Origin of the sequence: Saccharopolyspora rhizosphaerae (genome assembly GCF_003931915.1) — a bacterium.
GTDB classification, from domain to species: Bacteria; Actinomycetota; Actinomycetes; order Mycobacteriales; family Pseudonocardiaceae; genus Saccharopolyspora; species Saccharopolyspora rhizosphaerae.
This window is the reverse complement of record NZ_RSAA01000015.1, coordinates 454,810-510,923: the sequence shown is the minus strand read 5'-3', so window position 1 is coordinate 510,923 and position 56,114 is coordinate 454,810. Positions and strand designations below refer to the sequence as shown.

57 protein-coding genes and 1 tRNA gene (1 of these 58 running past the window's edge) are annotated in these 56,114 nt (G+C 71.2%); 30 read left to right on the top strand and 28 right to left on the bottom strand.

Translation table 11 applies throughout. The annotated features are described in order from the left end of the window. Positions 1–5: 5 nt before the first annotated feature. On the top strand, positions 6–1,076 hold the full coding sequence (locus tag EIL87_RS17310; RefSeq protein ID WP_125091556.1) for a hypothetical protein: 1,071 nt from the start codon (positions 6–8) through the stop codon (positions 1,074–1,076). Positions 1,077–1,134: 58 nt separating this feature from the next. Here EIL87_RS17310 and EIL87_RS17305 read toward each other — a convergent pair whose 3' ends face one another. The 4 genes from EIL87_RS17305 to EIL87_RS17290 form a co-directional block, all read right to left on the bottom strand. Next, positions 1,135–2,007: a spermidine synthase gene (locus tag EIL87_RS17305; protein ID WP_125091555.1), complete on the bottom strand. Its 873-nt coding sequence runs from the start codon at positions 2,005–2,007 to the stop codon at positions 1,135–1,137. 267 nt (positions 2,008–2,274) lie between these two features. Then, complete coding sequence (gene speD, locus EIL87_RS17300; RefSeq protein WP_125091554.1) at positions 2,275–2,667, bottom strand: adenosylmethionine decarboxylase; 393 nt, start codon at positions 2,665–2,667, stop codon at positions 2,275–2,277. Positions 2,668–2,759: 92 nt separating this feature from the next. After that, on the bottom strand, positions 2,760–3,983 hold the full coding sequence (locus EIL87_RS17295; protein WP_125091553.1) for a type III PLP-dependent enzyme: 1,224 nt from the start codon (positions 3,981–3,983) through the stop codon (positions 2,760–2,762). Positions 3,984–4,205: 222 nt separating this feature from the next. Next, entirely contained in the window at positions 4,206–5,705 is a 1,500-nt protein-coding gene (locus EIL87_RS17290; RefSeq protein WP_125091552.1) for a PucR family transcriptional regulator, read from the bottom strand. 238 nt (positions 5,706–5,943) lie between these two features. Here EIL87_RS17290 and EIL87_RS17285 point away from each other — a divergent pair, with 238 nt between their 5' ends. The 10 genes from EIL87_RS17285 (at position 5,944) to EIL87_RS17240 (ending at position 15,677) form a co-directional block, all read left to right on the top strand. Beyond that, on the top strand, positions 5,944–6,807 hold the full coding sequence (locus EIL87_RS17285) for an FAD binding domain-containing protein (protein ID WP_125091551.1): 864 nt from the start codon (positions 5,944–5,946) through the stop codon (positions 6,805–6,807). Next, positions 6,798–7,265 (top strand): (2Fe-2S)-binding protein, encoded by a 468-nt coding sequence (locus tag EIL87_RS17280; protein WP_125091550.1) that lies wholly within the window; start codon positions 6,798–6,800, stop codon positions 7,263–7,265. The genes EIL87_RS17285 and EIL87_RS17280 overlap by 10 nt, the downstream gene beginning before the upstream one ends. Next, on the top strand, positions 7,258–8,610 hold the full coding sequence (locus tag EIL87_RS17275) for an 8-oxoguanine deaminase (protein WP_125091549.1): 1,353 nt from the start codon (positions 7,258–7,260) through the stop codon (positions 8,608–8,610). The genes EIL87_RS17280 and EIL87_RS17275 overlap by 8 nt, the downstream gene beginning before the upstream one ends. Before the next feature lie 2 nt (positions 8,611–8,612). Continuing rightward, positions 8,613–10,919: a xanthine dehydrogenase subunit D gene (gene pucD, locus EIL87_RS17270; protein ID WP_125091548.1), complete on the top strand. Its 2,307-nt coding sequence runs from the start codon at positions 8,613–8,615 to the stop codon at positions 10,917–10,919. A gap of 28 nt (positions 10,920–10,947) precedes the next feature. Beyond that, a complete protein-coding gene (locus EIL87_RS17265; RefSeq protein ID WP_125091547.1) occupies positions 10,948–11,433 on the top strand; it encodes a nucleoside deaminase in 486 nt (161 codons plus the stop codon). 281 nt (positions 11,434–11,714) lie between these two features. Beyond that, complete coding sequence (locus EIL87_RS17260) at positions 11,715–13,133, top strand: NCS2 family permease (RefSeq protein ID WP_125091546.1); 1,419 nt, start codon at positions 11,715–11,717, stop codon at positions 13,131–13,133. A 53-nt stretch (positions 13,134–13,186) separates the two neighbouring features. Next, entirely contained in the window at positions 13,187–13,765 is a 579-nt protein-coding gene (locus EIL87_RS17255; protein WP_125091545.1) for a nucleotidyltransferase family protein, read from the top strand. Positions 13,766–13,869: 104 nt separating this feature from the next. After that, positions 13,870–14,172: a hypothetical protein gene (locus EIL87_RS17250; protein WP_125091544.1), complete on the top strand. Its 303-nt coding sequence runs from the start codon at positions 13,870–13,872 to the stop codon at positions 14,170–14,172. Between the two features lie 86 nt (positions 14,173–14,258). Next, positions 14,259–14,912 (top strand): TetR/AcrR family transcriptional regulator, encoded by a 654-nt coding sequence (locus EIL87_RS17245; RefSeq protein WP_125091543.1) that lies wholly within the window; start codon positions 14,259–14,261, stop codon positions 14,910–14,912. A 54-nt stretch (positions 14,913–14,966) separates the two neighbouring features. Continuing rightward, positions 14,967–15,677 carry an MOSC domain-containing protein gene (locus tag EIL87_RS17240; RefSeq protein WP_233576319.1) on the top strand — a complete coding sequence of 237 codons (711 nt, stop codon included), beginning with the start codon at positions 14,967–14,969 and terminating at the stop codon, positions 15,675–15,677. Positions 15,678–15,729: 52 nt separating this feature from the next. Here the strand turns inward: EIL87_RS17240 and EIL87_RS17235 are convergent, their stop codons facing one another. Further along, on the bottom strand, positions 15,730–15,951 hold the full coding sequence (locus EIL87_RS17235; RefSeq protein ID WP_125091542.1) for a DUF3618 domain-containing protein: 222 nt from the start codon (positions 15,949–15,951) through the stop codon (positions 15,730–15,732). A 144-nt stretch (positions 15,952–16,095) separates the two neighbouring features. Between EIL87_RS17235 and EIL87_RS17230 the strand changes: the two genes are divergently transcribed. Then, positions 16,096–16,169, top strand: a tRNA-Leu gene (locus EIL87_RS17230). 133 nt (positions 16,170–16,302) lie between these two features. On the opposite strand, the gene EIL87_RS17225 is transcribed toward EIL87_RS17230, so the two are convergent. Together EIL87_RS17225 and EIL87_RS17220 are read right to left on the bottom strand one after the other, a co-directional pair. Further along, positions 16,303–16,632 carry a cupin domain-containing protein gene (locus EIL87_RS17225; RefSeq protein WP_125091541.1) on the bottom strand — a complete coding sequence of 110 codons (330 nt, stop codon included), beginning with the start codon at positions 16,630–16,632 and terminating at the stop codon, positions 16,303–16,305. A 40-nt stretch (positions 16,633–16,672) separates the two neighbouring features. Next, positions 16,673–17,047 (bottom strand): hypothetical protein, encoded by a 375-nt coding sequence (locus tag EIL87_RS17220; protein WP_199740473.1) that lies wholly within the window; start codon positions 17,045–17,047, stop codon positions 16,673–16,675. Between the two features lie 184 nt (positions 17,048–17,231). Between EIL87_RS17220 and EIL87_RS17215 the strand changes: the two genes are divergently transcribed. After that, the gene (locus tag EIL87_RS17215) at positions 17,232–17,837 is read left to right on the top strand and encodes a DUF2249 domain-containing protein (protein WP_125091539.1); all 606 of its coding nucleotides are present in this window, start codon (positions 17,232–17,234) and stop codon (positions 17,835–17,837) included. A gap of 38 nt (positions 17,838–17,875) precedes the next feature. Here the strand turns inward: EIL87_RS17215 and EIL87_RS17210 are convergent, their stop codons facing one another. After that, complete coding sequence (locus EIL87_RS17210) at positions 17,876–18,226, bottom strand: hypothetical protein (RefSeq protein WP_125091538.1); 351 nt, start codon at positions 18,224–18,226, stop codon at positions 17,876–17,878. A gap of 307 nt (positions 18,227–18,533) precedes the next feature. Here EIL87_RS17210 and EIL87_RS17205 point away from each other — a divergent pair, with 307 nt between their 5' ends. Further along, a complete protein-coding gene (locus EIL87_RS17205) occupies positions 18,534–19,397 on the top strand; it encodes an SDR family oxidoreductase (protein ID WP_125091537.1) in 864 nt (287 codons plus the stop codon). Between the two features lie 100 nt (positions 19,398–19,497). Then, positions 19,498–20,145: a response regulator gene (locus EIL87_RS17200; protein ID WP_125091536.1), complete on the top strand. Its 648-nt coding sequence runs from the start codon at positions 19,498–19,500 to the stop codon at positions 20,143–20,145. A gap of 197 nt (positions 20,146–20,342) precedes the next feature. On the opposite strand, the gene EIL87_RS17195 is transcribed toward EIL87_RS17200, so the two are convergent. Then, entirely contained in the window at positions 20,343–20,585 is a 243-nt protein-coding gene (locus EIL87_RS17195) for a PLDc N-terminal domain-containing protein (RefSeq protein WP_125091535.1), read from the bottom strand. Positions 20,586–20,749: 164 nt separating this feature from the next. Here EIL87_RS17195 and EIL87_RS17190 point away from each other — a divergent pair, with 164 nt between their 5' ends. From EIL87_RS17190 to EIL87_RS17160, 7 genes are all read left to right on the top strand, one after another. Next, positions 20,750–21,856 (top strand): sensor histidine kinase, encoded by a 1,107-nt coding sequence (locus EIL87_RS17190; RefSeq protein ID WP_125091534.1) that lies wholly within the window; start codon positions 20,750–20,752, stop codon positions 21,854–21,856. A gap of 97 nt (positions 21,857–21,953) precedes the next feature. Then, complete coding sequence (locus EIL87_RS17185) at positions 21,954–22,859, top strand: ATP-binding cassette domain-containing protein (protein ID WP_125091533.1); 906 nt, start codon at positions 21,954–21,956, stop codon at positions 22,857–22,859. After that, a complete protein-coding gene (locus EIL87_RS17180) occupies positions 22,856–23,587 on the top strand; it encodes an ABC transporter permease (protein WP_125091532.1) in 732 nt (243 codons plus the stop codon). The genes EIL87_RS17185 and EIL87_RS17180 overlap by 4 nt, the downstream gene beginning before the upstream one ends. Positions 23,588–23,601: 14 nt before the next feature. Next, on the top strand, positions 23,602–24,744 hold the full coding sequence (locus EIL87_RS17175; RefSeq protein ID WP_233576318.1) for a sensor histidine kinase: 1,143 nt from the start codon (positions 23,602–23,604) through the stop codon (positions 24,742–24,744). 599 nt (positions 24,745–25,343) lie between these two features. Further along, positions 25,344–25,916, top strand: a complete 573-nt coding sequence (locus tag EIL87_RS17170; RefSeq protein WP_125091530.1) for a dihydrofolate reductase family protein — start codon at positions 25,344–25,346, stop codon at positions 25,914–25,916. 393 nt (positions 25,917–26,309) lie between these two features. Further along, complete coding sequence (locus tag EIL87_RS17165) at positions 26,310–26,786, top strand: RrF2 family transcriptional regulator (protein ID WP_125091529.1); 477 nt, start codon at positions 26,310–26,312, stop codon at positions 26,784–26,786. 73 nt (positions 26,787–26,859) lie between these two features. Then, positions 26,860–27,321 carry a carboxymuconolactone decarboxylase family protein gene (locus EIL87_RS17160; protein ID WP_125091528.1) on the top strand — a complete coding sequence of 154 codons (462 nt, stop codon included), beginning with the start codon at positions 26,860–26,862 and terminating at the stop codon, positions 27,319–27,321. Positions 27,322–27,364: 43 nt separating this feature from the next. On the opposite strand, the gene EIL87_RS17155 is transcribed toward EIL87_RS17160, so the two are convergent. Genes EIL87_RS17155 through EIL87_RS17145 form a run of 3 tightly spaced genes read right to left on the bottom strand, consistent with a single transcriptional unit; the run spans position 27,365 to position 30,929 of the window. After that, positions 27,365–29,527 (bottom strand): xanthine dehydrogenase family protein molybdopterin-binding subunit, encoded by a 2,163-nt coding sequence (locus EIL87_RS17155; protein WP_125091527.1) that lies wholly within the window; start codon positions 29,525–29,527, stop codon positions 27,365–27,367. After that, positions 29,524–30,486 (bottom strand): FAD binding domain-containing protein, encoded by a 963-nt coding sequence (locus EIL87_RS17150; RefSeq protein ID WP_125091526.1) that lies wholly within the window; start codon positions 30,484–30,486, stop codon positions 29,524–29,526. The genes EIL87_RS17155 and EIL87_RS17150 overlap by 4 nt, the downstream gene beginning before the upstream one ends. Further along, entirely contained in the window at positions 30,486–30,929 is a 444-nt protein-coding gene (locus EIL87_RS17145) for a (2Fe-2S)-binding protein (protein WP_125091525.1), read from the bottom strand. Before EIL87_RS17145 ends, EIL87_RS17150 begins: the two co-directional genes overlap by 1 nt. A gap of 224 nt (positions 30,930–31,153) precedes the next feature. Between EIL87_RS17145 and EIL87_RS17140 the strand changes: the two genes are divergently transcribed. Together EIL87_RS17140 and EIL87_RS17135 are read left to right on the top strand one after the other, a co-directional pair. After that, on the top strand, positions 31,154–31,720 hold the full coding sequence (locus EIL87_RS17140; RefSeq protein WP_125091524.1) for a TetR/AcrR family transcriptional regulator: 567 nt from the start codon (positions 31,154–31,156) through the stop codon (positions 31,718–31,720). 636 nt (positions 31,721–32,356) lie between these two features. Further along, on the top strand, positions 32,357–33,226 hold the full coding sequence (locus EIL87_RS17135) for a Vgb family protein (protein WP_125091523.1): 870 nt from the start codon (positions 32,357–32,359) through the stop codon (positions 33,224–33,226). 19 nt (positions 33,227–33,245) lie between these two features. Here the strand turns inward: EIL87_RS17135 and EIL87_RS17130 are convergent, their stop codons facing one another. The 4 genes from EIL87_RS17130 to EIL87_RS17115 all read right to left on the bottom strand — a co-directional run bounded on the left by EIL87_RS17130 (position 33,246) and on the right by EIL87_RS17115 (position 38,957). Further along, positions 33,246–34,520 (bottom strand): amidohydrolase, encoded by a 1,275-nt coding sequence (locus EIL87_RS17130; RefSeq protein ID WP_125091522.1) that lies wholly within the window; start codon positions 34,518–34,520, stop codon positions 33,246–33,248. Between the two features lie 145 nt (positions 34,521–34,665). Then, complete coding sequence (locus tag EIL87_RS17125) at positions 34,666–37,461, bottom strand: penicillin acylase family protein (protein ID WP_125091521.1); 2,796 nt, start codon at positions 37,459–37,461, stop codon at positions 34,666–34,668. Positions 37,462–37,564: 103 nt separating this feature from the next. After that, complete coding sequence (locus tag EIL87_RS17120; protein ID WP_125091520.1) at positions 37,565–38,428, bottom strand: fumarylacetoacetate hydrolase family protein; 864 nt, start codon at positions 38,426–38,428, stop codon at positions 37,565–37,567. 70 nt (positions 38,429–38,498) lie between these two features. Next, positions 38,499–38,957 carry a MarR family winged helix-turn-helix transcriptional regulator gene (locus tag EIL87_RS17115; protein WP_125091519.1) on the bottom strand — a complete coding sequence of 153 codons (459 nt, stop codon included), beginning with the start codon at positions 38,955–38,957 and terminating at the stop codon, positions 38,499–38,501. A gap of 71 nt (positions 38,958–39,028) precedes the next feature. On the opposite strand from EIL87_RS17115, the gene EIL87_RS17110 reads away from it, so the two are divergent. Continuing rightward, the gene (locus tag EIL87_RS17110) at positions 39,029–39,796 is read left to right on the top strand and encodes a dioxygenase family protein (protein ID WP_199740451.1); all 768 of its coding nucleotides are present in this window, start codon (positions 39,029–39,031) and stop codon (positions 39,794–39,796) included. Positions 39,797–40,185: 389 nt separating this feature from the next. Here the strand turns inward: EIL87_RS17110 and EIL87_RS17105 are convergent, their stop codons facing one another. From EIL87_RS17105 to EIL87_RS17090, 4 genes are all read right to left on the bottom strand, one after another. Then, positions 40,186–40,965 carry an IclR family transcriptional regulator gene (locus EIL87_RS17105; RefSeq protein ID WP_125091518.1) on the bottom strand — a complete coding sequence of 260 codons (780 nt, stop codon included), beginning with the start codon at positions 40,963–40,965 and terminating at the stop codon, positions 40,186–40,188. 221 nt (positions 40,966–41,186) lie between these two features. Then, positions 41,187–41,975, bottom strand: a complete 789-nt coding sequence (locus EIL87_RS17100) for a S1 family peptidase (RefSeq protein WP_125091517.1) — start codon at positions 41,973–41,975, stop codon at positions 41,187–41,189. A gap of 784 nt (positions 41,976–42,759) precedes the next feature. After that, positions 42,760–43,419: a response regulator gene (locus EIL87_RS17095; RefSeq protein ID WP_125091516.1), complete on the bottom strand. Its 660-nt coding sequence runs from the start codon at positions 43,417–43,419 to the stop codon at positions 42,760–42,762. Next, complete coding sequence (locus EIL87_RS17090) at positions 43,412–44,659, bottom strand: sensor histidine kinase (protein WP_125091515.1); 1,248 nt, start codon at positions 44,657–44,659, stop codon at positions 43,412–43,414. The genes EIL87_RS17095 and EIL87_RS17090 overlap by 8 nt, the downstream gene beginning before the upstream one ends. Positions 44,660–44,851: 192 nt before the next feature. Here EIL87_RS17090 and EIL87_RS17085 point away from each other — a divergent pair, with 192 nt between their 5' ends. From EIL87_RS17085 to EIL87_RS17075, 3 genes are all read left to right on the top strand, one after another. Then, positions 44,852–46,351, top strand: coding sequence for a glycosyltransferase family 39 protein (locus tag EIL87_RS17085; protein WP_125091514.1), 1,500 nt, complete (start codon positions 44,852–44,854; stop codon positions 46,349–46,351). A gap of 64 nt (positions 46,352–46,415) precedes the next feature. Next, on the top strand, positions 46,416–46,910 hold the full coding sequence (locus EIL87_RS17080) for a PH domain-containing protein (RefSeq protein WP_125091513.1): 495 nt from the start codon (positions 46,416–46,418) through the stop codon (positions 46,908–46,910). Next, positions 46,907–48,433 carry a PH domain-containing protein gene (locus EIL87_RS17075; protein WP_125091512.1) on the top strand — a complete coding sequence of 509 codons (1,527 nt, stop codon included), beginning with the start codon at positions 46,907–46,909 and terminating at the stop codon, positions 48,431–48,433. Before EIL87_RS17080 ends, EIL87_RS17075 begins: the two co-directional genes overlap by 4 nt. Before the next feature lie 21 nt (positions 48,434–48,454). On the opposite strand, the gene EIL87_RS17070 is transcribed toward EIL87_RS17075, so the two are convergent. From EIL87_RS17070 to EIL87_RS17060, 3 genes are all read right to left on the bottom strand, one after another. After that, the gene (locus tag EIL87_RS17070) at positions 48,455–48,649 is read right to left on the bottom strand and encodes a DUF397 domain-containing protein (RefSeq protein ID WP_125091511.1); all 195 of its coding nucleotides are present in this window, start codon (positions 48,647–48,649) and stop codon (positions 48,455–48,457) included. Beyond that, positions 48,650–49,498, bottom strand: a complete 849-nt coding sequence (locus tag EIL87_RS17065) for a helix-turn-helix domain-containing protein (RefSeq protein ID WP_125091510.1) — start codon at positions 49,496–49,498, stop codon at positions 48,650–48,652. Between the two features lie 380 nt (positions 49,499–49,878). Further along, positions 49,879–51,612, bottom strand: coding sequence for a pyruvate dehydrogenase (locus tag EIL87_RS17060; RefSeq protein WP_125091509.1), 1,734 nt, complete (start codon positions 51,610–51,612; stop codon positions 49,879–49,881). A gap of 173 nt (positions 51,613–51,785) precedes the next feature. Here EIL87_RS17060 and EIL87_RS17055 point away from each other — a divergent pair, with 173 nt between their 5' ends. Together EIL87_RS17055 and bcp are read left to right on the top strand one after the other, a co-directional pair. Next, positions 51,786–51,974 (top strand): hypothetical protein, encoded by a 189-nt coding sequence (locus tag EIL87_RS17055; protein ID WP_125091508.1) that lies wholly within the window; start codon positions 51,786–51,788, stop codon positions 51,972–51,974. 10 nt (positions 51,975–51,984) lie between these two features. Continuing rightward, positions 51,985–52,458 carry a thioredoxin-dependent thiol peroxidase gene (gene bcp, locus EIL87_RS17050; RefSeq protein WP_125091507.1) on the top strand — a complete coding sequence of 158 codons (474 nt, stop codon included), beginning with the start codon at positions 51,985–51,987 and terminating at the stop codon, positions 52,456–52,458. Positions 52,459–52,550: 92 nt separating this feature from the next. Here bcp and EIL87_RS17045 read toward each other — a convergent pair whose 3' ends face one another. The 5 genes from EIL87_RS17045 to murI form a co-directional block, all read right to left on the bottom strand. Continuing rightward, complete coding sequence (locus tag EIL87_RS17045) at positions 52,551–53,309, bottom strand: sulfite exporter TauE/SafE family protein (RefSeq protein ID WP_125091506.1); 759 nt, start codon at positions 53,307–53,309, stop codon at positions 52,551–52,553. A gap of 200 nt (positions 53,310–53,509) precedes the next feature. Beyond that, on the bottom strand, positions 53,510–54,115 hold the full coding sequence (rdgB, locus tag EIL87_RS17040) for an RdgB/HAM1 family non-canonical purine NTP pyrophosphatase (RefSeq protein ID WP_125091505.1): 606 nt from the start codon (positions 54,113–54,115) through the stop codon (positions 53,510–53,512). Further along, positions 54,112–54,867 carry a ribonuclease PH gene (gene rph / locus EIL87_RS17035; protein WP_125091504.1) on the bottom strand — a complete coding sequence of 252 codons (756 nt, stop codon included), beginning with the start codon at positions 54,865–54,867 and terminating at the stop codon, positions 54,112–54,114. Before rph ends, rdgB begins: the two co-directional genes overlap by 4 nt. A gap of 58 nt (positions 54,868–54,925) precedes the next feature. Then, complete coding sequence (locus EIL87_RS17030) at positions 54,926–55,696, bottom strand: MBL fold metallo-hydrolase (protein ID WP_125091503.1); 771 nt, start codon at positions 55,694–55,696, stop codon at positions 54,926–54,928. Then, a protein-coding gene (murI, locus tag EIL87_RS17025) for a glutamate racemase (RefSeq protein WP_125091502.1) crosses the window boundary here: on the bottom strand, positions 55,693–56,114 show its 3' portion. 394 nt of this gene lie beyond the right edge of the window; only the last 422 of its 816 coding nucleotides appear in the window; its start codon lies off the right edge, out of view — the gene reads right to left on this strand; the stop codon is at positions 55,693–55,695. The genes EIL87_RS17030 and murI overlap by 4 nt, the downstream gene beginning before the upstream one ends.

The following is a 56,114-nucleotide window of genomic DNA, read 5'->3' as shown; positions in this document are numbered from 1 at the left end:
TCGCGGTGGACTACGCGGTGACGGCGGAACTGGCACCCCCTGCCGAGGTGGTGGAGCTCGACCCGCTGCAGCAGGAGGGGGTCGCCGCCGTGCTGGACCGACACCTGGCGATGGTCGAGGGGGTCAGCGGTCCCGGCGAGTCCGAGATCGACGTCCTCGACTACCGCATCACCGTGCACCAGGGCGGCGTGAGCGTGCTGCTGGCCCTGGACGCGCCCTCGCTCCAGGCCGCCGAGGAAGGCGCCGCCTCGGTGCTCGACGAGCTCATCGTGGAGACCGAGCTGCTGCTCGGCTGGACGGTGGCCGAGTCCGCCGTGCGCCTCACCGAGGACGAGTTCAACGAGCGGCTGGCCGCCGCCGACGAGGTCGACGCCGACGGCGAGCTGCAGGCCGCCATCGAGGAGGCCCTGGAGACCTCCGCCGAGCCCGCGATGGACGCCGAGCACTGGAAGCGTCGGCTCGACGACCTCGCACCGCGGCTGCAGGCCTTCGGGCCCAGCGCCTTCGGCATCGAGGGCGAAGGTGCCACGCTCGCGGCGGGCGCGCTGGTGCACTCGGTCCGGGTGGTGACCGACGAGATCTTCTACGACGAGCTCGCGCTGGCGGTCAACAACGCGACCGTGGCGGACGCCGTCGGGCTGCTGGTGCTCGAAGAGCTCCCGCCCTGCTACGACCACCGCTACGACGCGTTCTTCGCCAGGTCGTTCGTGCTGGCCTCGGCGGCGGTGGCGGCACGGCTCACCGAGCCCGCGTGGACGCCGCCGCGCAGCGTCGCCGAGGCGCTGGCGCTGCGGCTGATCATCAACGAAGCGCGGGTGGTCCTGGAAGCCGCCGAGCTCATGAGCTGGGACGACAGCGAACCGGTGTTCGACGCCTTCGCCGCGCGGGCGTTCGGCGACGTGGAGCACGACGAGCTCTACGAGGTGGACGTCCCGCTGGCCGGCGAGGCCGAGGCGGAGGTCGTCGAGAAGGCGGCCAAGGTGGAGGCCGAGCTGCACAACCGGGGGCTGGCCTTCGACCAGTGGTTCCTGCCCACCGACGGCGGCTCGTACCACCCCTACCTCGACTCGCCGTGAGGGAGCGGCTCGGCTGACCGGCGGTGGGCGACCGCGCGGGCCGCCCACCGCCTCCGGCTCAGGACTGGTTCCGCACCGAGTACGGGGGGACCGTGGCGCCGATGAGGGACGCGTCGTCGATCGTCCTGGGCTCGTACGCGCAGTTGGGCAGCGCCTCGAGCATCAGGTTGATCGGGTCGTCGATCGGCTCCTCCCGGCCGAACAGGAACGCCCACTCGTGCTCGTCGGAGCCGAAGTAGGCGACCGTCTCGAAGGCCGTCTGGAACCGGTTGTAGGCGCGGATCAGCGTCTCGTTGCGCCACACGGTCGGGCAGCCGCCCTGGAAGGCGACCACGCCCCCGGCCGAGAGCACCGACTGGCAGCGCTGGATGAACTCCAGGCCGTAGAGCCGGTTGTGCTGGCCGTCGGCGTCGTCGGCGCGCTCGTCCGGCAGGTCGACCACGACGATGTCGTAGCCCTCCGGCGGGGCCTGGTCCAGGAAGCTCCACCCGTCGGCGAAGTGGATCGTGACCGGGCCTTCCCCCTTCTCGGCCGCGGCCAGCTCCTCCGGCGTGTAGCCGTAGGGCAGGAGCTCGGCGCACTTGCGCACGCACAGCTCGTCGATGTCGACGTGGTCGACCCGGGTCGCTCCGGCGGCCACCGCCATCTGGCTGGCCACGCCCTCGCTCGACCCGATGATCAGCACCCGGTCCACCTGCCCGGCCAGCAGGAACGCCGGGACCATCATGGCCTCGTGGTAGACCAGCTGCGAGAACTCGGTGCTCTGCCGGTCATCGTCGCAGAACAGCGAGATCCCCTGCCCGGTCTGCGCGATCACCACGTGCTGGTACGGGGTGTCGCCCTCCCACAGCACGTCGTCGACCCGCCACAGGCGCTCCATGTCGGCGCCCAACGGCTCCTTGATCCACCGGTGCCCGTCGAGTTCGATCAACGGTGTTCCTCCTGAATGTCCCCAATGGTGTGTGCCCAGCATCCCGCCGGTTCCCGTAGCGGGCCCGCCGACACGCGAAAAGTAGACCGTGCCCACCCGTGCCCCACCGCAGGCACCCGGATGGCCCGCACCGCCGCGAGTTCTGAGCGGCTTCGTGGCGAGGGTGCCGCACGCCGTGAGCGCGGCAGCGGCGCTCGGTGTCCACGGAGCCGCTCAGGTCTGCCACCCGCGCGGTCGCGCAGCTCGAGCCGGAACCGCCGGTGCGGATCAGCAGACCAGTTCGGCGTAGTCGTGGCCGCGTCGGATGGTCTGCACGTTCTGCGAGGTCGGCTTGAGCGCCTCGGCGAGCAGCTGCACCGCGAGCTCGGGCTTCGCGGTGTGCCCGCAGGTGAACACGTCGATGAAGATCGAACCGTCCTCCGGGTAGGTGTGCAGCGAAGCGTGGGACTCCGACAGCAGCGCCAACACCGTGACGCCCTGCGGGTCGAACCGCTTGGCGATCATCTGGCACACCGTGGCGTCCGACTCGCTCAAGGCGTTGTGCAGGACATCCCGCAGGTACTGCTCGTCGTCCAGCAGTTCCGGTTCAACGCCCTCGAGCTCTGCCAGGACGTGCCTGCCGGTGAACAGACCGACCTGTGCTCCGGTGTCAACGGACATCTATCGACCTCCCATCATTTCGCAGAATTGCCGTGTCTCGCCTTCGCTCCGTGGAGCGCGTCCACAGCGGTCGGACGTGCTCCCGCAGCAGGTCACGGGCGCTGATCGCCGTCGACGCAATAAGTGGGCAGCGGGGTGAACCCGTTGAAACCCACGGATGAATAGCTCGCGGTGTACGCGCCCGCCGACAGCAGGTCCACCCAGTCACCGCCGCGCAGCGTGCGCGGCAGCTCGTAGTGCGTCCGCTGGTAGAGCACGTCATCACCGTCGCAGGTCGGCCCGGCCAGCACGACGGGACCTCCCTCGTCACCGTCGCGCGAGGTGCGCAGCCGGTAGGCGATGGCCTCGCCCTCGGTCTCGGCGAGTCCGTTGTAGCGCCCGATGTCGAGGTACACCCAGCGCCGCTGCCCGTCGCAGGAATCCGTCACCAGCACGACTTCGCTGCGCAGCACGCCGGCGTCGCCGACCAGGAACCGGCCGGGCTCGATGAGCAGCTCCGGCCGCTGCGGGCCGAAGGCGTGCTCCAGCGCCGCTTCGATGGCCGTCACGTAGTCGGCCAGCGGCGGCGCCGAACCCGCGTACCCGGCGGGCAGTCCCCCGCCCAGGTTGACCAGCCTCGGTCGCACACCGCGGGCGGCGCAGTCGGCGAACACCCGCGCGGCCGCGTCGATGCCGTGCCGGTAGGCGGCCGGATCCAGCTGCTGCGATCCGATGTGGAACGACACGCCGCAGGCGTCCAGTCCCAGCTCGTCGGCGCGGACCAGCAGGTCCGCGGCTTGTTCCGGGGTGCAACCGAACTTGCGGCCGAACGGCGTCCGGGAGCCGGTGTTGTCGACCAGGACGCGGCAGAACACCTGCGATCCGGGTGCGACCTCGGCGATGTTGGTGAGGTCCGCGGCGCTGTCGGTGGCGAACAACCGCACGCCCTGCTCGTGGGCCCGGGCGATGTCGCGCCGCTTCTTGATGGTGTTGCCGTAGGAGATCGACTCCGGTGTGGCGCCCTTGGCCAGGACCAAGTCGATCTCGCCGGGGCTGGCGACGTCGAACGAGGCGCCCTCGGCGATGAGCTCACCGACGACTTCGGGAGTGGGATTGGCCTTGACCGCGTAGCAGATGCGGGCGTCCGGCAGCGCGGTGCGCAGGTGCCGGTAGCGGTCTCGGACCTGAGCCAGATCCATGACCAGGCAAGGAGTTCCGGGGTTCTGCTGATCCAGGAACCGTCGGATCGGATCCGGATTCCCCCTGACCCGCCCGGGTTCCTGCGCGGTGCCGCTCGGGCGGTCCGTCACGCCGGTGGTGGCGGACAGATCGGTCAATCCCGTTACCTCCGTCTCGGGGCGGTGGGTGGCTCTCGCCGCGCCTTCGCGGCCCTTCACCGGGCGCTCGGCGACCGCAACTGCGACCAAGCACGGTACCGCCATCAACGTCAGATTTCGAACCGTGCACGACTTTGTGAGGACACGCACTGACCTGGACCTCAATCGTTCTTCCGGGCACCTGGGGAACGCGGTGCCGGGGCGGCGGTGTTCCCAGCGGGTTCAGGCGTCCGCGTCGAGCCGGAGCGCGAGGTAGAAGTCCACCCGCGCCCCGAAGTCCGACAGGTCGCGTCCGGTGATCTCCTCGACCCGCTGGATGCGGTAGCGCAGCGTGTTGACGTGCACGTGCAGCAGCTGGGCGCAGCGGGACCAGGACCCGTTGTGGTCGAGGAAGACGCGCAGCGTGCGCAGCAGTGCGGAACCGTGCGTGGCGTCGTAGGCGACGAGGTCGGCCAGCAGCCGCTCCCGGTAGCTGCGGCGCAGCTCGTCGGAGACGGAGGCCAGCAGCACCTCGTGCGAGGCCAGTTCGGCCGCGGTGGCGACCTCGGCGCGGCCGCGGCGCTGCTCGGCGAGCCTGCGCGCGTAGGCGGCCTCGTCGAGGGCTCCGCGCAGCGCTGTGGCGGCGCTGGTGTCGCTGAGGCCCATCACCAGGCGCCTCTGCCCCAGCCCTGCCGCGGCCTCGGCCACGACCCTCCTCAGCCGCTCCTCGAGGCTCGCGAGGTGGTCGGGGTCGTCCACGAACAGCGCCGCGGCACCGTCCCCGAGCGGAGCGGTGACCGAAGCCATGCCGGTGGCCGCGGCGATCTCGCGGAGCAGCGTGGTGGAGGTGGCGGGGTCGCCGACGCTCATCGTCACCGCCCGCAGCGGTTCGTCGGCGGGCAACCCCGCGGTTTCCAGTCGGGCGGCGACCTCGGTCGGTGAGGAGCTGCCTTCCAGCAGCCTGCGCAGCGCGGCTTCGACGGAGCGCCCGGCGATGCGACGGGCCTCGTCGACGCGGGCGCGCACCAGCGCGACGACGGTGCCCAGGTCGGTGGCGACGGCTTCGCGGTGCTCGTCCCACTCCACCAGGTCGCCGCTGACCAGCGCGAACCACCGGGCCGCCAGGGGCTCGGCGTCGGACTCCACCGGCCACAGCACGTGCGGTTCGCCGACGCGCCACGTGCGCGGCAGGTGGCCTCGGGCGAACTCGGCGAGCGCACCGCTGCGGACCTGCTCGGGGAGCTCGGCCGTGCCCCCGACGACCCAGCCGGCGGCCGAGAGGACCCAGCAGTCGGTGCCGAGGTCGTCGGCCGCCATCCGCAGCACCCGGTCGAGGTCGGCTCCGGCGGCGACCGCCGAGATCAGCTCGCGGCGCGGGGCGTCACGCCACTGGATGCGCTCGGCGAGGGCGTTGAAGCTGACCGAGACGGGGACCTCGAACGCGGGCAGCCCGTGCGCGCGGCAGGCGGCGACCAGGTCGGGCGGGGCGTGGCCGAGCCGCGCCGTGCCGGCGGCCAGCCCGGCGACCCCGGCGTCGACGAGGGCCTGCACGAACTCCTCGGAGTCCTCCGGGCAGGAATGCCAGACCAGGCCGCTGAGCACCAGCTCACCGCCGGTGAGGTAGCGCCGGGGGTCGATGAGGTCGGTGATGTAGACGCCGCGCACCGGCCGCTCCAGCGCACCGGCGTCGTTGAGCAGCACCAGGCCGAGCTCGTCGTCGGCGAGCAGATCCCGAAGGCGCACTCCCGCCCTTCCGTCGGCCTCGTCCCCGTCCGAGCGATCTTCGGCTCGGCGTCCGCGCCACCTCCGATCGAGCCGCGGTGGCGCGCAGGACAGGTGGGTTCACCTCGTTCGTAGGAACATACAACCGCACCCGCCCGACGGCGAACCTTTTTCGGGGATTCGCCCGCTAGCCAGGGCCTGCTCGCCGATTGTGTACTGGGCCACATCAGCGCACCGGCCGGTCGACAAGGAGTACGACGTGGAATTCCTCCGCCCCGCCACGTGGCGGGAAGCGCTCGAAGCCAAGGCCGCGCACCCGGACGCCACACCGATCGCGGGCGGCACCGACGTGATGGTCGAGCTGAACTTCGACCGGCACCGGCCCGAGGCCCTGCTCGACCTCACCACCGTCCCCGAGCTCGCCGAGTGGGCGCCGGACGGCGACGAGCTGCGCATCGGCGCGGGCGTCCCCTACGCACGGCTCATCGAGGAGCTCGGCGAGCGCCTGCCCGGCCTGGCGATGGCCAGCCGCACGGTCGGTTCGCCGCAGATCCGCAACCGCGGCACCGTCGGCGGCAACCTCGGTTCGGCCTCGCCCGCCGGGGACGCGCACCCGCCGCTGCTGGCGAGCGGGGCGAGCGTCGAGGTCGAGTCGGTGCGCGGGTCGCGGGTGGTCCCGGTCGACGAGTTCTTCACCGGCCCGAAGCGCAGCGTGCTGGAGCCCGACGAGCTGATCGCCGCGATCCGCGTCGCGCCGGCCGCGGGACCGCAGCAGTTCTCCAAGGTCGGGACCCGCAACGCGATGGTCATCGCGGTGTGCACCTTCGCCGTCTCGCTGGACCCGGACACCCGGACCGTCGGCACCGGCATCGGCTCAGCGGCGCCCACGCCGATCAGGGCGCGCGACGCCGAGGCCTTCGCCCGCGCCGGGCTCGACTGGGACGGGCCGCTGGAGGAGTCCGCGGCCCGGCGGTTCGGCGACCTGGTCGCGCAGGCGGCGTCACCGATCGACGACGTGCGCGGCACCGCGCACTACCGCGAGCACGCGCTGGGCGTGCTGGCCCGCCGGACCCTGAGCTGGGCCTGGCACGAGCTTCGTTCCGGGAGGCAGGAATGCGCCTGAAGTTCACCGTCAACGGGCGCCGGCAGGAGGCCGACGACGTCTGGGAGGGCGAGTCCCTGCTGTACGTGCTGCGCGAGCGGCTGGGCCTGCCCGGTTCCAAGAACGCCTGCGAGCAAGGCGAATGCGGTTCGTGCACGGTCTACCTCGACGGCGTGCCCGCGTGCGCGTGCCTCGTCGCGGCCGGTCAGGCCCAGGGGCACGAGGTGCGCACCGTGGAAGGACTGGCCGACGAAGGGCTGGACCCGGTCCAGCAGGCGTTCGTGGAGACCGGTGCGGTGCAGTGCGGGTTCTGCACGCCGGGCCTGCTGGTGCAGACCCACGACCTGCTGGAGCGCACGCCGGCGCCCTCGGACGCCGAGATCCGCGAATCGCTGGCCGGGAACCTGTGCCGCTGCACGGGGTACGAGAAGATCATGGACGCCGTCCGACTCGCCGCTCAGCGGAGGAACGATGGCTGAGCGGATCGTCGTCGAGGGCGGCCCGGTGGTGGCGGTCGACGACCTCGGGACCGAGTTCCCCGAGGGCCACGTGGTCGTGGAGGGCGACCGGATCGTCGCGGTCGGTGCGGGATCCGCTCCGCCGCAGGACGTCCCGGTGCGGCGGATCGACGCGAGCGGCTGCCTGGTCACGCCCGGGCTGGTCAACACCCACCACCACCTCTACCAGTGGGCGACGCGCGGCTACGCGGCCGACTCGACGCTGTTCGAGTGGCTGACCGAGCTGTACCCGGTGTGGGCGCGGATGGACGCCGAGATCGTCCACGCCGCGGCCTCGGCGGGACTGGTGCAGCTGGCCCGCTCGGGCTGCACCACGGCCGCCGACCACCACTACGTGTTCCCGCGCGAAGGCGGTGACGTGTTCGGCGCGGTGGTGGCGGCCGCCGAGCGGACCGGGCTGCGGCTGCACGCCGTGCGCGGCTCGATGGACCGCGGGCAGTCCGAGGGCGGCCTGCCGCCGGACCCCGTCGTCGAGGACCGCGACGCCGCCCTGGCCGGGACGCAGCAGGCCATCGACGCCTTCCACGACCCGGCACCGGGCGCTCGCGTCCGGGTGGCGGTGGGCCCGTGCTCGCCGTTCACGGTGAGCACCGAGTTGATGCGCGAGGCCGCGGAACTGGCCCGTCGCAACGGGGTTCGGCTGCACACCCACCTCGCCGAGACCACCACCGAGGAGGAGCAGTGCCGGGCCGAGCACGGCCGCACGCCGGTGGAGTACGCCGAGGAGCTGGGCTGGCTGGGGCCGGACGTGTGGTTCGCGCACGCCGTGCACCTCGCGCCCACCGCGGTCCGCAGGCTCGCCGAGACCGGAACCGGGGCCGCGCACTGCCCGAGCTCCAACGGCCGTCTCGGTGCCGGGGTCGCACCGGTGCGCGGCCTGCTGGGCGCCGGAGCCCCCGTCGGTCTGGGGGTCGACGGGGTCGCCTCGAACGAGTCCGGCGGGCTCGGCGAGGAGGTGCGGCAGGCGCTGCTCCTGGCCCGCGCCACTGGAGGGCCGCGCGCGCTGTCGGTGCGCGAAGCCCTGTGGCTGGCCACCCGGGGTGGGGCCCGCTGCCTCGGGCGCGAGGACGAGATCGGCTCGCTGGAGCCGGGCAAGCTCGCCGACATCGCCGTGTGGCGCCTCGGCGGGCTCGACCACACCGGGATCGAAGACCCGGTCGCAGCCCTGGTGCTGGGCCGGTTGCCGCAGGTGGAAGCGCTGTTGTGCGGCGGGGAGGACGTCCTCGCCCAGGACGACGTCGTCGAAGAGGTCGTCGAAGAGCTGGACCGGGCGAGCGCCCGGCTGCGTCTGGTGGAGGTGTCGTGACCATGACCGACCGACCGAGTGCCCAGGCGCCCACGCGGACGCCGCAGCGGCTCGACGACGCCATCGACGGCGGCATCGGCGAATCCCCGGTGCGCCCCGACGGTGCGCTGAAGGTGCGCGGCGAGTTCGCCTACGCCTCGGACCTGTGGGCCGAGGACATGCTGTGGGGCGCGACGCTGCGCAGCCCCCACCCGCACGCGCGGATCCGCTCCCTCGACGTCGGTGCCGCGATGGCGATGGCCGGCGTGCACACCGTGCTGACCGCCGAGGACGTGCCCGGTGACAACCTCTTCGGGCTCAAGGAGGTCGACCAGCCGGTGCTGGCCTCCGACGTGGTGCGCTACGTCGGCGAGGCGGTGGCGCTGGTTGCCGCCGACCACCCGGAGACCGCGCGGCGGGCGCTGGAGCGCATCGTCGTCGACTACGAGGTGCTGCCGCCGGTGCTCGACGCCGAGCAGGCCGCGCACGACGAGGACCTGCCGAAGCTGCACCCGGGCGGCAACGTGGTGCGCCACCAGCGGATCGTCAAGGGCGATCCGGACGCCACCGCCGAGGTCGTGGTCTCCGGCGTCTACACCGTCGGCATGCAGGACCAGGCGTTCCTGGGCCCGGAGTCCGGGTTGGCGATCCCCGCCGAGGACGGGGGCGTCGACCTCTACCTCGCGACCCAGGACCTGCACTCGGACCTCAAGCAGACCGCTCGCGCGCTGGGCCTGCCACCGGAGAAGGTGCGGATGACGATGTCCGGCGTCGGCGGCGCCTTCGGCGGCCGGGAGGACCTGTCGATCCAGGTGCACGTCTGCATGCTCGCGCTGCACGTGGGCAAGCCGGTGAAGATGGTCTACAGCCGCGAGGAGTCCTTCCACGGCCACGTGCACCGGCACCCGGCGAAGATGTACTACGAGCACGGCGCGACCCGGGACGGGAAGCTGGTCTACGTCAAGGCGACCCAGTACTTCGACGGTGGCGCGTACGCGTCGAAGACCCCTGTCGTGGTGGGCAACGGGACCACGCTGGGCGTCGGGCCGTACGTGGTGCCCCACGTGCGCATCGACGGCTGGGGGCTCTACACGAACAACCCGCCGTGCGGCGCGATGCGCGGGTTGGGCGCGGTGCAGCCGACTTTCGCCTACGAGTCCCAGATGGACAAGCTCGCGGCCGCGCTCGGTGCGGACCCCGTCGAGTTGCGCATCCGCAACGCGATCTCCCAGGGCGAGACGATCCCCACCGGCCAGGTGGTGGACTCCCCCGCGCCGGTCGCCGAGCTGCTGGAGCGGGTGCGCGCGCTGCCGATGCCCGGCGAGCGCGACACCACCGACATCCGGGAACTGCCCGGTGGCGCCTCCAACACCACGCACGGCGAAGACGTGGTCCGCGGCGTCGGCTACGGGGTGACGATCAAGAACATCTGCTACTCCGAAGGCGCCGACGACTTCTCCACCGCCCGCGTCCGGTTGCAGCTCCTCGGCGGCGAACCGGCCGCCATGGTGCACACCGCCGCGGCCGAGGTCGGGCAGGGCCTGGTGACCGTGCAGCAGCAGATCGCGCGCACCGAGCTGGGCGTGGAGCGGGTGACGATCCACCCCAACGACACCTCCGTCGGGCCGGCGGGCTCCAGTTCCGCCTCGCGGCAGACCTACGTCACCGGGGGCGCGGTGCGGGCCGCCTGCCAGGCCGTGCGGGAGGCGCTGTTCGACCGGGTCACCGAGCGCTACGGCACGACGGTGGGGCTGTCGTTGCAGGGCGGCAAGGTCGTCTCCACCGACGGCGTGGTCGTCGACCTGGCCGAGCTGCTGGGCGACGACGTCATCGAGGAGACGCGGGAGTTCCACCACCGCCAGACCTTCCCGATGGACGCCGACGGGCGCAGCGAGGTGGTGCAGGTGCAGCACGCCTTCTCCGCGCACCGCGCGGTCGTCGACGTCGACACCGAGCTGGGCCTGGTCAAGGTCGTGCAGCTGGCCTGCGCGCAGGACGTCGGCAAGGCCATCAACCCGGACGCCGTGATCGGCCAGATCCAGGGCGGTTCCGCGCAGGGCCTCGGTCTGGCGGTGATGGAGGAGGTCCAGGTCAGGGACGGGAAGATCCGCAACCCCTCGTTCACCGACTACCTCATCCCGACGATCTTGGACATGCCGCCGATGGAGATCGACGTCATCGAGCGCGGTGACGACCACGCGCCCTACGGGGTCCGCGGCGTCGGCGAGCCGCCCACCATCTCGACCACGCCGGCCGTCGTCGCGGCGATCCGCGCCGCCACCGGCAAGGACCTCGTGCACACCCCGGTCGCTCCTGAGCACATCATCTGAGCACCGCTGAAAACCTTGGAGTGAACCGATGTTCGTGGACACCGACACCGAGCAGGAGCGGGCCTGGATGACCCGGGCGATCGAACTGGCCACCGCCAACGTGGCCGACGGCGGCGGCCCGTTCGGCGCCGTGATCGTCCGCGACGGCGCAGTCGTCGCCACCGGCACCAACCGCGTCACCGTCGACCTGGACCCGACCGCGCACGCCGAAGTCGTCGCGATCCGCCGGGCCTGCCGCGAGCTGGGCGTGTTCTCGCTGGCCGGCTGCGTGCTGGTGACCTCGTGCGAACCGTGCCCGATGTGCCTGGCCTCGGCGATGTGGGCGCGGGTGGACCGGGTCCTGTACGCCGCCGACCGCGATGACGCGGCCGCGGCGGGCTTCGACGACCGCGCCTTCTACGACGCGATGACCGACCCCACCCGGAGCCCGACCGCGGTCGCGCGCATCGACGTCGCGGACCGGAACGCGGCCTTCGACGCCTGGCGGGACAAGGCCGACCGCGTCGAGTACTGAGGACCTCCACGGTCCTGCGCCTGGCGGCGCGTGCCTGAGCGACGCGCGCGCCGCTGCTGAGGCGTGCCCACCGCGGCGGCGCGTCGCTCGACAACCACCTGCGAAGCGGACGATCCCGCGCAACCCACGGCGATGACCGGGTCGCCACCTGCACCGGGCCGCACATCCCGCGGCCCGCACCGCACAACGCCCCGCCACCTGGCTTTCGGCGAGATCTCGCCGGGCTCCACCACGCCCGGACACCGACGTCCCGGGGGCGCCCACCGGCATGGGAGGACGCGATGACCCAGCAGCTGACCACCAGACCCGACAGCGGTCTGGACCGCGTGTTCCGGATCTCCGCACGCGGTTCCACGCTCGCCCGCGAGTTGCGCGGCGGCCTGACCACCTTCGTCGCGATGGCCTACATCGTGATGCTCAACCCGCTGATCCTCGGTTCGGGGACCGACGCCACCGGCGCGAAGCTCTCCCCCGAGCAGCTCACCACCGCCACCGCCGCCACGGCCGGTGTGATGACGATCGTGATGGGTCTGGTCGGCAACGCTCCGCTCGCGCTGGCCACCGGGCTCGGCGTGAACGCGGTCGTCGCCTTCACCATCGCCCCCACCATGACCTGGGCCGAGGCCTTCGGGCTCGTGGTGCTCGAAGGCCTCGTGATCGTGGCGCTGGCCGTCAGCGGCCTGCGTGAGAAGATCATCAACGCCATCCCCGAGCCGCTCAAGGTCGCGCTCACCGTCGGCATCGGCCTCTACATCGCGCTGATCGGGCTGGTCAGCGCCGGGTTCGTGACGCGCGTGCCGGACTCGGCGGAGACGACCGTGCCGGTGCAGATGGGCACCGACGGGCACCTGGCCGGGATCCCGATCGTGGTGTTCTGCGTGACGCTGCTGGTGATGATGGGCCTGATGGCCCGCCGCACGCCCGGCGCACTCCTGCTCGGCATCGCGACCGGGACCGCGCTGGCACTGCTGGCGAACGCGGCCCTGGACGTCGCTGCCGGTCAGTGGGGGACGGTGGTCCCCGAGATGCCCGCGCAGCTGGTCGGCACGCCCGACTTCGGGCTCTTCGGCCAGGTCGACCTGCTCGGGGGCTTCGCGGCCGCGGGCGGGGTGGCCGCGACGGTGTTCCTGTTCACCCTGGTGCTGTCCGGCTTCTTCGACGCGATGGGCACGATCACCAGCGTCTCCTCGCAGGCCGGGCTCGCCGAGAACGGCAAGGTGCAGGGCATGGGCCGGATCCTGGCCGTCGACGGGGTGGCCGCCGCCGCGGGCGGGTTCACCGGGGCCGCGCCGAACACGGTCTTCCTGGAGTCGGCCGCGGGGGTCGCTGAGGGCGCGCGCACCGGTCTGGCCAGCGTGGTCACCGGCCTGCTGTTCTGCCTGACGCTGCTGATCACGCCGCTGGCGTCGGTGGTGCCCGCGCAGGCCGCCGCACCGGCGCTGGTGATCGTCGGCGGGCTGATGATGTCGCAGGTCCGCTTCATCCCCTGGGACGACCCGGAGTTCGTGATCCCGGCGTTCCTGACGCTGGCGGTCATCCCCTTCACCTACATGATCACCAACGGGATCGGAGCCGGCCTGATCGCCTTCGCCGTGATCAAGCTGGCGCGTGGCAAGGTGCGGGAGATCGGCTGGCTCGTCGGGTCGCTGGCGGTCGTCTTCGCGGTCTACTTCCTCGTCTCCGGGCTCACCGGGGTCTGATCCGACGGCCCGGGGACGTCACGCGGAGTCCCCGGGCCAGTACGGTCGGAACCGTGAAGACCCCAGCAGGAGTGGTCCTCGCCGCGGGTGCGGGCCGCCGTTTCGGCAAGCCGAAGGCCCTCGTCGAGCACCGAGGGCGGCTGCTCGTCGACCGCGCGGCGGAGGTCCTCGCCGATGCCGGGTGCGATCCGGTCGTGGTCGTCCTCGGCGCCGCCGCCGACGAGGTCCGCCAGCGCGCAGAACTGCGGGGCGTGACCACGGTGGTCAACCCGGACTGGCCGACCGGCATGGGGTCCTCCCTGCGCACCGCGCTGGACGCCCTGCGCGGTTCCGAGGCCCCGGCCGCGCTCGTGCTCCCGGTCGACATGCCGGGCATCGGCCCGGAAGCCGTCCGCCGCGTCGCCGAGCTGACGGCCCCGGACGTCCTCGCGGCCGCTGCGCACGGGGGCCGCCGCAGTCACCCCGTGTTGCTGGGCAGGGAGCACTGGAGCGGTGCAGCCGCCTCGGCGACGGGTGACGCAGGCGCACGCGAGTACTTGAAGCAACGCACCGTAACGATGGTGTCCTGTGACGACGTATCGGACGGCTTCGATGTTGACCGTCCCGAGGACCTGGACAGGCTCGGCACGTAGAGTGCCAGGGCGACCGAGAGGTGCTGCTGAGAGCCGGTGCGCCTAGCATTGTCTTCCGGTCAAGAGCTCGAACGCCCGAGCGAAGTGGGAGAGCGGAGGCATTCATGGCTGGCGGGCACATCACCGCGAACTACGTACCCCAGGGCGAGGACTGGCAGATCACCGTCACGGACGGTGACGACCAGAAGACCGCGCGTGCGCCCGGCCTGATCGCCGCCCGGGACCAGGCCGAGCAGCTCATCGAGCAGCTCTCGTCCGGCAAGTCCGGCCGCGTGGTGATCCACCTGCTCGACGGCGACGGTTTCGCCTTCACCACCGCCTACCTGCAGGCCCGGCACGGCCTGTCGGACGAAGCGACCCAGCACGCAGCGCGCGCTGCCGCGGCCCACGCCCCGGCTGCGCAGTAGACCCGGCCGCGAGGGGTCCACTGCTCGGTGACTCTTCGCGACCCACCGCTCACGTGCACAGTGGAGGAACCCTCCGGGACCTTAGGATGTCGGGCGTGAACGCGCCGACCAGTCGTGCACCCCAGGAGGAAGCAGCGGTGGCCAGCCTCGAACCGAGCAGGCCGCCCGCCGGCCGGGGACGCCCGCGGGACGCCTCCCGCGATGCTGCGCTGCGCCAGGCCGCCATGGAGGTGCTCGCCCAGGTCGGGTACCGGGCCCTGACCATGGACGCGGTCGCCGCCCAGGCGCGCGCGGGCAAGGCCACGATCTACCGGCGCTGGGACTCCAAGCTCGACCTGGTCATCGACACCTGCAACGAACTGGTCCAGCGCCGGATCCCCGAACCCGACCTCGGCTCCGTCGCCGAGGACCTCGGCGAGTTCCTGCGCGCGTTCGCCACGCTGCTGACCGGGCCGGTCGGCAAGGCCGCGCAGGCGCTGGTCGGCGAGCTCCCGCACGAGCCGGAGCTGGCGGTGAAGTTCCGCGAGTCCTTCCTGCTGCCCCAGCGCGACGTGCTGCGGCGCATCATGGAGCGCGGCGTGCGGCGCGGCGAGATCAGTCCCGACGCCCCGATCGACACGGTCGGCGAGCTGGCCGGCGCGGGCCTGATCTACCGGCTGATGCTCGCCGACGAACCGCTGGACACCGGTTTCGTCGACCGCCTGCTCAACGAGGCGCTGCTGCCGCTGCTCAAGCGCTGATCGTCCGTTCCACGCGTTAGGGTGACATCACCCCAGGTGATCGGAGGTCGGTTCGTGTCCCAGGTCCTCGAGCTCAACCGCTGGCCGGTGAAGTCGCTGCGCGGCGAGCAGGTCGCCGCCGCCCGCTTCGACGAGCGCGGCATGGCGGGCGACCGCGCCTACGCACTGCTCGACGAGCGGCCGAACCGCGCCGGCAACGTCCTCACCGTCCGGCAGAACCAAGCCCTGCTGGCCTGGTCGGCGACCTACGGCGACGTCGTCGACCCCGCTGCGGCCCCGACCCTGAAAGGCCCTGGTGACCAGCGCTTCTCCTGGGAGGACCCGGAGCTGGTGGACGCCCTGGAGCGGTCGCTGGAGATCCCGGTGCGCTTGAACGCCGCCGACGGTCAGCAGGACCGGGGTCCGACGGTGCTGGTGACCTTCGAGTCCTCGCGACGAGGCCTCTGCGAGGAGCTGGACGCCGAGGTCGACCTCCGCCGCTTTCGCACGAACCTGCACCTCGACGCGGACCTGCCGCCGTTCGCCGAGCAGGACTGGGAACCGGGCGCGACGATCACCGCGGGCGAGGTGGAGCTGACCGTGACCGGCGAGCACGCCGGCCCGTGCATCCGCTGCGCGGTGCCGAGCTGGGACGCGGAAGGACGCGAGCGCTGGCGGGAACTGCAGGCGCACCTGATCGAACGCCACGAGAACAAGTTCGGCGTGATCATGCGGGTGGCTCGACCGGGCACGGTCAGCGCGGGCGACGCGGTCGAGGCGGGTTGAGCCGGTCCCGGTGTTCTGGGGTCAGGTCCGAGACCCCAGAACAGCCGGCACCTCACTTGAACAGCTTGCGCACGACCACCGCGGTGACCAGTACGCCGACTCCGATCAGCGCGTAGCGCACCTTGGGGTCGTCCAGCTTCTCCTTGACGCTGGCCTTGCCGGCGTCGACGAACCGCTGCGGGTTCGCCTGAGCGCTCAGCCTGTCCAGCGTGTCGGCCAGCGCGTCACGCGCCTGCTCGATGTCACGCTCGATGGCATCTTGATCACGGGCCACGTGTCCTCCTCACGTTCACCTGGCTGCCAACACCGTAGTTCACGGTGGATCAAACGCCGCACCAGCCGCGCCCATGTCCCCTGCTCGGGTCCTCACCCACCCCGGAGAACATGATCGACACACGCGCTACGCTGTGCTCACCGAGGGGCCGTAGCCCAATTGGCAGAGGCACTAGGTTTAGGTCCTAGACAGTGAGGGTTCGAGTCCCTCCGGCCCCACTGCCTTCGGGGTGAGGTGGGTTCGCGGGACGCGCGAGCCACCTCGTGCCCGCCCTCGTTCCCAGCCTGCGTCTCCCACCGGTGCTCCGCAGGACGTCCGCGGTCTTCGCGTTCGGCGCGCAGGTTGGCCGGACTACCGCACCAGAGCGGTCAGCAGGACGGCTGCGTCGTCGAGCGCTTCCACGGCGTGCCGCGCGGGAGGGATGACGACGTGGTCGCCCGCCGCTGCGTCGCAGGTCTCGGTGGCGGTGCGCAGCCGGATCCGGCCGCGCAGGACGTGCAGCGTGGCCTCCCCCGGGTTCTCGTGCTCGGCCAGTTCCTGACCGGCGAGCAGCGCCAGAACGGCCTGGCGCAGGCGCGCGCCCTGTCCACCGTGGAGGGTGCGGGCCGCGCGTCCGCTGGACGCCTGCCTGGCGGCGGCGAGCTGTTCGTCGGCCACCGCGGTCAGTGACACGGGTTCCACGGGCGTGACCTCCTGCGGAAGGGCACCGGGCGGTGCCGGTTCAAGCGGAGAGCAGCCAGGTGCCGGTGAGCACGAGAGCTGCGACCTTGGCGACCTCCAGGGCGATGTAGGCGTGGTGCGCGCGTGAGCGCGGGGCGTCCCGGCCCGCCAGGACGGCGTCGGAGCGCCGGGACAGGCGCGGGCGGACCGCGACCAGCTGCACCAGCAGCGTCCCGACGGCGACCAGCACAGATGTGATGATGCGCCCCGTCGGGGGAAACAGCACGAGCGCCACGAGGGCGACCACGGCGAAGAGGACCTCGGCGGCGTTGAGCGCGCGGAAGACGAGGCGCCCGATGCCCAGCCCGATCTGCGGCGTCACGTTCGGCGCGCGGAACTTGAGCGGGGCTTCGAGGAACGAGATGGCCAGGACCATGCCCAGCCACACCAGGCTGACCGCCACGAGCACCGCGGTCGGAGCGTCCACGTCACCTCCCGCACCGGACTGGTGGGCAGGGCACCGAGGGACCCCTCCACGGCTGCCCTGCTGCGCACGTCACGTGGGATGATCGCACGTGGTTGCACGTGAGAGGAACTTCGTGACGGGAGAGTGCTGCGCCATGGCCGACCAGGAGCGCGAGTGGGACCTGCGGTCGCTGGCCGAGCCCGAGAAGCGCCCGACGGTCCTCGCCGGATACGCCGACCTGCCAGTAGGGGGTTCGCTGGTCGTGGTCGACGACCGCGATCCCCAGGGCGTGCGCGCGGCGTTGGAGGAGGAACACCCGGGCAGCCACGACTGGGAGCACCTCTCGCGCGGCCCCGAGGCCTGGCGCGTGCGCATCACCAAGCTGACCACCACACCGCTCCCCCGGGTGCTCGTCAACACCGACGACGTCGCGGACGGCGCCGCCGGTTCGGACACCACCGGCCCCGTGTGGAAGCTCCCGGTCCGCGACCGCGACCTGGACTCCAACGTCATCGCCCTGCCACCCGGCGGCACCATCGACGCCCACACCGGCCCGGACGTCGACGTTCTCGTCCACGTGCTGTCCGGCTCAGGCCGGCTCGGCACCGAGCGCGGCGAGGTCGACCTGCGTCGAGGAGCGCTGCTCTGGCTGCCTCGCCGCTCCCGGCGCCAGTTCACCGCGGGCGACGAAGGCCTGCGCTACCTCACGGTCCACCAGCGCCGGCAGGCCTTGCAGCTGCACGCCCCTCCCGCGCCCTGAGGCGGTTCGGAGAACGGCTGGCCCGCCCGGCTCGCGGCTCAGCTGGTCAGGCCGGCTTCGATCCGGTGCTGTTCGACGAGTTCGGCGTAGTCCTCGGGATCGGCCTCGCCGAGAGCGACCGCGTGCTCGGGACCGACCGCGTCGAGGACGCGTTCGAGCAGGCCTTCGGCCCGTCGAGCCGTGGTCAGCACCCCGACGACCAACACCGCTCCCCCCGGGGTGCCCGGCTCGTCAGCGACGCCGGTGCTCCACGGGATCTCGCATGGACCCCGGTGCGATTCGTCCGGGCACAGCAGGCGCGCGACCACCTCCTGCGCCGCAACGGCGTCGTCCACGCTCCCGAAACCGCGCACCCGGACCTCGTGCACGCGGCCTTCTTCCTCGGACATCCGTCCCCCCACGAGTTCGTGCTCCGATCGCACCACCCAACGTCCCACCGACACGAACCGCACACCTCCGGGAACCCCCCGAGGACACCCTGCCCCCCACCCCCGCACCGACCGATCACGCACCCGGAGACCTGAACCCCCACACGCCCGGTCGCGAGCGGGGGTGACGACATGTCGCGCGACATGTCGTCACCCCGCCGTGTCGGCAGTCGGTGCCCGCGGTGCTGGTGTCGGTGCGCCCCTGGGGTGCGGGGGTCGCGAGGCTTAGGCTCGCGGTGCAACCAGTTGCTCACACCGAGGAGGGCCGATGGCCACCGATCAGCGGGTCTGCATCGTGACCGGGGCGAACTCGGGCACCGGGTACGTCACGGCGCTCGAGCTCGCCCGCAGCGGAGCGACCGTCGTCATGCTGTGCCGCAACGAGTACAAGGGCACCGCCGCGCGCGAGAAGATCGTCGCCGAGACGGGCAACCAGCAGGTCGAGCTGATCGTCGCCGACCTGGCGGAGATGGCCGAGGTCCGCCGCGCCGCCCGCGAGTTCGCCGAGCGGCACGCGAAGCTCGACGTGCTCGTCAACAACGCCGGAGGTGTCACCCAGACCCGCCGCGAGTCCTCCGAGGGGCTGGAGGCGATGTTCGCGGGCAACTACCTCGGGCACTTCCTGCTGACCGACCTGCTCCTCGAGCAGCTGAAGAACGCCGGTCACGCGCGGGTGGTCAACGTCAGCTCCATGGCGCACAAGGGCGCCAAGCTCGACTTCGACGACCTCCAAGGTCGGAGCAGCTGGAACGCGATGCGCGGCTACGCGCAGTCCAAGCTCGCGCAGATCCTGTTCACCTACGAGCTCGCCGAGCGTCTGCGCGGCACCGGCATCACCGTCAACGCGATGCATCCCGGCGCCGTCGCCTCCGGCTTCAAGAACGGAACCAGCGGCCTGGTGAAGGCACTGGTCGGAGGTTTCTACGCGGTCTTCGGCATTTCCCCGGAGAAGGGCGCCGACACGATCCTCCACCTGGCGAACGCACCGGAGGTCGCCGAGGTCACGGGTCGGTACTTCATCAAGCGCCGCCCGGTCGCCACCAGCAAGGCCTCCTACGACACCGAAGCCCGCGAGCGCCTGTGGGCGGTGTCGGAGGAACTAGTCGCCTCCGTCGACGAACCCCGCCGCTGAGCCGCGGAACTTCCCGAGATCCGAACTGCGCCACGAGGACCGGCGTTCGCGGTATACCGTTGTTCCGGCTGTCCTCTTCCGACTGCGGGTGTGGTGATCTGTGAGCGTCAAGGTTGTGCTGCTCGACGACGAGGACCTCGTGCGGTCCGGGATCCGGATGATCCTGGAGTCCGATCCCGAGATCGCCGTGGTGGCCGAGGCCGCCAACGGGGTGGGGATCGTGGACCTCGTGGCGAAGTTCTCGCCGGACGTCGTGCTCACCGACATCCAGATGCCCGAGGTCGGCGGCCTCGAGGTGACCGAGCGGCTCGCCGCGCTGCCCGACCCGCCTGCCGTCGGCGTGCTGACCACCTTCGACGTGGACGAGTACGTGCACGCGGCGTTGCAGCACGGTGCGGCCGGCTTCCTGCTCAAGGACACCCGGCCGCACGAGCTCGTCGCCGCCGTGCACACCCTCGCCGGCGGCGAGGCGATGCTGTCACCGCGGATCACCCGCAAGCTGCTGGCGACCTTCTCCACCGGCGGCGGCGCCGCCCAGTCCGCACGATCCAAAGTGGACAAGCTAACGGCGCGGGAGCGCGAGGTGGCCGTCGCGGTGGCGCAGGGTTCGAGCAACGCCGAGATCGCCGCCGACCTCTACATGAGCCAGTCCACCGTGAAGGTCCACATCGGACGGATCATGCACAAGCTCGACGCCGTCAACCGCACCCAAGTCGCCATCATCACCCACGACGCCGGCCTGGCCTGAGAGTCGATCGGACGTGCCGCTCCGCTCAGCGGTGCTTGAGGTGTGGAACTCAGCCCGCACCGCGCCAGGCGCTGAGCAGCTTCGTGACGAGCACGCCGCGCGGCAGACGTGCTCAGTGGGCGAACGCAGCCGCTGCGCTCTTCCGTCCCGGGGTTGCTGCCACCCGCACCGCTGAGCGGAGCACTCCCCACGACGCCTCAGCAGGCCGCGCGGCGCCGGTAGGCGTCGCTCCGCCCGATCAGGAACCACGCCAGCACGCCCAAGAACGGAGCGGAGAAGGCGATGACGACCCACACCAGCTTCATGCCGAGCGACAAGGGCGAGCCGAGGACGCTGACCACGGCGCAGACGAACAGCACCAGCCAGCCGATCAGCACCAGCGCGGCCACACCCAGGCCGCCTGCGAACAGGAGCTGATCCGGGTGGTGAACGAAGTCCATGTTGTTTCCTCTCACCGTGTTCCGTCGTCGTTGATCAACCACGCTAGGCGTCCACGACCGCCGCGACGTCCCTCGACCCGCTCGTCCGAACTTGGCCGAAAGTCGTAGGCGTCTCGGCCGGTCGGCGAAGGTGGCGGGTGATCGCCGCAGCTAGAGTCGGCCGGGTGCGCGACCTCTTCGACCGTGAGCGCCTGCTGTCCTGGTGGGACGGCAAGGTGCACCAGCTGCTGATCGACATCGGCGTCGCGCTGCTCTTCAGCGGGATTCCCGACAGCCTCCAGGCACCGCTGTGGGAGCACGTCCTGCACGTCGCGATCCTGTTCGCGCTGCTCGTGCGCAGGCGGTTCCCGATGGTGACGGCGTTGGCCGCGATCGCCGCGATGGTGCTCGCCTTCCACCTGACACCGTCCTGGGTCGCGCTGTACACCTACGCGCGCCGCCACGGCGCCGCGTTCTCGACGTGGGTCGTGGGTGTGGCGCTCATCGGGACCGCCGTGGTGGTGAACCTGCTCCACTACCCCGACGACGAGCTGTTCCCGACCCTGCTGAGCATCGGCGTGAACGCCGCGCTCCACACCGTGCCGGGGATGCTGGGGTTGTGGTTGCACCAGCGGCAGGAGCTGATGACCGCCACGAGCGAACGCATCGACCGCGCCGAGCGGGAACGCGCGCTGCTCACCGAACGGGCCGTCACCGAGGAACGGCGGCGGATCGCGCGCGAACTGCACGACGTGATCGCCCACCGGGCCAGCGTCATGTCCCTGCAGGCCGGCGCGCTGACGGTGCACGCGAAGGACGAGGGCACGGCCGACACCGCGGAGGTCATCCGGGACAACAGCGCGAAGGCGCTCACCGAGCTGCGCGGCATGCTGCGCGTGCTGCGGGAGAGCCCGTCCGACCTGCCTGAAGCACCGAGCTTGGACGACATCGCCGAGCTGGTGCGCGATGCCGGGCCCGACGTGCGTCTGAGCACGCCTGACGAGCTGCCCGAGACCTCCGGGAGCACCGGTCGCGCGGCCTACCGGGTCGTGCAGGAGGCGCTGACGAACGCGGCGCAGCACGCCCCGGGTGCACCGGTGTCCGTCGTCGTCGAGGTCGATGACGACCTCGCCCTCACCGTCACCAACGGTCCCAGCGAGCAGACGGGGATTCCCGGCCCCGGGTACGGGTTGCTCGGGATGCGTGAGCGCGTCGCGCTCGCCGGTGGCTCCCTCGAGGTCGGACCGACCACCGACGGGGGCTTCCGGGTGGCAGCGGTGCTGCCGCGGTGACCGAAAGTCGTACCAGCTCGTAGCTGGAAGTCAGACGTCCTGAGCCCCTCCGACCCGCGATCGTCGTTGTCATGCGATCCGACTTCGAGGAGCAGGGTTGATCACCATCCAAGGACTCACCAAGCGCTACGGCGACGAGCTCGCCGTCCACGACCTCACCTGCACGATCCGGCCGGGCGTGGTCACCGGCTTCCTCGGCCCGAACGGGGCGGGCAAGTCGACCACGATGCGGCTCATGCTCGGCCTCGACAGCGGCGAAGGGGAAGTCCTGTTCCACGGGCGCCCCTACCGCGCACTGCCGAACCCGGCGCGCGCGGTGGGCGCGCTGCTCGACGCGCGGGCCGCGCACCCGGGCCGCTCGGCGCTCCAGCACCTGCGGATGATCGCCGCGGGCGCCGGGATCTCCGGACAGCGGGTCCGGGAGGTGCTGGCCGCCGTCGGGCTCGACGAGGCCCGGCACCGCCGCATCGGCGGTTTCAGCCTGGGCATGCAGCAGCGGCTGGGCATCGCCGCAGCCCTGCTGGGCGATCCGGAGCACGTGGTCCTGGACGAACCGACCAACGGGCTCGACCCCGAGGGCGTGCGCTGGATCCGCTCGCTGCTGCGCAACCTCGCCGACGAGGGGCGGACCGTGTTCGTCTCCTCGCACCTGCTGTCCGAGATCGCGCAGTTCGCCGACGACCTCGTGGTCATCGGCGAAGGCCGGTTGATCGCCGCGGAACCGGTGCGCCAGTTCATCACCGCGAACACCCGCACCCGGGTCGTGGTGCGGACGCCGGAAGCGGACAAGATCCGGACGTTCCTGCGCGGCACAGGTTTCCAGGTGCAGCCGGAGGACGTCGACGCCCTGGTCGTGGACTCCGGCGACGTCGACGCGGTCAGCGCCGCAGTCCGCCGGGCCGGCCTGCCGGTCCGGGAGCTGCACACCCGCCGCAGCAGCCTCGAGGACGCCTTCTTCAACGCCACCGCCAACGCCACCAGCTACCGGGGAGGAGCAGCATGACGACCACGGAGATGACCAGCGGGAGCGGTGTGCGGCGCGCTCTGGCGTACGAGTGGAGCGCGTTCAAGACCGCACGGTCCAACTGGGTGCTGGTGGGAGCCGCGCTCGTCGTGCAGCTGCTGCTCACCGTCGTCGCACACCACTCCGGCGAACACGGCGACATCACCTTCGACAAGGTGCTCTCCGTCGGGTGGCTGTTCGCGGCCCTCGTCGCGGCGCTGGGCGTCAACTCCTTCGGGACCGAGTACCGGTACCGCACGATCTCCACGACCGTGCTCGTCGCGGGCTCGCGGCTGCGCGTGTTGCTGGCCAAGGCGGTGGTGGTCACCGCCGCCGCTGCCGTGACCGAAGTGGTGGTGGTGTCGGCGTCCTGGGTGGTGCTGGCCACGGCGCTCGGTGCGGCACCGACGGTGTCGACCTCGTTGGCGATGGGCACCGGAGTCGTCGTCTACGCGGTGCTGCTGACGCTGATCGGGCTCGCGCTGGGAGTGCTGCTGCACGGATCGGTGCTGCCGATCGCGATGCTGGTGGTGTGGCCGCAGGTCGAGATGTTCTTGATCAACCAGCTGGACCTGCCGCAGTGGCTGCACGTCGTGCTGCAACCGTGCTACTCGGCCCGCCAGTTGATCAGCGAGTCTCCTGACTGGCCGGGGGTGTTGCCGATGCTGGGCCTGTCAGCGGTGCTGCTCGGTGCTGCGGGCATCGTCCTGTCCCGCCGCGACGTGTGAGTACGGTGACGGACGTGCCGGTCGATCGGGAGCGCTCGTGGTTGTCGTGGTGGGACGGATCGCTGCGGTCGTTGTTGTTCGACCTCGCCGTCGCAGCGGCCCCGGTGGCCGGTGAGCTCTACTCGCACGGCGGCCGCCTCAGCGACACCTCACCGCTGGCGATCGGCACGCTGATCATCGGGTTCCTGGCACTGGTGGTGCGGCGGCGGTTCCCCTTCGCCGTCGCCGTGGTGGTGGCCGCGGGGTCGGTGCCCGCCGATGCCGTGATCGGCATGCCGCAGGTCGGGCTGTTCACCGCGGCCAGCCGGTGCGGACCACGAGGGGTGACGTGGATCGCCACCGCGGTCCACCTGCTGGCTCTCGTGCCGAAGATGTGGGTGTGGGACTCCTTCCCGCTGGGCGCGGTGGCGAGCCTCGTGGTGGGCACCGTGGGCGTGCCGCTGCTGATCGGGCTGTGGGTGTTCGGGCGGCGACGCGTGCTCGCCGACTACCGGGAGCACGCCGAGCAGGTCGAGCGCGAGCGAGAGCTGCTGGCCGAGCGGGCCGTGGAGGCGCAGCGGCGCGAGATCGCCCGCGAGATGCACGACGTCGTCGCGCACCGCATCGGCCTGGTGTCCCGGCACGCCGACGTCCTGGCGGCCGACGCCACCGACGAACGCAGCGCCGAGCTCGCCGAGGTCCTCCGCTCCACCAGCGCGACCGCGATGTCCGAGCTGCACGAGATGCTGCGCGCGCTGCGCGACGAGGCCGATCCGGAACCGGCGTCGTCGAGCACGACCGGCATCGCAGAGCTCGTCACCGGGGCCGTTCGGTCGGGGGCGAACGTGCAGCTCGACATGCCGGATCCCGCCCCGCAGGTCCCGCCGGAGGTGGGCCGCGCGGCCTACCGGGTCGTGCAGGAGGCGCTCACCAACGCCGCCAAGCACGCCCCGCACGCGGCGGTGCAGGTCGCCGTGCGGCGCGACGACGAGGAGCTCACGGTGTCGGTGCTCAACCGCCGCAGTCCCCGCGGCCACGCCGTCGCACTGCCCACCTCCGGGTTCGGCCTGGTCGGCATGCGCGAGCGCGTCGCCCTCACCGGCGGCACGCTCCACACCGGCCGCACAACCGAAGGCGGCTACCAAGTCCGAGCCGTCCTCCCCCTCGACGCTGTCTAAGACGTGACCCGCTCAGCGGTCCGAGCGCACGAGCCGACCCGCTCAGCGAACTCCGGAGCACCGCACCCGAAGCACCCCCACTCCGCATCCCCACGGCCGCACTCGCCCCAACCCCGCTCAGACCTGCGTCGGCTGCGGCCTCGACGGAGTCCCCCGCTCGAAGTTCTCGCGACGTTCGACCCCCGAACTCCCGGGTCAGAATTCGCGCGAAGTTCGACGGCTCGCACGGCGAGCTCTGACCCACTGCGTGAGCTCGGCGCGCAGCACACCTGACGTACACCCAGTTCGCATCGACACGGCTGCACTCGCCCCGCCCCCGCTCAGCCAGGACCGGCGGCGGCCGCGGACCCGAAGACCCCCGTTCGAAGTTCTCGCGAGGTTCGAGGCCTGAAGTTCCGAGTCGAAGTTCTCGCGAAGTTCGAACGCTCGGGCGGTACGGGAGGGGCTGACCAGCGGATTCGCGGCACACCTCCCACGGGTCCTGGGTGGGGAGGTCGCCTCGTCCGGGTGACCCGAAGCCGCTGATCCAGGCGCTCGACCGATGAGTTCTCGCGTGCTCGGGGGTCTGCACAGCACACGGAACGAGGAAGGGCGCAGACATGTCGGACCTGGTTGTGGACTTCATCACCTCGCTCGACGGGTACGCCTCAGCGGAGGGGTGGCCGGGTTTCTGGGGTGTGGAAGGACCGGAGTACCTCGACTTCATCGGCAGCGGTGAGGAGAACGAGCACCTCGCGCTCATGGGCGCGCGGACGTACCGGCTGATGTCGGGCTTCGCCGCCGAGGCCTCCGACGAGGCCGGGTTGGCCGAACTGACGGCGATGCGCAAGGTCGTCTTCTCCTCGACCCTGAGCGCACCGCTCAGCTGGGCGAACAGCGAGCTCGTGACGGGCGATGCGGTGTCGGCGGTTCGGGAGCTCAAGCAGCGCGAGACCCGGCCGCTGCGCACCATCGGCAGCCTCAGCCTGAGCCGTTCGCTCATCGAAGCCGGCGTGGTGGACCGCTTCCGGCTCGTCATCTTCCCGGTCATCACCGGGAAGACCGGCCAGGAACGCATCTTCGACGGCTACCCCGACCTCAAGCTCGACCTGGTCCGGAGCCGCACCTTCGACGGCCAGCTGCAACTCCTCGAGTACATCCCCACCGTCCTCGACGCCCCACCGAACTCCTGACCCTCGCAGCAGGAGCGGAGGCACACCTGGTCAGCCGAGGGCGGGTGCGCCCGCCGATGCGGACGCCGCTGTCCTCCACGGTTTCCGCGCGCGGTCGGGGACCTCGACCGCGACGGGCGGCTCGGGGTGACCGCGACCAGGGAAGCGGTCGCCGGGCAGCCAGGTCAGCGGGTCAGCGGGTCAGCGTCGTGGAAGCCGCACATCCGCGGCGGTCGGCGAATTCGAGGGAGGACCGGCGCGCGATGAGCCGTCGCACCAGGTCGAGCCATCGGCACGCCGATACCCCGCACGCTCACGAGGCGGAACGCGCACGACGCTGTCAAGCCACGACTGGACCAGCCGACCCACAGTTGCCGGATCAGATCCTGGACGTCCAACATCCAGGTTGTCCGGATGAGCGAGGGCGTCGAGTGGGCGGTGCACAGCTGCCCCAACCTCGCCTGGCTCGGCGAGGAGCGCGCTGTGCCCGCGGCGAAGCTGGCGGCGTTCTACGAACTCCCACCCGCTTACCTGAACAAGCAGCTCCAAGCTTTGGCCCGCGCCGGGGTCGTAACCCCGACCTCCGGGTCGCGCGGCGGTTTCCGCCTCGCGCGTCCACCCGAGAAGATCACGCTGATGGACGTCGTCGCCGCGATCGAGGGCGAGGAGGAAGCGTTCCGCTGCACCGAGATCCGGCACCGCGGCGGTTCTGACAGCGGCGAGCGCGGCGGTCCGCCGTGCGCGATCCACACCTCCATGCGCAAGGCCGAACTCGCCTGGCGGCGCGAGCTGGCGTCCCAGAGCATCGCCGACATCGCGTCCACTGTGGAGGAGCACTCCCCCGACGCGTCCGAGCGGGTTCGCCGTTGGTTCGGCGACACCCGGGCCTGACGACACACCTGCCCCCAGGGGCTCACGCAGCCCGCAATCCTGGACATCACACATCCGAGAAGAGGAGAGAGCCATGCGAGGACGGATCGACGACTTCGCCACGAAGGCGGGCGACGGCTACAAGGGGATGCGCGCGGTGGAGGGCTACCTCGCGAACAGCGACATCCCGGAACCCTTGCAACACCTGGTCAAGCTGCGGGTGAGCCAGGTCAACGGCTGCGCCTTCTGCGTCGACATGCACGGCAAGCACGCCAAGCAAGCGGGTGAGACCGACGAGCGGTTGTTCGGCGTCGCAGCCTGGCGCGAGTCACCGCACTTCACCAGCGCCGAACGCGCGGCCCTGGACCTGGCGGAGGCGAGCACGCGGCTGGCCGACAACCCGCACGGCGTTCCCGACGAGGTGTACGAGGCAGCACGCGCCGAGTTCGACGAGCAGACGCTCACGGCACTGGTGATGCTCATCGCCACCACCAACGCCTGGAACCGCATCAGCGTGATCAACCGCACCGTCCCCGGCAGCCACACGCCGCGATGAGGAGCGCCGGGCGGCCTCCGGCGAGGCCGCCCGGCGTGGAACCTCAGTCCACGAGCAGGTCCTCGATGGTGATCGGGATGTGGCGGACCCTGATCCCCGTGGCGTTGTGGACGGCGTTGGCGACCGCGGCGGCCACGCCGACGGTGCCGATCTCGCCGAGCCCCTTGGCTCCCACCGAGTTGTGCAGCGTGTCCGGGTACTTCACGAACTCGACGTCGACCTCGGGGATGTCGGCGTTGACCGGAAGCAGGTAGCTGGCGAAGTCGCCGTTGGCGAGACGACCGCTCCCCTCGACCTCCACAGCCTCGTGCAGCGCCGCCGACACGCCCCAGATCATGCCGCCCTGCAGCTGGCTGGTGGCCAGCTGCTCGTTGATGATCCGGCCGCAGTCGAACACACCGAGCATCCGGGAAACCCGGACTTCGCGCGTCAACCGGTGCACCGCGACCTCGACGAACTGGGCGCCGAACGAGCTGAAGGAGTGCTTGGTCAGCTCCTCGCCCGGCGCCGAGCTCCCGCTCACCGACACCGACTCCTCACCGAGCGCCCGCAGCAGCTCTCCGACGGTGATCGACTCACCGCGGGCGAACAGCTCGCCGTGCGCGTAGGTGACGTCCTCGCCCTCGAACGGCGCGCCCGGCCTGGAGGCCAGAGCGGTGAGCTCGTCGACGGCCGCGGTCGCCGCGAGCTGGATCGCGGTGCCGACGCTGGCGGTCGCCGTCGAACCTCCCGACAGACCGCCCGGCGGCAGCGCCGAATCGCCGAGTTGCGGCCTGATCCGCTCCTCGGGCAGGTCCAACGACTCCGCACCGATCTGCCTCATCACGGTGAGCAGGCCGGTTCCCGGGTCGGCGCCGCTGGTGGAGACCACGGCGGTGCCGTCGACCCGCAGCTCGATGCCGACCGTGGCCGGGAACCGCAGCGCCGGGAACATGGCCACGGCCACGCCCATGCCGACCTGCCAGTCGCCCTCGGTGCGGCCCTGCGGACTCCGGTTCGCCCAGCCGAAGCGCTGCGCGCCGAGGGTGAAGCACTCGTCGAGGTGCTTGCTGGACCACTGCAGGTCCTTGCCGGGCGGGGCCGTCGAGTTGTTGCGCCTGCGCAGCTCGATCGGGTCCATTCCGAGCTCGACCGCCAGCTCGTCGATCGCGCTCTCCAGCGCGAACGACCCCGGGGCCTCACCGGGAGCGCGCATGAACGTCGTCGGCGGGACGTTCAACGGCACGATCCGCTGGGACACCGCGAGGTTCGGCGTGGCGTACCACTCCAGCGAGGTGCCGTGCGAGGTCGGCTCGACGAACGAGCGGGCGGCGTCGGTGGTGCACCACGAATCGTGCCGCACCGCGATCAGCCGACCGTCGCGGTCGGCGCCCAGCGCCACCGCCTGCCGGGTGGCGGCGCGGCCCGCGGTGGCGGTGAACACCTGCTCGCGCGTCAGCGTGGCCTTGACCGGACGGCCCAGCGCGCGGCTGGCCGCGGCCGCCAGGAACGCGGGCGTCGAGGTCTTGCCCTTGCCGCCGAAAGCGCCGCCCACGTACGGGTTGACGACGTGCACCTGCGCGACGTCGACGCCGAGGGCGGTGGCCACGTCCGCGGCGACCATGTGCGAACCCTGGTTCGGCGTGTGCAGCGTGAGCTCGCCGCCCTCCCACACCGCGACCGCGGAGTGCGGCTCCATCGCGGCGTGGTTCTGCGTCGCGGTCGAGTAGGTGTGCTCGACGACGACCGGGCTCGACCCGAACGCTTCGGCGATGGAGGTCACCCCGGAGTCCTCGTCGAGGATCTCCAGGTCTTCGCGGTCAGGTGTCGTCTCGGCTTCGGCCAGCCCCTCCTCGAACGAGGTCTTGGCCGGCCTGACCTGGTAGGAAGTCCTCACCAGGGCTGCCGCGTCGCGCGCCTGCTCGAAGGTCTTGGCGACGACGAAACCGATCGGCTGGCCGTAGTAGGTGACCTCGCGGTCCTGCAGCGGCACCCAGGTCTCGCCCAGCATGGAGCTCGGCGTGGTCAGTTCCAGCGTGTCGAACGGCGTGTAGACGCCGAGCACACCGGGCGCGCTCTTGGCCGCGGTGACGTCCATGCTCTCGATCTCGCCGTGCGCGATCGTGCTGAGCACGAGGTAGCCGTAGACCATGCCGGGGACGTTGTTGTCGGCGCCGTACTTGGCCTGGCCGGTGACTTTCAGCGGGCCGTCCAGCCGAGCGGTCACAGCTGCATCCCTCCGGTGGTGTCGAGCAGGGCGCGGACGATCGTCCGCTTCAGCAGGGAGACCTTGAAGGCGTTGCCGGACAACGGCTTCGCACCTTCGGGCGCGAGCGCGGCGGCGGCTTCGAAGGTCTCCTCGGTGGCGGGCTTGCCGCGCAGCACGTCCTCGACGACGCCGAGCCGCCACGGGACGGTCGCCACGCCACCCGCCGCGACGCGGGCGTCGGCGACCACCCCGTCGCGGACGTCGAGCGCCACCGCGGCCGAGGTCAGCGCGAACTCGTAGGACTGGCGGTCGCGGACCTTGACGTAGGTCGAGTTGCTCGCCCAGTCCAACCGCGGCACGACGACCTCGCTGATCAGCTCACCCTCGCGCAGGTCGTGCTCGGCCTCCGGGGTCTGACCCGGCTGCAGGTAGAACTCGGCGAGCGCGACGCTGCGCTCCCCGTCCGCGCTGACCAACCGGACCTCGGCGTCCAGGGCGACCAGCGCGACCGCGAGGTCGCTGGCGTGGGTGGCCACGCAGGCGTCGCTGGTGCCGAGGATCGCGTGCATCCGGTTGGCGCCCTCGACCGCAGGGCACCCGCTGCCCGGGTCCCGCCGGTTGCAGGGCACGTCGACGTCGCGGAAGTACCCGCAACGCGTGCGCTGCAGGAGGTTCCCACCGATGCTGGCCATGTTCCGCAGCTGCTGCGACGCGCTCTGCGACAGCGCGCGCGAGATCACCGGGTAGACGCCGGGGTGGGCGGCCACCTCGCTCATGCGCTCCAGCGCACCGATGCGCAGCCCGTCGGAGGTGTCGATGCCGCGCAGCGGCAGGCCGTTGATGTTCTGCACCCGCTGCGGGGTGAGCACGTCGAGCTTCATCAGGTCGACGAGCGTGGTGCCGCCGGCCAGGAACGTGCCGGTGCCGTCGAGCGCTTCGTCGATCGTGGTGGGTGCGGTCAGTTCGAAGGAGCGCATCAGCCCACCTGCCTCGCCTGGTGCACTGCCGCCACGATGTTCGGGTAGGCCGAGCAGCGGCAGAGGTTGCCGGACATGAACTCGCGGACGTCCTCGACGTCCTGCTCGACCGCCGCGACGGCCGACATGACCTGGCCGGACGTGCAGAAACCGCACTGCAGCGCGTCCTGGTCGAGGAACGCCCGCTGCACCGGGTGCAGCGACTCGCCGTCGGCGAGCCCTTCGACGGTCGTCACCGGCTCGTGGACGGTGGCCGCCAGCGTGAGGCAGGACAGGACGGGCCGACCGCCGACGTGCACCGTGCACGCACCGCACTGGCCCCGGTCGCAGCCCTTCTTGGGGCCGGTGATGCCGAGCTTCTCGCGGAGCGCGTCGAGCAGCGTCACGCCAGGATCGACGCTGAGGTCTTCCGTCCTGCCGTTGATTTCCAGTGAGAGGTCCACAGAATCTCTTCCCCACCCGTCCGCGGGCAGCGGAGGGCGGCATGCTCGTCGTGGTGGGAGCTAGACTCGAACCTGTGTGCGGATACTCATCCGCTTCAGGTGGAACCGAAGCTACCGGATTTTTATCCGCTCCGCAACGAGTGTTCTCACCCTCATGCCGTCCAGGTGCGGGGACCGGTGCACTACATTCCGGGGGACGACCAGGTGCCGACCGGGGAGGGACGATGACGACGGGCTCGGTGAACCCCCGCCGCGCGGACACCCGGCGCAACCACGAGGCGATCCTCAACGCAGCGGCCCAGTCGCTGGCGTGCGCCGAACGCGTCTCGTTCAACCACATCGCCAAGCAGGCCGGTGTCGGCGTGGGCACGGTGTACCGGCACTTCCCCACCCCGGAGTCGTTGATCATCGCGGTTTACCGGCGCGAACTGGAGCACCTCGGTGACGTCGTCCCGGAACTGCTGGAGCGGCACGACCCCGAACAGGCGTTCCGCGCCTGGGTCACCGACCACCTCGCGCACTACATGATGACCAAGCGCGGCCTGGCCAAAGCGCTCAGCGCCGCGTCCTCGTCGCAGGCCGAACTCCCGGTCAACGCGCACGAAACCCTGGTCGAGGCGCTGAGCTCGCTGCTGCGCGCCAACGCCGAGACGGGCAACGTCCGCTCCGACCTCAAGCCGGAGACCGTCCTGCGCGGGCTCGGCGGCCTGCTCTACCTCGACCCCAAGAGCGACTGGCGTGCGGAGACCAGCGACCTCCTCGACCTCCTCTGGCGAGGCATGCGCCCCTAGCTACGGCCTCACGACGCAGTCGTGCCGAACCCTCATCAGGCTTGAGGTGACGCCACCTGGCCCCCGTCCGTCGAACTTCGCGCGAGGTTCGACCCCCACAGCCCCGCGCAAAGTGCGCGCGAAGTTCGAACGCAGCTCACGGGAGCTCGGGGCAGCCCACGCGCCTTGGACCTCCGTGGTCGCGGCCCGGAAGACGTGGCCCCGTGACCGTTGGCCCGATCACCTGCGCGGCGTGCGGACTCCTCGGCATCCCGGGATCCGCGAAGGACTGGCTGGAGCGCCACAACGCGGCAGGCCACGCGTGCTCGTCACCCGTGGCTGGAGTGTTCACAGCTCGCCAGGACCGTCACCCGACATTCGTTCGGTCACCCGCATCCCCTTCGTCTCCGCGCCGACCTACCGCACTCCCGCAGCGCCCACACCACCCGACGAGCGAGCCGACCAGGATCAACGCAGCGAACTCCCCCGCAGGCGCCATGATCACACACACGAGGGAGGGGTGGACATCTCGCGCGACATGTCCACCCTTCGCAGCTGGAGTGCTTTTCGCGCGAGATGTGCGGTTTGTTCGCTCGATCGAGGTCGTCAACCCGAAATTCCGTTGCCGCGGAGGCGTTCGAGGGGGAGGCTGCTCTGGTGGATTTCGCGGAGGTACCGATCGGCGAACCCGGGTGCGGGCCTTACGGCGTCGCTGCCGGAGTGGACGGCGAGGTGTGGTGCACCGAGGTGCACCACGGTCGGGTCGGGCGGCTCGGTCCCGACGGCGAGTACCGGGGTTCCCAGGTGGGGCCGGTGGATTCGCGGCCGACGGTGATCGTCGCCGGCCCTGACGAGGCGATGTGGTTCAGCCTCTACCAGGGCAACCGGATCGGCCGCATCGGCTTCGACGGGTCGGTGCGCGGGTTCGGCGTGCCGGACGCCAACCCGTACGGACTCGCGGTCGGGCCGGACTCCGCGTTGTGGTTCACCGCGATGAACACCGACCGGATCGGGCGCATCACCACCGACGGAACGATCAGCGAGTTCTCGCTCGACGTACCGGGCGGCTTCCCGTCGATGATCACCAGCGGCCCGGACGGCGCGCTGTGGTTCACGCTCAACCAAGCCAACGCGATCGGCCGGATCACCCTCCAGGGTGCGGTGCGCACCTTCCCGGTCCCCACGCCCGACGCCGCACCGGTCGGGATCGCCGCCCACGGTGACGCCCTCTGGTTCGTCGAGATCGGCGCAGGTCAGATAGGCCGCATCACTCCGGAGGGGGACATCACCGAACACCCGCTCCCGGACCGGGGAGCGCGACCGCACGCGATCACCGGCGCCCCCGACGGCTCCTGCTACTTCACCGAGTGGGCCGCCGGCCGCGTCGGACGCATCACCCCGGACGGCGACATCGACGCGCACGCCCTGCCCCACCCGAACTCCGAACCCCACGGCCTCACGGTCACCCCGGACGGAGTCCTCTGGGCCGCGCTCGAAACCGGCTCCCTGGCCTGGGCGAAGATCTGACAACCGACCACAGTGGACGTCAGTCGAGCCACTCCAGGGCCGCGGTGGTGAGAGCTTTGACCCCAGTGGTGAGGGTGGGTTCGACCTCGGGAGCGAAGTGCGGCGAGTGGTTGGCCGGGATCCGCTCGGCGACCGCGTCCTCGGCCACGGCCTCCTGGAAGCGCACGGCGTCGGTCCCGCCGAAGAACCAGTAGCAGGTGGGGACGCCCGCCGCGGTGCCAAACAGGCCGACGTCCTCGCTGGCCATGGCGGGCGGGAGGTCGACCACCGACTTCTCCCCCAGCGCAGCGCGCAGCGCACCTGCGGTGCGGGCGGTGGCGTCCGGGTCGTTGAGCAGCAGCGGGAACCGGGTGAGCTGCTCGAACTCGGGTTCCCGGTCCGCACCCGAGGCCACGGCCTCGGCGCGGACGATGCGGCGGACGGCGGCGAGGACGCGCTCGCGGACGCGCTCGTCGAAGGACCGGACGTTGACCAGCAGTTCCGCCTGCTCGGGGATGATGTTCTCCTTCGATCCCGCCCGGATCGAGCCGACCGTGACCACCGCCGTGTCGTCACCGGCGACCTCGCGGGAGACGACGGTCTGGAGCCGCAGCACCGTCGCGGAGGCCATCACGACCGGGTCCACGGTGTTCTGCGGCTGCGAACCGTGCCCGCCGCGCCCGAACATGGTGATCTTCAGGCCGTCGGCGGCGGACATGCTCGGCCCGGTCATCATGCCCACGGCACCGCTCCGGAACGGGAAGACGTGCTGGCCCAGGCAGACGTCCGGGCGCGGGAAGCGCTCCAGCAGGCCGTCGTCGAGCATCGCCTGCGCCCCGGCGCCGATCTCCTCGGCGGGCTGGAACACCGCCAGCACCGTCCCCGACCACCGCGACCGCGCGTCGACCAGCAGGTCCAGAGCTCCGAGCAGGCAGGTGACGTGCATGTCGTGGCCGCAGGCGTGCATCACCGGCACGTCCGAGCCGTCCGACGAGGTGGCCCGCTCGCGGCTGGCGTAGTCGAGCCCGGTCTGCTCCAGCACGGGCAGCGCGTCGAAGTCCGCGCGCAGCAGCACCGTCGGCCCGGCCCCGTTGCGCAGCACACCCACGACGCCGGTGCCGCCGACGCCGGTCGTCACCTCGAACCCCAGGTCACCGAGCCGCCGCGCGACCTCGGCAGCCGTCCGGTGCTCCTGGAAGGACAGCTCCGGGTGCGCGTGGAGGTCCTTGTACAGCGCGGTCAGATCACCGCGGATCTCGTCCAGCCGCCCGAAAACGTCGTCCACTCCGGCCCTCCGATGGTTGCTCACCCGCATGATCCCGGGCCGAACGGCTGACCGGAAGACCGGACCAGCCGGCCCTCGGGACATGATCTTCGCGCACCGGTACGCCTGGAACCCGCAGGAGCGGGTTTCCAGGCGATTCTGCCGTCGCACCGGTCGACGCCGCGCGAGGAACGGGTCAGCGGTGGGAGGGGAACTCGACGACCTGCTGGTAGGTCGGGCGGTTCTGCCAGCTGATCTTGTCCTGGCTGATGCCGCCGATCTCGTTCTGCACGATCGCGTCCGCGCACCACTGGTCGCCCGGCTCGCAGTCCTCGTCGCCCGGGTAGATCTCCTCTGACGGCACCTCCGCGGCTTGCGCGAGGGTGTCGAGCAGCACCTGGCGGCACGCGCCCAGGTCACCACCACCGCAGAGCGGAGGGCCGAAGCCGCCCGGGACCTGCTCGCCGAGCACGGCGCGGAGGTCCTTGGAGACCTGGCCGAACCAGCCGAACTGGAACGCCGAGCCCTGGTGGCCCTGGCCGACGTGCAGGCCGGGTTCGCCGTTCTGCCAACCCGACGGCGACTCGTTGACCTGCATCATCGCCGTCATCGCCTGGTAGGCGGGGGCGCCGACGGCCGGTTCGAACTGGCCGCGCACCAGCAGCGGCCACCACGCGTCGAACAGCTCGATCGCGCCGGCGTGGGCGTACTCGTGGCTGCCCGGGGAGGTCTCGACCCGCTTGCCGCCGTCGGCCAGCCACGCGCGCAGCGCGTCGACCAGCGGTTTCGTCCGCTCGTCGGGCTCGCCGACAACGCGCAGCAGGTCCGGCAGGACGCGTTCGGCGCGCAGGTCGGTGATGCCGGCGTCGGCCATCGCCTGCACCAGCTCGACGCGGCTGAACTCGTCACCCGCGGCGATCTGCTCGCGGACCCGGCGGTCGAGCAGGTCGCCGCGCTGCACGGCGTTCTTCTCCGCCCGGTCGCCCGCGGTCCCCGGAGCCTGCTTGTTGTTCCAGCTGATGTAGTAGTCCTGGTTGATCGAGTTCGGGTGCTCGGCGAAGGTCTGGTAGGTCGCCGTGTTGTCCTCGGGGTTCCAACCCGGCCAGTCGTTGGCGGGGTCGGAGGTGATGGGCATGCTCGGGTCGACGTGGGGTCGGCGCACCACGTTCGCGCCCGAGTTGAAGTAGGCGGTGTCGCGGGAATCGGCGTAGAACCAGTTGAAGGTGTAGTTGATGTCGTGGGCCGCGCGCTGGAAGTCCTCCGCCGACTTGACCGCCCCGGGGTCGTTGAACTTCTGGAACCCGATGATCGAGTCGACCTCGTGCAGGAACGTCGATCGAGCGGTGGTGTAGGCGACCGGCTTCCCGTCCACTGTGGCCCGGTGGGTCACCGGCCCGTAGCGGGTGCGGAACGACACCAGCCGGTAGGAGCCCTCGGGGGTGTCGTCGCCGAGGTTGGGCTCCCACGCGTTCGTGCGCTCGACGGTCTGCATCGGCAGGCATTCGCCGCGGAACCGGTAGTGGTCCGAGTCCTTGGTGACCGGGCCTCCGTCCGGCGAGCAGAGCTCGACGGCGTAGGTGTCGATCATGTCCTGCGAGGCGGTGGTGGCGCTCCACGAGTAGTCCTGGCCGCGGCCCAGCAACGTGTAGAAGCTCAAGCCGGCGAACGAGGCGCCCTTCGAGGAGATCCCCGGCCCCTGCAGTTCCTGCAAGGTGAGCAGCTGCGGTGAGAAGTAGCCGGTCTGCGGGCCGAACACCGCCACCGGGTGGCCGCTCTCGGTGTGCTCACCGGAGACGACCAGCGCGTTGGACATGCCGCGGCGCTCGGCCATGTCCGCGGGCAGCACCCCGTCGTCGAACATGCCGCGCAGCGGGTCCTGCGGGTCCACCACCGGGCGGGATTCCTGCTCGTCGGGCTGGTTGGCCGAGCCCGTCGGGTCGAAGACGAGCTGCTGGTCCTCCACCGACCCCGGGTCCGGCACGGCCTCGCCGCTCGGGTTCTGCGGCGTGGTGCCGTAGGGGAAGGAGCGTCCATCGTGGACGGTGCTGATGGCCTCCGGGTCGTTCTCGGCGCGGAAGGAGGCCCAGACCTGCTCCCCGCGCTCGGGGCCGAAGTGCTCGTGCAGCGCCATGCGGGCGACGGCGTTCTGCACCTCTCCTCCGCCGCCACCGCCGAACTGGGCACCGACCAGCGAGGCCAGCACGACGAGGTCGGTGAGCTTGAACGGCTCGATGCGGCCTTCGTTGGTGACCGGGTCGACGTGACCGGTGGCGACGTACTCACCCGGGAAGTACCGGCCCTGGTGCGCCTGCTGGACGTAGGTGTTGATGCCGTCGAGGTAGGACTGCGCGTCCTGCAGCGCGATCCGGCCGCGCTCACCCTGCGCGGCCACCCGGTCGATCTGGTCCTGCAGCTCCTCCTCGGTGTAGGGCGAGACGGAGAAGAAGCTCTGCTCCAGCTCCCGGTTGGCGGGCGCGCCACCGGCGAACGGGGTCACCTCACCGCGACCGGCGTGCCGGAGCGCGTCCATCAGGAACAGCTTGTCCTCGGCGGTCGTGTAACCGGCGCCGAAGGTGGTGCCGGAACGCGTGTCGCCGTAGACGTGCGGGACACCAGCGGTCTTGTCGCGGATGACGGTCACGTCGGCGCGCGGCCGGTAGGTCCGCTCCACGTCGTCGGGCTCCACGCCGAAGGAGTGGTCGTTGAAGAACTCCTGGATGGTCCCGGTGGTGAGTTCCCGGTACCCGCCGGCCAACGCGTCGTACTTGCCGAGCTGGTCGTCGGAGTGCTTCGGTCGGGTGCCCAGCAGCATGTGCGAGACCAGCTCGGCGAAGGTGGCGTTGCCGTTCTGCCCCGGCGGGAGGATGTCGTGGCACTGCTGCCGGCAGTGGTCCTCCGGCGGCGACACGTCCTGGGCTCCGGCGCCCGGTGCGATCAACAGGGATCCCGCGATGACCGCCACCGTGGTGACGACCAGTGAACGTCGCGCCATGCCAGCCCTTTCCGATGCGGATCTCCTCCGGCACCGGCACGCTAGCCATCCCGACGATGAATAGAAAGCTTTTCACGTTTAGGTTGGTACGAACGGCTCAGCCTCAGGCCGACTTCAGGGCGCTGCGCTGACGACCGAGACCGTCGATCTCCAACTCCACCACGTCACCCGGGGCCAGGTACGGGAACCGGCCGGACATCGCCACGCCTTCCGGGGTACCGGTGATGACCAGGTCGCCGGGCTCCAGGGTCAGGTACTGCGAGAGGTGGCGGACGACCTCGCCCACGCTGAAGATCATGTCCGCGGTGCTGGAGTCCTGCCGCGGTTCGCCGTTGACCCAGCTGCGCAGCCGCAACGCCTGCGGGTCGGAGACCTCGTCGGCGGGCACGAACCAGGGTCCGACCGGAGCGAACGTCGGCGCGCACTTGCCCTTCGACCACTGGCCGCCGGACTGGTCCTTCTGGAACGCGCGCTCGGAAACGTCGTCGGCCAGCACGTAACCGGCCACGTGCGCCAGGGCTTGCTCGGCGCTGTCGAGGTAGCTCGCGCGCTGCCCGATGACCACGCCGAGCTCGACCTCCCAGTCGACCTGCTCGGCACCGCGCGGGACCAGCACGTCGTCGTGGGGACCGATGACCGTGTTGGGGTGCTTGAAGAACAGGATCGGGACTTCCGGTGGCGCGGAGCCGGATTCGGCCGCGTGGGCCGCGTAGTTCTGCCCGATGCACAGCACCGCCATCGGCCGCGCGATCGGCGCGCCCACCCGCATCCCGGTGCCGTCGGCCGGGTCGTCGACCGCGGGGAGCGCACCCGCGGCGAGCGCCGCGCGGGTGCGCGCGACCCCGTCACCGGAGAGGAACGCGCCGTCGACGTCGCCGGTCAGCGGGCTCAGGTCGAACAACCGCCCCTGGTCGTCGAGCACGTGCGGGCGCTCCTCGGAGAACGACCCCAGCCTCAGAAACCTCATCACCGACTCCGCTTCGCCCATTTGAAGACAGTTCAAGCGAGCGAAATCCGATCAGCGCGGACGGGTGGCGTCAAGACCCGCGCAGCTTGCGGGTGACCACGCCCAACGCGTCGGTGAGCGCGCGCAGCTGATCACGGTCGAGGACGTCGATGAGGTGCTCGCGGACCAGCTCGACGTGCCCTGGTGCCACCTGCTCGAGCTTGCGGCGACCGTCCTCGGTCAAGCGGGCGATCACGCCCCGGTCGTCGGTGTCGCAGGTCCGCCGGCTCACGAGACCGGCCTTCTCCAGCTGCGTGACCTGGTAGGTCAAGCCGCTCTTGGAGGTCACCACGAGCTCGGCGAGCTCGGACATGCGGACTTCGCCCCCTGGCGCGGCCGAGAGCCGGACCAGGATCTCGTACTGCGGGTGGGACAACCCCGCCTGCTCTTTGAGCTGCTGCTCGACGCGGCGGTTCACCAGGTTGCCCGCCTCGACGAAGGCGTTCCAGGCGGCCATCTCCTCGGCATCGAGCCAGCGCGGTTCGGTCACCCCTCCATCCTAGCTTGTTCAAATTCGAACTTTGAGCTACGGTTGGTTCAAATTCGAACTAGGAGGTTGCGATGACCTCGCGCATGCCCGCCCTGTACCTCAGCCACGGCGCCCCACCGCTGGCCGACGACGAACTCTGGCCCGGTGAGCTCGCCGCCTGGTCCGCCGACCTGCCCCGGCCCACGGCGATCCTGATCATCTCCGCGCACTGGGAGGAAGCACCCCTCGCGATCGGAGCGACCAGCACGGTTCCGCTGGTCTACGACTTCTGGGGCTTCCCCGACCGGTACTACGAGGTGCGCTACGCGGCTCCGGGCGCTCCGGCCCTGGCCACGCGGGTGCGCGCGCTGCTCGGAAACACCGAGACCCCGGTGGTCGACGTGCCGGAACGAGGCCTCGACCACGGCGCCTACGTGCCTCTCAAGGAGATGTACCCCGACGCCGACATCCCGGTGCTGCAGATCTCGATGCCCACGCTGGAGCCCGGGGCGCTGATGCGCCTCGGCCGATCCCTGCAGCCGCTGCGCGACGAAGGCGTGCTCATCGTGGGCAGCGGGTTCTTCACCCACAACCTCGCCGCCCTGCGGTCTTCCACCACGCCGAGCTGGTCGGTGGAGTTCGACGACTGGGGAGGCCGGGCGTTGTCCTCCGGCGACGTCGACGCCCTGCTCGACTTCGAGCACAAAGCCCCCGCCGGCCGACTGGCCCACCCGAGGACCGAGCACTTCGCGCCGCTGTTCGTCACCCTCGGCGCCGCCGGCGATGACCTGGACGCCCAGACCGTCCCGGTCGAAGGCTTCTGGTGGGGTCTCGCGAAGCGCTCCATCCAGTTCGGCTGACCAGCGAGAACCTCTTGCGGGGACGCTGCGGAGCCGCCGTACCAGGCCCCGGTGCGGCGAGGTCCTGTCGAACTTCTCGCGAAGTTCGAGGGCCGAAGATCCCCGTCGCATCGCGCGAAGTTCGACGGGGACTCAGCCTGCCCTCAAGGCTTGGCCGGCTACCGGAGGGCTCAGCCCAGCACCTGAGGAACTCAGCCCGGCACCCTTGGCGCTCGGCCCGGCACCGCGGAGCTCAGCCCAGCAGTGGGGCCGCCGCGGGTCCTTGAGCGGCTTTGCGGCCGTCGTCGGTTGACGACGGCACGCGGAGCTCCGAGGTCGCCGTGCCACATCAGACCGGCGCACGAAGCCGCTCGTGGTCTGCTGGCCGTCCTCGCCGTTCTCGGGGAGCTTCAGTGGCGGAGTTGGTGGTGGACGGCTTGGGCCGCTTCGGTGAGGGGGACTCGGGTCTCCTCGGTCCAGCGGGGGCCGCAGCGGGGCGTGGGGGCGGACACGGACATGCCTGCGATGACCTCGCCCGCGTGGTCCCTGATCGGCACCGCCACGCAGCGGCAGCCGATGATGTACTCCTCGTCGTCGGTCGCGCAGCCGTCGTGCCGGACCTGGTCGAGCTCGACGAGCAGGTCCGGCAGCTCGGTGATCGTGTGGTCGGTGAAGCGTTCGAGCTCCGCGTCCGCGTAGCGGGCGGCGACCTCGTCGTTGCTCAGGCCCGCCAGCAGCACCTTGCCGAGCGCGACGGAGTGGGCGGGCAGGCGCATCCCCACCGCCGAGACGAGCTTCATCGGCTGGGGCGATTCGGCGATGGCGATGTAGACGTTCTCGATGCCGTCGAGGCGCGACAGCTGCACGGTCTCCCCGGTCTCCTGCGCGAGCCGTTCCATCAGCGGCAGCGCGAGGCCGACGATGTCGCGGTGCCCGGTGTAGCCCTGCCCGACCGTCCAGGCCTTGAGGCCGAGCCCGTAGGTGCGGGTGGTCGGGTCGAACTCGGCGAAGCCGCGGTGCACGAGGGTGCCGAGCAGGCCGTGCACGCTGGACAACGGCAGGCGCAGCGTCTCGGCGATGTCGCTGAGCCGGTGCCGCCCCCGGGACAGCAGCTCCAGGATGATCAACGCCCGGTCTGCCGACTTCACCAGGTTGTGCCCGTGCGAGCTGGCCGCGTCCTCAGCCGTCACCCCTCGAATCCTCCTGCTCCTCGTCGTCCCTCCCCGCCCCGGACGGAACCTACCGAACAGTACAGCGAGCACGCGGTGACCGCGCGGGCCACCAGAGGAGGCGGGATCGGAGCAGCAGGAGACGGCGAAAGGCCGTGGACGGCGGGCGTCCACGGCCTTTCCTCCTCAGCGGAGCGGGCCCGGCCGAGGCCAGCGGGATGACAACCCCGGCCGGTCGCTCGTCAGGAGTTGATCTGCTCGGTGATCACGTCGTTGTAGGCGCCGACGCGGGCGTAGACGCCCGGGAAGCCGGCCTGCGCGCAGCCCTGGCCCCAGGACACGACGCCGATCAGACGACCGCCGGCGACCATCGGACCGCCCGAGTCGCCCTGGCAGGAGTCGACACCGCCTTCCGGCAGACCGGCGCAGACCATCGACTCGTTGCTGTACTCCGGGTACGCCTGCGAGCAGGTCTCGTCGGAGCTCACCGGCACGGCCGCCTTCTGCAGGTGGTCGGACTGCTGGCCGCCCTCCGAGGTGTTGCCCCAGCCGAGGATGGTGGCCTCGGTGTCGGGGGCGTAGCTCGGGTCGTCGGCGGTGGCGAGCTCGATGGGCGCTTCCTGCACCGGGGCGCCGAGGGTCAGCACGGAGACGTCGAAGCCCTTGGTGGCGTCGGTGTACTCCGGGTGGATCCAGACGTCCGTGACGTCGGAGACCGTGCCCTCGCTGGAGCTCATGGTGGTGCGGCCGCTGACCACCTTGATGTCGGCGGCCTGCTGGCCGTCGGTGCAGTGCGCGGCGGTGAGGACCTTGTTCTCGGCCACCAGCGAGCCGCCGCAGAACTGCTGACCGTCCGGAGTGGTCAGCGCGACGGTGAACGGGTGGTCCGCGATGTTGGCGTCCTGCCCGCCGACGATGAACGGGTTGACGTCGGCCGGAGCCGCCTGGGCCACGGAAGCCGAGGTCAGCGCTGCAACGGCGACAACGGCACCACCGGCGAACCGGGCGAGGCGACGTGGGGCATCGACCATCGTGAGATCTCCTTGTCCGAAGGACTTGCCACGCGAACTCCAGCCGAAGGCCTGCCTTCCCCCAACCGGCTCCCCGCAGCAACTTGATCGAACAGTAACCGGACGGAGAACAACCGCGAAAGGGAAGGATTTTGCCGCTTTTCCCCATTGAGCCGCAGGTCACGAGGGGTCGAGGAGGCTGAGGAAATCAACCGTCCGGCGACAATTGCTCACCCGGGAACACCACGCCTGAAGCCGATTCGAGATCGGCGGAAGCGAAAGCCGGTCCTCTGAGGAGTGCGCACCGGAGAGCGTTCCGACGAGCCGAGTCCGGCGGACGTGCGGGAGGACGTGCGGGGAGAGAAAGGTGCCCTCGGCGCACCCCGATTGCGCCGAGGGCACCCTCGTTGCGGCCGGACCCCTCCGACCGGTGCGCCATCGATCCCCGAACCGACGGCGCTGACGCGTTCCCGGCCCCGACAACCGCGCGGAACGCGTCACTTATGGTGTACCGATCTTGGGTGGAATATTCCAGAGCCAATCGGCGGACCTCACTCGATTGATCGTTGAACCTGATGGAGGAGTCCACCCGGTCGGCCTAGTGCTCTGGTGGATCGCTCGCCCTGCCTGGCGGTGCTGGTAGCCGGGATCTCCGGAAGTGAAGAGCGCAGCGGCTCCGTGAACGCCGTGCGCCGCTCCTCGAGCATCCGTGCACGCGGCGTTCGGCGTGCTCGCCCACGAAGCCGCTCAGAACCCGCGGCAGCGCCCGCTGAACCCCCACACCTGGAGCACGCCTGGCGTGCCGTCAGCGGGGTACCAGGCCCGCGTCGTAAGCGAGCAGGCCTGCTTGCAGGCGGTTCTCGCACTCGAGCTTGACCAGCATCCGCGAGACGTAGGACTTCACGGTCGCTTCCGAGAGGTGCAGGCGGGCGGCGATCTGCGCGTTGGACATCCCGCGGCCGAGGCAGGTGAGCACGTCGACCTCCCGCTCGGTGAGCTCGCGGGTCAGCCGGACCGCCCGCTCGCGCGCGGGCTGCTCGCCGCCGGTGGCCGCCAGCAACCGGCGCTTGGCCTCCTCGGAGAGCACGGTGTGCCCGTCGGCGGCGACCCGCACCAGGCCGATGAGCTCGTGCGGGGGCGTGGACTTCACGAGGAACCCGACCGCACCGGCGCGCAGGGCGCGCAGCACGTACTTGTCGGCGTCGAAGGTCGTCAGCGCGACCACGGCCGGGGCGTCGGGCATGCCGCAGATCCGCTCGGTGGCGGTGAGGCCGTCCACGCCCGGCATCCGCAAGTCCATGAGCACGACGTCGGGCCGGTGCCGGACCACCGATTCGACGGCGGCAGCACCGTCCTGGGCGTCGTCGACGACGTCGATGTCGGGCGCGGAGCCCAGGATGGTGCGCAGGTGGGCGCAGACCATCGGTTCGTCGTCGACGACGAGAACCCGGATCGTCTCAGGCATCGGCGCTCTCCTCGGTGGGCACGTACCCGGGAAGCATGGCCTCGACCTCGAACCCGCCGCCGTCGGTCGGCCCGGCGCGGAAGGTGCCGCCGACGAGCTCGACGCGCTGCTGCAGCCCGAGCAGTCCGACTCCCCCACCGCTGCCGGAGAGTTCGGACGAGGGCCCCGACCCTGCTGTGTTGCGGACGCCGACGCGCACGCGGTCGTCGCTGTGCAGCACGCGAACGTGCACCTCGGCTCCGGGCGCGTGCTTGTGCGCGTTGGTCAAGCCTTCCTGCACCACGCGGTAGGCGGTCCTGCCGACCGCCGGGGTGACCTGGCCCGGGTCTCCGTCCATGGTGAACTCCACGCGCATGCCCACCGCTTCGGACTGGGCGATGAGCTCGCGGAAGTCGGGCACGTCGCTCGGCGGGCCCGCACCGGGTCCCTGCTGCTCCTCGTCGCGGCGGCGCAGCACGCCGACGAGGTCGCGCAGCTCGGCGAGCGCTTCGCCGCCGCTGGCGCGCAGCTCCTCGGCCGCCCGGTGCACCGCCGGGTCGTCGCTGATCACGCCGAGCGCCCCCGCCTGCAGCACCATCAGGTTGACCCGGTGGGTGACGACGTCGTGCATCTCCGCGGCCAGCCGGGCGCGCTCCTCGGCGCGCGCCTGCTCGGCCAGCAGTTCGCGCTCGCGCTCGGCGCGCTCGGCGCGCTCCCGCAGCGCCTCGACCAGCCGGGTGCGCGCACCTGCGTAGAGGCCGAGCACCGCCGGGAAGATCGTCCACGCCGCACCCGTCACCACCGCGTCACCGCTCGGTTCGGCCCACACGCGCAGGCTCACGACCGTCACGACGGCGATCAGCGCCCACACGAGGGAGCGCCGACCTCGGTCGTACACCAACGCGGCGTAGATCACCCACGGCGTGATGCCGGGCACCCACGGGTCGGTGGAGACGTTGATCCGCATCAGCGGTCCGGGCCCGAAGGTGATCAGCAGCGCCTGCGCGACGGAGAGCAGCGCGATCGCCCACAGCAGCACCACCGGGTACCGGCGGCGCGCGAGCAGCGCGACACCCAGCACGGCGTCGACGACGTCGCTGAACCACAGACCGCCGATCCAGTCGTAGGTGCCGGGCGGCACGTCCGTCGGGTAGAACTGCGAGAGCACGCGCGCGAACACGTGCAACCCGATCACCAGGCAGATGTCGAAGGCTGCCTCTCGCGGGGTGTTCCAGAGCAGCCGCCAGAGCGGTCGTGTCACCCGGTCCACGTTAGGTCCCGCTCCCCCAGGCCGCGTAGCGGAACCCCACGTCATGACATCGAGGTCTAGACGAAAGTTGCACCGCGCTCCGCCGGGCGCAACCTTCGTCCACCGCGTTCGCGACCTCTCGCCGTGCCGATCAAGCCCCGGCTGCGTGTTGACTGGTCCCGCAACCGATTCCTGGGGGAAGCCATGATCATCGACCCACCGAGGGCGCGCACCGCGCAACCCGTCGGGCCGCAGCACGCCCTCGCCAGGTGGCCCGTGCTGGCCGTGGCCGGAGTCCTGACCGCGGTGCACGCGATCGCGGGGCTGTTCGGGGACTACTGGATCGACGAGGTCTACATGCTCGCGGCCGGCCGGTTCCACCCGGACTGGGGCTACGCGGACCAACCACCCTTGGCGCCGCTCATCGCGGCGGCGATGGACCTCATCGCCCCGGACTCGATGTTCGTGCTGCGCCTCCCGGCCGCACTGGCCACCGGCGGCGCGGTCGTGCTGATCGCCCTGCTGGCCCGCGAACTGGGGGCAGACCGGCGGGCGCAGACCCTCGCGGCCTTCGCCGCGGCGACCGGGCTGTGGAGCAACCTGGTCGGGCACTGGGTGGCGCCCTACACCTTCGAACCGCTGCTGTGGACCGCGCTGCTGCTGCCGCTGGTGCGGTGGCTGCGGCAGCACTCGCAGGGTGTCGCCGACGACCGGTTGCTGCTGGTGTTCGGCGTGCTGCTGGGCGTCAACCTGCAGTTCAAGTTCCAGGTCGTGGCTCTCTGCGCGGCGCTGCTGGTCAGCGTCCTGGTGGTGGGCCCGCGAGCGGTGCTGACCCGGCCGAAGCTGTGGGCCGGTACCGGGATCGCGCTGCTGATCGCCGCGCCGACCCTGATCTGGCAGGCGGCCCACGGGTGGCCGCAGCTGGCGATGTCCGCGGTCGTGGCCGAGGAGTCGCCGATGCTCTCGGGTGGTCGCGCCGGGACAGCCGTGCAGCTGGTGCTCCACGCGGGTGTCCTCGGCGCCGCGCTCGTGCTGTCCGGGCTGTGGATGCTGCTGACCCGGTCCTGGTTGCGGCCGTACCGGATGCTCGGCCTCGCCATGGTGCTGCTGTGGGTCTTCTTCGTCGTCACCGCCGGACGTCCGTACTACCTGCTCGGCATGTACGGCGTGCCCATCGCGGCGGCGGTGGTCGGGCTGCAGCGGCGCAGGCTGGCCAGGCCGTCCCGCTGGGGGTGGGCGGCCTGGCCGGTCCACGCGGTGACGCTCGGACTGGCCGGGGTGCTCGCGTTCTCCGGTGCGGCGATCAACCAGGAGTTCTCGGCCGCGTTCACCAAGCTCGACGACGACCGGGTCAGCGACCGCATCGCCCGGGACGTCTCCGCCGCGTACCTCTCGCTCCCCGCCGAGCAGCGCTCCCGCACAGCGGTGGTCGGCGGCAGCTACATCTCGGCGGCGATGCTCGACGTCGGCAGCAGGCACCACCCGCTGCCCGAGGTGTTCAGCCCGCACCGCGGGTACGGCTACTTCGGACGGCCGTCCGACGACGTCGACACGATCGTCTACTACGGCAACGACGTCGAGGAGCTGCGACCGCACTTCACCGACATCCGGCCCGCGATCCCCGGTGAGGCGCTCAAGGGCTGGATCGCGACCGGCAAGACCCGGCCGTGGTCGGAGATCTGGCCGCAGCTGAAATCCCTGTAGAGGCACACGCACGACCCGGCGGTCCGACACAATCGTCGTCGATCGCTCACGAGAGGGGCATGAGATGTCCGATGCAGTGCGGCTCCGCCCGCCGCGCAACCGGGTGGAGAAGCGGGCGATCGGCTGGTGGACCGCCCAGGCGTCCTCGCTGGTGCTGCCGCCGGTGGTCGTGCTGGTGGCGCTGGGGGTCCTGATCCCGCCGGCCCGCTTCTGGCTGCTGCTCCCGGCGGCCGTGATCGCCGTGCTGGGGGCGGTCTACCTCGTGGTGATGCCGCAGTGGCGCTACCGGGTGCACCGCTGGGAGATCACCGACGACGCCGTCTACACGGCAGCGGGCTGGCTGCGGCAGGAGTGGCGGATCGCGCCGATGTCGCGGATCCAGACCGTCGACACCGTGCGCGGCCCGCTCCAGCAGCTGTTCGACCTCTCCAGCGTCACCGTCACCACCGCCTCGGCGGCCGGTCCACTGAGCATCGACGGGATGGACCGCGAGCAGGCGGCGGAGATCGTCGAGCAGCTCACCGCGACCACCCAAGCGACACCGGGAGATGCGACGTGAACGTCCTCGACGGGCAGTGGCAGCGCCTGGACCCGCGCTCGATCCCGGCGGCCGGAGTCGTCGTGGCGGCACCGGCGCTGGCCACGGTGCTCATCATGACCCTGGCCGGGGCCGGGGTGACGGCCGTGCTCATCACGGTGCTGATCGGTCTGGGTTCCGGCGTGCTCGTCGCCGGGGGCGCCACCTACCAGTGGGTGTTCTACCGGTACCGGGTCACCGAGGAGCGCTTCGAGCAGCGGCTCGGCGGGCTGGTCCGCAACCACCGGTCGATCCCGCGCGAACGCATCCGCACCGTGGACCTGACCGCGGCACCGCACGAGCGGCTGTTCGGGATCTCCACGGTGAAGATCAGCACCGGGGCCCAGGGCGACGAGGCCGCCATCAAGCTCCAGTCGATCAGCCGCGCGGACGCCGAAACCCTCCGGCACGCCATCCTCCTCGGCGGCCGGTCCACTGTGGAGGAGGAGGGTCGCTCTGACGACGGCGTGCTCAGCCGGCTCAAGCCGCAGTGGCTCGGGTACTCGGCGCTGACCGTGTCGCTGATGCTGGTGGTGTGGGGCGCGATCGGCTCGGCCTTCGGCTCCCTCGACGAGCTGCTGCGCAAGTGGGGTGTCTTCGAAGCTCTCGGCAGTGCCGTCGTCGCGATGGGCGTCGTGGCGTTCGTGCTGGTCGTGGTCGGCATCGCGCTGGTCGCCGGGATCGTCGGGGCGTTCCTGCTCTCGCTGGAGATGTGGTGGGGCTACCAGCTCACCCGCGAACCGGGCACGCTGCGGGTCAAGCGCGGTTTGCTGACCACCCGCTCGCTGTCGCTGGAGGAACGCCGGTTGCGCGGCATCGAGCTGTGCGAGCCGCTGCCGCTGCGGCTGGCAGGCGGGGCCCGGCTCGGCGCCGTGGCCACCGGACTGCAGGCGCAGAAGCAGGACAAGAAGCAGCCGGAGAGCAAGACCTTGCTGCCACCCGCTCCTCGCGGGGAGGCCAGGCGGGTCGCGGCCGCCGTGCTGCGCGAGCAGCCCTTCGACGTGCCGCTCCTGCCGCACCCGCGGGCGGCGCTGCGGCGCCGGATCGGCTGGGCGCTGTGGAGCGCGCTGGGAGTCGCCGCCGCGGTGTCGACCCCCGCGGTGCTCGGCTGGTTCCCGGTGGGCTTCGCGATGAGCTTGGCGGTGCTGGCGCTGCTGGCCGGACTGGGTTTCGCGGTCGACGCCTACCGCGGTCTCGGCCACGCGCTCGACGAGCGGTACCTTTTGGCGCGCAACGGAAGCGCGATGCGGCACACGGTCGCGCTGCAGCGCGAGAACATCATCGGCTGGCGGATCTCCCGCACGTTGTTCCAGCGTCGCGCCGACCTCGTCACCGTGGGCGCGACCACCGCGGCGGGCTCGAGCCTCTACCGGATCTACGACGTCCCCACCGGCGAGGGCCTGGCGCTGGCCGACGAAGCGGTGCCCGGCCTGCTCGCACCGTTCCTGGAGCGGGACGTCGAACCCGAGCGCGCGGGCGCTCGCGGGGAGCGCCCCCCGCACTGATGCTGCGCTCCCCTGGTGGCGTCATCCCTGGTCGAAACGACCCTGCTTGAGGTCGCCGACGAAGTCCCTCCACAGCTGCGAGGCGACCTCGAGCCGCCCCGCCCCCCGGTTCTTGGTGTCGCGCACACCCACGTGATCGGACCCGAAACCGACCTCGACGCACTGACCCTGCCCCTGCGAGCGGGAACTGGTGCGCCAGCCGGATATCTCCGCCATCTACAACTCCCCTATGCGCTGCTGGATGAAATCGACCGAACCCTCCGGGTCTACCGCATGCGCTCGCAGGTGGTCCATCATCCTGGCGTAGTTCGTCAGCTCGTTCTCGCGCTCCAAGTACAAACCCCCGACGTGGGTCTCCAGGTACACCACGTCCGGATCGATGTGGTTGGAGTAGCGCAGGATCACGAACGGACCGGCCTGCGCCGGATGCGCCCCGGCGTCCAGCGGCATCACCTGCAGCGTGACGTTCGGCAGTTCCCCCAGCTTGAGCATGTGCTCCAGCTGCCTGCGCAGCACGCCGTCACCGCCCACGCGGCGCCGCAGCGCCGCTTCGCCGACCACCGCCCACAGCTCGAGCGGGTCGTCGCCGGTGACCCGCTCCTGGCGCTGGATGCGCAGGTCCACGCGCCGCCCGATCTCCGCGTCGTTCGCGCGGATCAGCGTCGATCTGGTGATGGCGTAGGCGTATTCGCGCGTCTGCAGCAATCCGGGGATCGCCTCGGACTCGTAGGTGTGGATGCTCGAAGCCTCCGCCTCGAGCCCGACGTAGGTCTCGTACCACTCGGGCAGCACGTCGCTGTAGGAGTGCCACCAGCCGCGCTTGCGGGCGTCGCGAGCCAGGTTGATCAACTGCTCCCGCTCGGCGCTCTCCACCCCGTAGAAGTCCAGCAACGCCGACACGTCACCGACCGAGGGTGACCTCTTCGCGGTCTCGAACCGACCGATCTTCGCCTGCGTGCAACCGAGGTGGCTGGCCGCCTGCTGCTGGGTGACCTCCGACCTGGCGCGCAGCCGGCGCAGTTCGGCGGCCAGCCTCCGGCGACGCACCGTGGGACTGACTGTCATGCCCCCATCCTGCCCGCCCCGCCACGGCCAGTCACATCCCGATCACCCTTACGACATCTTCCCCAGGCGCCGCCGCCGCGAGATCCTGGTGCGGGCGACCGCGCAGGAGGGCCGGATCGCCGCGCTCTGGGGGTGGCATGTACCTGCTCATGACGCTGTCCGTGCTGGTGTGGGCGGTCCTGTTCGGCGTCGGCCTGCTCCTGTGGTGGCGTGCCGGCAACCTGACGCCCCGCCGCACCCGCGACTGATCCGGGCCGGCCCCGTCCCCTTCCCGCGCGGGTTCCGAACCACTTCCGGGAGTTCCGCCACACGTGTGATCAGGGCCGCCCGTCCGCTTCTCGCGCGGGTCCGAACTTCCAGGAATTCCGCCACGCGTGGGATCAGGGCCGCGGCACGTTCCGCAGGTTGCTGCGCGCGAGCTGCAGCATCTTGCCGACACCACCGGACAGGACCGTGCGGCTCACCGCCAGCGCGAAGCCCTTGACCTGCTCACCGGTGATGTGCGGCGGCAGGGACAGCGCGTTCGGGTCGGTCACCACGTCCACCAACGCCGGGCCGGGGCGTGACAGGGCATCGGCGAGCGCGTCGCGGACCTCGCCCGGCTTCTCGACCCGCACCGAGTTGATGCCCGCAGCACGCGCGATCGCGGCGAAGTCGATGCCGTCGTGGTCGGTGCCGAAGTCCGGTATCCCGTCCACCAGCATCTCCAGCTTCACCATGCCCAGGGAGGAGTTGTTGAACACCACGGTCTTCACCGGGAGCCGGTGGGTGCGCAGGCTCAGCAGGTCACCGAGCAGCATCGCCAGGCCCCCGTCGCCGGACATCGAGATGACCTGGCGTCCTGGCTCGGCCAGCTGCGCGCCGATGGCCTGTGGCAGCGCGTTGGCCATCGAACCGTGCACGAACGACCCGAGAACCCGCCGCCGCCCGTTGGGCGTGATGTAGCGGGCGGACCACACGTTGCACATCCCGGTGTCCACAGTGAACACCGCGTCGTCGGCGGCGAGGTCGTCGAGCACGTCGGCGACGTACTCGGGGTGGATCGGGACCTGCGACTCGACGTTGCGGGTGTAGGCGTCGACGACCTTCTCCAGCTGAGCGGCGTGGTCGCGCAGCATCCGGTCCAGGTAGGAGCGGTCGGTCTTGGTGTGGACTTCCGGCAGCACCGCGCGGATCGTCTCGGCGACGTCGCCGTGCACCGCCAGGTCCAGCACCGTGCGGCGGCCCAGGTGCGCCGGCTCGATGTCGACCTGCACCGTGTTGGCCTGCGGCAGGAAGTTGTCGTACGGGAAGTCGGTGCCCAGCAGCACCACCAGGTCGGCCCTGTGCATCGCCTCGTAGCAGGCGCCGTAACCCAGCAACCCGCTCATGCCGACGTCGAAAGGGTTGTCGTACTGGATCCACTCCTTGCCGCGCAGCGCGTGCCCGACCGGTGCCTTGATCTTCTCGGCGAGCTCCATGACGTCGGCGTGCGCACCCCGGCAACCCGCGCCGCAGAACAACATCGGGCGTTCCGCGCGGTTGATCTTCTCGGCGAGCGCGGCGACCTGGTCCGCCGAGGGCAGCATCGTCGGCGGCACCCAGTCGACCACGCCCCGCCCGGTCGGCTTCGCCGGCGACTCCTCCGCCACGTCACCGGGCATCACGAGCACCGACACCCCGCGGCGGCCGACGGCCGTCTGGATCGCGCTGCGCAGCAGCCGCGGCATCTGCTCGGGCTGGGACAGCAGCTCGCAGAAGTGGCTGCACTCGTTGAACAGCTCCTCCGGGTGGGTCTCCTGGAAGAAGCCGGTGCCGATCTGCGCCGAGGGGATGTGCGAGGCCAGCGCCAGCACCGGGGCGCCGCTGCGGTGCGCGTCGTAGAGGCCGTTGATCAGGTGCAGGTTGCCAGGCCCGCAGCTGCCCGCGCACACCGCGAGCCTGCCGGTGATCTGCGCCTCCGCACCCGCGGCGAACGCGGCCGCCTCCTCGTGGCGGGTGTGCACCCACTCGATCCCCTCGGTGCGGCGGACGGCGTCGACGACCGGGTTGAGGCTGTCGCCCACGATGCCGTAGATCCGCTTCACGCCCGCCTGCACGAGGACTTCGATGAACTGTTCGGCGACGGTCGGCATGGTGGTCCTCCGTGCGGTGATCGGTGGGTCACCTGACGTCTACGCCCGGCCACGGACCCCCGCAACCCGGTAGCCCGTTCGTGCGACACCGGTAACGATCCACTCGACCCCGGCGATCACCACCACGTCCGCCGCGGAGGCGGTTTTCCCGTTCCGAGAAAGGAATTTCGACGGTGTCCGTCCGCGTCTACACCAGGTGCGCGATTGCCGTGACCACGTCGGCGTTGGCCGGGCTGCTCGTGGGCGCTCTCCTCGTCACGCACGACCAGCCGGCGCGACCGGCCATCGAGCAGGTGTCGCAGCTCACCCCCGCAGCGGGTGGTGCGGCGCTGCCCGAACAACCCGTCCGGCCCATCGGCTAGCGTCGCGAGCATGACCGAACAGAACCGACTTTCCGAGGGCGACGCGGCGCCCGACTTCTCGCTCCCGGACGCCGACGGCGGCACGGTCTCGCTGAGCGACTACCGCGGCCGCTCGGTGGTGGTCTACTTCTACCCCGCCGCGAGCACCCCCGGGTGCACGAAGGAGGCCTGCGACTTCCGCGACAGCCTGGCCGAGCTCAACGACGCCGGGTTCGACGTGCTGGGCATCTCCCCGGACAAGCCGGCCAAGCTCGCGCGCTTCCGCGACGCGGAGGGGCTGACGTTCCCGCTCCTGTCCGACGAGGACCGCTCGGTGATGACCGCCTGGGGCGCCTTCGGCGAGAAGAAGAACTACGGCAAGGTCGTCCAGGGCGTCATCCGCTCGACGTTCGTCGTCGACCCCGAGGGCAAGATCGCCAAGGCTCTCCACAACGTCAAGGCGACCGGTCACGTCGACCGGCTCCGCAAGGAGATCGGCGTCTGAGGTGCGCGATGCGCGCGGGATGTCCTAGTGCCCTCCCGCGCGGCATCACCACCCGGCCCAGGAGGGCCACCGCGCGGCGTGCGGTTCTCGGCTCAGTCGAGAGCCATGTAGATGGCCACGCCGGCGGCGATGGCGACGACGAGGTACCGCAGCAGGCTCGACGGGAGGCGCTGGGCGAGCTTCCCGCCCGCGAAGCCACCGATGACCGTGGTGGGCACCAGCATCGCGACCGCGATCCAGTCCACCGGGGCGATGAGGGCGTAGACCACGAGCGTGGCCGCGCTGCCGATCATGCCCAGCCAGCTCTTCAAGGCGTTGAGCCTGCGCATGCTGTCGGTCGCCGCGAGCACCAGGATCGCGATGAGGATCACGCTGCGGGCTCCGCCGAAGTACCCGCCGTAGATCGAGGCGAGGAAGATCCCCACCGTCAGCAGCACGGTGCGGTCGGGCGCTCCCTGCTCAGGCGAGCCGAGCCACTTGCGGATGGTGTTCTGGAAGGCCATCAGCACCGCCGACAGCCCGACCAGGGCCGGGACCACGGCGTCGAAGACCTCGCCGGGCAGCAGCATGAGCAGCACGCACCCGAGCGCCGAGCCCGTCAGCGCCGCGATCGAGGTCGTCCACACCCTGCGGCGGTTGCCCGCCAGGTCCGCGCGCTGGCTGACCGCCGCGCCGACGAAACCGGGTCCCTGCGCCACTGAGTTGGTCACGTTGGCGACCAGCGGTGACATCCCGGTCGCCAGCAGCGCCGGGAACACCAGCAGGGAACCACCACCGGCCACCGCGTTCACCGCGCCGGAGAGGAATCCGACGACGACGAGCAGGGCCAGTTCGAACCAATCGGTGAACACGAACCGAAGTTAGCCGCCGATCTCCGCCCAGCCCCCACCGGGGCGAGCGGAGTCACACCAAGTCGTGCGGTGAACGCCGCTGCCCTCAGGTGCGGGCCTCAACTCCCAGCGCCGCAGGTGCTGAACGGTTCCTAGGCGAACGGGGGGCACGGAGTCCACGGAGCCGCTCACGCTCCGCCACCCGCACCGCGACGGAACTCCTACGGAGCCAGCTCGCGGAGGGACGGGAGGAGCAGGCGCAGCGCCCGGCCGCGGTGCGAGTCGGCGTCCTTCTCCTCCGGGGAGAGCTCCGCGCTGGTGCGCGTCTCCCCCTCCGGCACGAAGATCGGGTCGTAACCGAAGCCGTTGGCGCCCCGGGGCTCGCGGATGATCGTGCCGCGCCACTCGCCGCGCACCACGGTCTCGGTGCCGTCGGGCCGCACGAGCGCGGCGGCCGAGACGAAGGCGCCGCCCCGGCGCTCGTCGGGCACGTCGGCCAGCTGGCCCAGCACCAGGTCCAGGTTCGCCTGGTCGTCGCCGTGCGCACCGGCCCAGCGGGCCGAGAGCACGCCGGGCATGCCGTTGAGCGCGTCGACCTCCAGGCCGGAGTCGTCGGCGACGGACGGCAGACCGGTGGCGCGGGCCGCGTCGGCGGCCTTGGCGACGGCGTTGGCCTCGAAGGTCGTCCCGGTCTCGGGAGCCTCCGGGAACCCCGGCACGTCGGCCAGGCCCACGACCTCCACGCCCGTGACGCCCTCGGCGTCGAGGATGCGGCGCAGCTCGGCCAGCTTCTTCTGGTTGCGGGTGGCCAGCAGCAACCGGCTCACGCAGCGCCTCCGGGCAGTTCACCGGGGTAGGGCTCGGCGAGCGCGGCCTCCTGCAGGCGAGCGAGCTCGCCGCAGCCGGCCAGCGCGAAGTCGAGCATCTTGTCCATCGTGGACCGCGTGTAGGTGGCGCCCTCGCCTGTGCCCTGCACCTCGACCAGGGTGCCGTGGTCGGTGGCGACCACGTTCATGTCGACCTCGGCGCGGGAGTCCTCCTCGTAGGGCAGGTCCAGCCGCACCCGGCCGTCGACGACGCCGACGCTGACCGCCTGGATCGCGCACGACAGCGGCTTCGGGTCGGAGAGCCGACCGGCAGCGCCCAGCCACGTCACCGCGTCGGCCAGCGCCACGTAGGCACCGGTGATCGCGGCGGTGCGGGTGCCGCCGTCGGCCTGGATGACGTCGCAGTCCAGGGTGATGGTGTTCTCGCCCAGCGCCGCCATGTCGATGCAGGCGCGCAGGGAACGGCCGACCAGCCGGGAGATCTCGTGGGTGCGGCCGCCGATGCGGCCCTTCACCGACTCGCGGGCGCTTCGGGTGTTGGTCGCCGAGGGGAGCATCGCGTACTCGGAGGTCACCCAGCCCAGGCCGGAACCGGTCCGCCAGCGCGGGACGCCCTCCTGCACGCTCGCCGCGCACAACACCCGGGTACGGCCGAACTCGACCAGCACCGAACCCGCGGGCCAGTCCTGGTACCCGCGCGTGATCTTCACCTCGCGCAGCTGATCGTCACTACGCCCATCCGCTCTAGCCACGACCCAACCCTAAGCCCAGGCCTCGGAACCCGACGAAGCCCCCAGGCCCCGGGGTGCCTCAGACCTCGTAGGTGGCGCCCGGCCGGACCAGCTCAGTGGCACCGTCGAAGGTCGCCTTCGCCTCGGCCTCGATGGCCTCGTGGTCGGTCCACGGGACGAGGTGGGTGAGCAGCAGGCGTTCGGCCGCAGCGGTCTTGGCGACCTCGGCGGCCTGGCGGCCCGAGAGGTGGATGTTCGTCGGGGCGTCCTCGTGGTGTTCCCAGGACGCCTCGGCCAGCAGCACGTGGGCACCGGCGGCGAGCTCGGTGAGCCGGCCGCAGGGCCCGGTGTCGCCCGTGTAGGCGAGCACCCTGCCTTCGGCCTCGACCCGAAAACCCCAGGTCGGGCACAGGTGCGCGACCTCGACGGCGCGAACGGTGAACGGCCCGACGGTCACCGGCTCGGTGCCCAGTGCGCGGAAGTCGAACACGTCGGACAGGTCGGTCTCGGGCCGTTCGGCGGCGGTCGGCGCGTACAGCGCGGCGAGCCGCTCGGGGGCGTCGTCAGGGGCGTGGACCAGCAGCCGCCGCGCCCGCGGGTCGTAGGGCGGACTGGGGCGGTAGCGGCGGTGGACGGTGAGCGCGCCGAAGTCCGCGCAGTGGTCCGGGTGCAGGTGGCTGAAGAACAGCGCGTCGAGGTCGAACGGGTCGAGGACGCGTTGCATCGCCCCCAGCGTGCCGTTGCCCAGGTCCAGCGCGATGCGGGTGGAACCGGACTCGAGCAGGTACCCGGAGGCGGGCGAGTCGGGCCCCGGGATGCTCCCGGAGCAGCCGAGGACCGTCAGCTTCATGCGACTGAGCCTGACATGCGCAAGGGCATCACGGCATCGGCCGAGGGGGCCGGTCCGAGGAAGCGGCGGGCCAACCGCGCGAAGCGCTCCGGTTCGCCGGTGACGCGGAACTCGTGCGCGGGGACGTTGCCGGGCTCGGCGAGCCGGTCGTGCTCGGTGAGCACCCGGACGACGTCCTTGGCGGTCTCCTCGGCGCTGGACACCAGGGTCACGTGCTCGCCCATCGCGAGCTGCAGCACCCCGGTCAGCAGCGGGTAGTGGGTGCAGCCGAGCACGAGGGTGTCGACACCGGCCTGCTGAAGCGGGTCGAGGTAGTTCTGCGCCAGACCGAGCACCTGGCGGCCGCTGGTGATGCCGCGCTCCACGAACTCGGCGAACCGCGGGCAGGCCGCGGTGGTCAGCTCGATGTCCGGAGCGG

Excerpts from the sequence above, each read along its gene's own strand:
- EIL87_RS17195 (WP_125091535.1), bottom strand. The coding sequence starts at position 20,585 with ATGGACTTCGTTCACCACCCGGATCAGCTCCTGTTCGCAGGCGGCCTG.
- EIL87_RS17080 (WP_125091513.1), top strand. The coding sequence starts at position 46,416 with ATGTCCGATGCAGTGCGGCTCCGCCCGCCGCGCAACCGGGTGGAGAAG.
- EIL87_RS17060 (WP_125091509.1), bottom strand. The coding sequence starts at position 51,612 with ATGCCGACCGTCGCCGAACAGTTCATCGAAGTCCTCGTGCAGGCGGGC.
- EIL87_RS17140 (WP_125091524.1), top strand. The coding sequence starts at position 31,154 with ATGACGACGGGCTCGGTGAACCCCCGCCGCGCGGACACCCGGCGCAAC.
- EIL87_RS17260 (WP_125091546.1), top strand. The coding sequence starts at position 11,715 with ATGACCCAGCAGCTGACCACCAGACCCGACAGCGGTCTGGACCGCGTG.
- speD (WP_125091554.1), bottom strand. The coding sequence starts at position 2,667 with ATGTCCGTTGACACCGGAGCACAGGTCGGTCTGTTCACCGGCAGGCAC.
- EIL87_RS17110 (WP_199740451.1), top strand. The coding sequence starts at position 39,029 with ATGACCTCGCGCATGCCCGCCCTGTACCTCAGCCACGGCGCCCCACCG.
- EIL87_RS17265 (WP_125091547.1), top strand. The coding sequence starts at position 10,948 with ATGTTCGTGGACACCGACACCGAGCAGGAGCGGGCCTGGATGACCCGG.
- EIL87_RS17120 (WP_125091520.1), bottom strand. The coding sequence starts at position 38,428 with ATGAGGTTTCTGAGGCTGGGGTCGTTCTCCGAGGAGCGCCCGCACGTG.
- EIL87_RS17250 (WP_125091544.1), top strand. The coding sequence starts at position 13,870 with ATGGCTGGCGGGCACATCACCGCGAACTACGTACCCCAGGGCGAGGAC.
- EIL87_RS17210 (WP_125091538.1), bottom strand. The coding sequence starts at position 18,226 with ATGTCCGAGGAAGAAGGCCGCGTGCACGAGGTCCGGGTGCGCGGTTTC.
- EIL87_RS17160 (WP_125091528.1), top strand. The coding sequence starts at position 26,860 with ATGCGAGGACGGATCGACGACTTCGCCACGAAGGCGGGCGACGGCTAC.
- EIL87_RS17220 (WP_199740473.1), bottom strand. The coding sequence starts at position 17,047 with ATGGTCCTGGCCATCTCGTTCCTCGAAGCCCCGCTCAAGTTCCGCGCG.
- EIL87_RS17125 (WP_125091521.1), bottom strand. The coding sequence starts at position 37,461 with ATGGCGCGACGTTCACTGGTCGTCACCACGGTGGCGGTCATCGCGGGA.
- EIL87_RS17275 (WP_125091549.1), top strand. The coding sequence starts at position 7,258 with ATGGCTGAGCGGATCGTCGTCGAGGGCGGCCCGGTGGTGGCGGTCGAC.
- pucD (WP_125091548.1), top strand. The coding sequence starts at position 8,613 with ATGACCGACCGACCGAGTGCCCAGGCGCCCACGCGGACGCCGCAGCGG.
- EIL87_RS17180 (WP_125091532.1), top strand. The coding sequence starts at position 22,856 with ATGACGACCACGGAGATGACCAGCGGGAGCGGTGTGCGGCGCGCTCTG.
- EIL87_RS17245 (WP_125091543.1), top strand. The coding sequence starts at position 14,259 with ATGTCGGGCGTGAACGCGCCGACCAGTCGTGCACCCCAGGAGGAAGCA.
- EIL87_RS17065 (WP_125091510.1), bottom strand. The coding sequence starts at position 49,498 with ATGACAGTCAGTCCCACGGTGCGTCGCCGGAGGCTGGCCGCCGAACTG.
- EIL87_RS17280 (WP_125091550.1), top strand. The coding sequence starts at position 6,798 with ATGCGCCTGAAGTTCACCGTCAACGGGCGCCGGCAGGAGGCCGACGAC.
- EIL87_RS17070 (WP_125091511.1), bottom strand. The coding sequence starts at position 48,649 with ATGGCGGAGATATCCGGCTGGCGCACCAGTTCCCGCTCGCAGGGGCAG.
- EIL87_RS17215 (WP_125091539.1), top strand. The coding sequence starts at position 17,232 with ATGGCCGACCAGGAGCGCGAGTGGGACCTGCGGTCGCTGGCCGAGCCC.
- EIL87_RS17150 (WP_125091526.1), bottom strand. The coding sequence starts at position 30,486 with ATGCGCTCCTTCGAACTGACCGCACCCACCACGATCGACGAAGCGCTC.
- EIL87_RS17100 (WP_125091517.1), bottom strand. The coding sequence starts at position 41,975 with ATGGTCGATGCCCCACGTCGCCTCGCCCGGTTCGCCGGTGGTGCCGTT.
- EIL87_RS17030 (WP_125091503.1), bottom strand. The coding sequence starts at position 55,696 with ATGAAGCTGACGGTCCTCGGCTGCTCCGGGAGCATCCCGGGGCCCGAC.
- EIL87_RS17130 (WP_125091522.1), bottom strand. The coding sequence starts at position 34,520 with ATGCGGGTGAGCAACCATCGGAGGGCCGGAGTGGACGACGTTTTCGGG.
- bcp (WP_125091507.1), top strand. The coding sequence starts at position 51,985 with ATGACCGAACAGAACCGACTTTCCGAGGGCGACGCGGCGCCCGACTTC.
- EIL87_RS17085 (WP_125091514.1), top strand. The coding sequence starts at position 44,852 with ATGATCATCGACCCACCGAGGGCGCGCACCGCGCAACCCGTCGGGCCG.
- EIL87_RS17095 (WP_125091516.1), bottom strand. The coding sequence starts at position 43,419 with ATGCCTGAGACGATCCGGGTTCTCGTCGTCGACGACGAACCGATGGTC.
- EIL87_RS17165 (WP_125091529.1), top strand. The coding sequence starts at position 26,310 with ATGAGCGAGGGCGTCGAGTGGGCGGTGCACAGCTGCCCCAACCTCGCC.
- EIL87_RS17170 (WP_125091530.1), top strand. The coding sequence starts at position 25,344 with ATGTCGGACCTGGTTGTGGACTTCATCACCTCGCTCGACGGGTACGCC.
- EIL87_RS17205 (WP_125091537.1), top strand. The coding sequence starts at position 18,534 with ATGGCCACCGATCAGCGGGTCTGCATCGTGACCGGGGCGAACTCGGGC.